Annotated in this window: 56 protein-coding genes and 3 tRNA genes (2 of these 59 cut by a window edge); 36 read left to right on the top strand and 23 right to left on the bottom strand. The window is 67.0% G+C overall.

Annotated features, from left to right (window positions below; genetic code table 11):
* Positions 1-394, top strand: the end of a protein-coding gene (gltB, locus tag F3H10_RS05180; protein WP_149783771.1) for a glutamate synthase large subunit. The gene continues 4,235 nt to the left of window position 1, outside the view; 394 of the gene's 4,629 nt are visible here — the last part of the coding sequence; the start codon falls outside the window, past its left edge; the stop codon is at positions 392-394.
* Positions 395-569: 175 nt separating this feature from the next.
* Here gltB and F3H10_RS05175 read toward each other — a convergent pair whose 3' ends face one another.
* Together F3H10_RS05175 and F3H10_RS05170 are read right to left on the bottom strand one after the other, a co-directional pair.
* Positions 570-1,097: a hypothetical protein gene (locus tag F3H10_RS05175; RefSeq protein WP_149783770.1), complete on the bottom strand. Its 528-nt coding sequence runs from the start codon at positions 1,095-1,097 to the stop codon at positions 570-572.
* An 11-nt stretch (positions 1,098-1,108) separates the two neighbouring features.
* Positions 1,109-1,690, bottom strand: coding sequence for a DUF7437 domain-containing protein (locus F3H10_RS05170; protein WP_188127866.1), 582 nt, complete (start codon positions 1,688-1,690; stop codon positions 1,109-1,111).
* Between the two features lie 233 nt (positions 1,691-1,923).
* On the opposite strand from F3H10_RS05170, the gene F3H10_RS05165 reads away from it, so the two are divergent.
* From F3H10_RS05165 to F3H10_RS05155, 3 genes are all read left to right on the top strand, one after another.
* Positions 1,924-2,460 (top strand): SRPBCC family protein, encoded by a 537-nt coding sequence (locus F3H10_RS05165; RefSeq protein WP_149783768.1) that lies wholly within the window; start codon positions 1,924-1,926, stop codon positions 2,458-2,460.
* Positions 2,461-2,547: 87 nt separating this feature from the next.
* A tRNA-Ala gene (locus F3H10_RS05160) sits at positions 2,548-2,619 on the top strand.
* A gap of 258 nt (positions 2,620-2,877) precedes the next feature.
* Positions 2,878-3,159 (top strand): hypothetical protein, encoded by a 282-nt coding sequence (locus F3H10_RS05155; protein WP_149783767.1) that lies wholly within the window; start codon positions 2,878-2,880, stop codon positions 3,157-3,159.
* A gap of 131 nt (positions 3,160-3,290) precedes the next feature.
* Here the strand turns inward: F3H10_RS05155 and F3H10_RS05150 are convergent, their stop codons facing one another.
* Positions 3,291-3,623 carry a DUF5789 family protein gene (locus tag F3H10_RS05150; RefSeq protein WP_149783766.1) on the bottom strand — a complete coding sequence of 111 codons (333 nt, stop codon included), beginning with the start codon at positions 3,621-3,623 and terminating at the stop codon, positions 3,291-3,293.
* A 163-nt stretch (positions 3,624-3,786) separates the two neighbouring features.
* Between F3H10_RS05150 and F3H10_RS05145 the strand changes: the two genes are divergently transcribed.
* Both F3H10_RS05145 and F3H10_RS05140 read left to right on the top strand, forming a co-directional pair.
* Positions 3,787-5,148: an NAD-dependent succinate-semialdehyde dehydrogenase gene (locus F3H10_RS05145; RefSeq protein ID WP_149783765.1), complete on the top strand. Its 1,362-nt coding sequence runs from the start codon at positions 3,787-3,789 to the stop codon at positions 5,146-5,148.
* The gene (locus F3H10_RS05140; protein WP_149783764.1) at positions 5,148-6,728 is read left to right on the top strand and encodes an acetolactate synthase large subunit; all 1,581 of its coding nucleotides are present in this window, start codon (positions 5,148-5,150) and stop codon (positions 6,726-6,728) included. Before F3H10_RS05145 ends, F3H10_RS05140 begins: the two co-directional genes overlap by 1 nt.
* A 30-nt stretch (positions 6,729-6,758) precedes the next feature.
* On the opposite strand, the gene F3H10_RS05135 is transcribed toward F3H10_RS05140, so the two are convergent.
* Positions 6,759-7,250, bottom strand: a complete 492-nt coding sequence (locus F3H10_RS05135; protein ID WP_149783763.1) for a DUF371 domain-containing protein — start codon at positions 7,248-7,250, stop codon at positions 6,759-6,761.
* A gap of 66 nt (positions 7,251-7,316) precedes the next feature.
* On the bottom strand, positions 7,317-8,147 hold the full coding sequence (locus F3H10_RS05130) for an amidohydrolase family protein (protein ID WP_149783762.1): 831 nt from the start codon (positions 8,145-8,147) through the stop codon (positions 7,317-7,319).
* A gap of 146 nt (positions 8,148-8,293) precedes the next feature.
* Between F3H10_RS05130 and thsA the strand changes: the two genes are divergently transcribed.
* Positions 8,294-9,856, top strand: coding sequence for a thermosome subunit alpha (gene thsA, locus F3H10_RS05125; RefSeq protein WP_149783761.1), 1,563 nt, complete (start codon positions 8,294-8,296; stop codon positions 9,854-9,856).
* Positions 9,857-9,875: 19 nt separating this feature from the next.
* On the opposite strand, the gene F3H10_RS05120 is transcribed toward thsA, so the two are convergent.
* The gene (locus tag F3H10_RS05120) at positions 9,876-11,063 is read right to left on the bottom strand and encodes a redox-regulated ATPase YchF (protein ID WP_149783760.1); all 1,188 of its coding nucleotides are present in this window, start codon (positions 11,061-11,063) and stop codon (positions 9,876-9,878) included.
* A 535-nt stretch (positions 11,064-11,598) separates the two neighbouring features.
* On the bottom strand, positions 11,599-12,708 hold the full coding sequence (locus F3H10_RS05115; protein WP_149783759.1) for an OBG GTPase family GTP-binding protein: 1,110 nt from the start codon (positions 12,706-12,708) through the stop codon (positions 11,599-11,601).
* A gap of 161 nt (positions 12,709-12,869) precedes the next feature.
* Between F3H10_RS05115 and F3H10_RS05110 the strand changes: the two genes are divergently transcribed.
* Entirely contained in the window at positions 12,870-13,070 is a 201-nt protein-coding gene (locus F3H10_RS05110) for a VNG_1110C family protein (RefSeq protein WP_149783758.1), read from the top strand.
* 74 nt (positions 13,071-13,144) lie between these two features.
* Here F3H10_RS05110 and F3H10_RS05105 read toward each other — a convergent pair whose 3' ends face one another.
* Complete coding sequence (locus F3H10_RS05105; RefSeq protein ID WP_223174201.1) at positions 13,145-13,564, bottom strand: hypothetical protein; 420 nt, start codon at positions 13,562-13,564, stop codon at positions 13,145-13,147.
* 170 nt (positions 13,565-13,734) lie between these two features.
* Between F3H10_RS05105 and coxB the strand changes: the two genes are divergently transcribed.
* Complete coding sequence (gene coxB / locus F3H10_RS05100) at positions 13,735-14,532, top strand: cytochrome c oxidase subunit II (RefSeq protein ID WP_149783756.1); 798 nt, start codon at positions 13,735-13,737, stop codon at positions 14,530-14,532.
* Positions 14,529-17,027 carry a cbb3-type cytochrome c oxidase subunit I gene (locus F3H10_RS05095; protein WP_149783755.1) on the top strand — a complete coding sequence of 833 codons (2,499 nt, stop codon included), beginning with the start codon at positions 14,529-14,531 and terminating at the stop codon, positions 17,025-17,027. Before coxB ends, F3H10_RS05095 begins: the two co-directional genes overlap by 4 nt.
* A 247-nt stretch (positions 17,028-17,274) precedes the next feature.
* On the opposite strand, the gene F3H10_RS05090 is transcribed toward F3H10_RS05095, so the two are convergent.
* Together F3H10_RS05090 and F3H10_RS05085 are read right to left on the bottom strand one after the other, a co-directional pair.
* Positions 17,275-17,958, bottom strand: coding sequence for a metal-dependent hydrolase (locus F3H10_RS05090; protein WP_149783754.1), 684 nt, complete (start codon positions 17,956-17,958; stop codon positions 17,275-17,277).
* The gene (locus F3H10_RS05085; RefSeq protein ID WP_149783753.1) at positions 17,959-18,657 is read right to left on the bottom strand and encodes a hypothetical protein; all 699 of its coding nucleotides are present in this window, start codon (positions 18,655-18,657) and stop codon (positions 17,959-17,961) included. It lies immediately after the preceding gene.
* Positions 18,658-18,776: 119 nt separating this feature from the next.
* Between F3H10_RS05085 and F3H10_RS05080 the strand changes: the two genes are divergently transcribed.
* Positions 18,777-19,475, top strand: a complete 699-nt coding sequence (locus F3H10_RS05080) for a metallophosphoesterase family protein (protein WP_149783752.1) — start codon at positions 18,777-18,779, stop codon at positions 19,473-19,475.
* Between the two features lie 32 nt (positions 19,476-19,507).
* On the opposite strand, the gene F3H10_RS05075 is transcribed toward F3H10_RS05080, so the two are convergent.
* Positions 19,508-19,825, bottom strand: coding sequence for a hypothetical protein (locus F3H10_RS05075; protein ID WP_149783751.1), 318 nt, complete (start codon positions 19,823-19,825; stop codon positions 19,508-19,510).
* 135 nt (positions 19,826-19,960) lie between these two features.
* Between F3H10_RS05075 and F3H10_RS05070 the strand changes: the two genes are divergently transcribed.
* Together F3H10_RS05070 and F3H10_RS05065 are read left to right on the top strand one after the other, a co-directional pair.
* Positions 19,961-21,034, top strand: coding sequence for an NAD(P)/FAD-dependent oxidoreductase (locus F3H10_RS05070; protein WP_149783750.1), 1,074 nt, complete (start codon positions 19,961-19,963; stop codon positions 21,032-21,034).
* 104 nt (positions 21,035-21,138) lie between these two features.
* The gene (locus tag F3H10_RS05065) at positions 21,139-21,912 is read left to right on the top strand and encodes an SDR family NAD(P)-dependent oxidoreductase (protein ID WP_149783749.1); all 774 of its coding nucleotides are present in this window, start codon (positions 21,139-21,141) and stop codon (positions 21,910-21,912) included.
* A gap of 47 nt (positions 21,913-21,959) precedes the next feature.
* Here F3H10_RS05065 and F3H10_RS05060 read toward each other — a convergent pair.
* Positions 21,960-22,030, bottom strand: a tRNA-Gly gene (locus F3H10_RS05060).
* Between the two features lie 164 nt (positions 22,031-22,194).
* Here F3H10_RS05060 and F3H10_RS05055 point away from each other — a divergent pair.
* The 3 genes from F3H10_RS05055 (at position 22,195) to F3H10_RS05045 (ending at position 23,630) form a co-directional block, all read left to right on the top strand.
* A complete protein-coding gene (locus F3H10_RS05055; RefSeq protein ID WP_149783748.1) occupies positions 22,195-22,605 on the top strand; it encodes a helix-turn-helix domain-containing protein in 411 nt (136 codons plus the stop codon).
* A 196-nt stretch (positions 22,606-22,801) separates the two neighbouring features.
* Complete coding sequence (locus F3H10_RS05050; protein ID WP_149783747.1) at positions 22,802-23,326, top strand: DoxX family protein; 525 nt, start codon at positions 22,802-22,804, stop codon at positions 23,324-23,326.
* A gap of 13 nt (positions 23,327-23,339) precedes the next feature.
* Entirely contained in the window at positions 23,340-23,630 is a 291-nt protein-coding gene (locus F3H10_RS05045) for a hypothetical protein (protein WP_149783746.1), read from the top strand.
* A 120-nt stretch (positions 23,631-23,750) separates the two neighbouring features.
* Here the strand turns inward: F3H10_RS05045 and F3H10_RS05040 are convergent, their stop codons facing one another.
* The 3 genes from F3H10_RS05040 to F3H10_RS05030 form a co-directional block, all read right to left on the bottom strand.
* Positions 23,751-24,395 (bottom strand): class I SAM-dependent methyltransferase, encoded by a 645-nt coding sequence (locus F3H10_RS05040; protein WP_149783745.1) that lies wholly within the window; start codon positions 24,393-24,395, stop codon positions 23,751-23,753.
* A 101-nt stretch (positions 24,396-24,496) separates the two neighbouring features.
* A complete protein-coding gene (locus F3H10_RS05035) occupies positions 24,497-26,704 on the bottom strand; it encodes a type II secretion system F family protein (RefSeq protein WP_149783744.1) in 2,208 nt (735 codons plus the stop codon).
* The gene (locus F3H10_RS05030; RefSeq protein ID WP_149783743.1) at positions 26,701-28,485 is read right to left on the bottom strand and encodes a type II/IV secretion system ATPase subunit; all 1,785 of its coding nucleotides are present in this window, start codon (positions 28,483-28,485) and stop codon (positions 26,701-26,703) included. The genes F3H10_RS05035 and F3H10_RS05030 overlap by 4 nt, the downstream gene beginning before the upstream one ends.
* A gap of 132 nt (positions 28,486-28,617) precedes the next feature.
* Between F3H10_RS05030 and F3H10_RS05025 the strand changes: the two genes are divergently transcribed.
* Entirely contained in the window at positions 28,618-29,085 is a 468-nt protein-coding gene (locus F3H10_RS05025) for a DUF5793 family protein (protein ID WP_149783742.1), read from the top strand.
* 30 nt (positions 29,086-29,115) lie between these two features.
* On the opposite strand, the gene F3H10_RS05020 is transcribed toward F3H10_RS05025, so the two are convergent.
* Both F3H10_RS05020 and F3H10_RS05015 read right to left on the bottom strand, forming a co-directional pair.
* Entirely contained in the window at positions 29,116-29,955 is an 840-nt protein-coding gene (locus F3H10_RS05020; protein WP_149783741.1) for an SAM hydrolase/SAM-dependent halogenase family protein, read from the bottom strand.
* Positions 29,952-30,482, bottom strand: a complete 531-nt coding sequence (locus tag F3H10_RS05015) for a nicotinamide-nucleotide adenylyltransferase (RefSeq protein WP_149783740.1) — start codon at positions 30,480-30,482, stop codon at positions 29,952-29,954. The genes F3H10_RS05020 and F3H10_RS05015 overlap by 4 nt, the downstream gene beginning before the upstream one ends.
* A gap of 168 nt (positions 30,483-30,650) precedes the next feature.
* Between F3H10_RS05015 and lonB the strand changes: the two genes are divergently transcribed.
* From lonB to F3H10_RS04995, 4 genes are read left to right on the top strand one after another with little or no spacing between them, the layout of a single operon-like run.
* Positions 30,651-32,945: an ATP-dependent protease LonB gene (gene lonB, locus F3H10_RS05010; protein ID WP_149783739.1), complete on the top strand. Its 2,295-nt coding sequence runs from the start codon at positions 30,651-30,653 to the stop codon at positions 32,943-32,945.
* A 54-nt stretch (positions 32,946-32,999) separates the two neighbouring features.
* Positions 33,000-33,782, top strand: a complete 783-nt coding sequence (locus tag F3H10_RS05005) for a CBS domain-containing protein (protein ID WP_149783738.1) — start codon at positions 33,000-33,002, stop codon at positions 33,780-33,782.
* A 43-nt stretch (positions 33,783-33,825) separates the two neighbouring features.
* Positions 33,826-35,022 carry an arginine deiminase family protein gene (locus F3H10_RS05000; RefSeq protein ID WP_149783737.1) on the top strand — a complete coding sequence of 399 codons (1,197 nt, stop codon included), beginning with the start codon at positions 33,826-33,828 and terminating at the stop codon, positions 35,020-35,022.
* A gap of 51 nt (positions 35,023-35,073) precedes the next feature.
* Positions 35,074-35,319 (top strand): hypothetical protein, encoded by a 246-nt coding sequence (locus tag F3H10_RS04995; protein ID WP_149783736.1) that lies wholly within the window; start codon positions 35,074-35,076, stop codon positions 35,317-35,319.
* A gap of 71 nt (positions 35,320-35,390) precedes the next feature.
* Here the strand turns inward: F3H10_RS04995 and F3H10_RS04990 are convergent, their stop codons facing one another.
* Positions 35,391-36,368 carry a hypothetical protein gene (locus tag F3H10_RS04990; RefSeq protein ID WP_149783735.1) on the bottom strand — a complete coding sequence of 326 codons (978 nt, stop codon included), beginning with the start codon at positions 36,366-36,368 and terminating at the stop codon, positions 35,391-35,393.
* Between the two features lie 752 nt (positions 36,369-37,120).
* The gene (locus tag F3H10_RS04985) at positions 37,121-37,441 is read right to left on the bottom strand and encodes a DUF5789 family protein (RefSeq protein ID WP_149783734.1); all 321 of its coding nucleotides are present in this window, start codon (positions 37,439-37,441) and stop codon (positions 37,121-37,123) included.
* Positions 37,442-37,814: 373 nt separating this feature from the next.
* Between F3H10_RS04985 and F3H10_RS04980 the strand changes: the two genes are divergently transcribed.
* Both F3H10_RS04980 and F3H10_RS04975 read left to right on the top strand, forming a co-directional pair.
* Entirely contained in the window at positions 37,815-38,726 is a 912-nt protein-coding gene (locus F3H10_RS04980) for a diacylglycerol/lipid kinase family protein (RefSeq protein ID WP_149783733.1), read from the top strand.
* Between the two features lie 52 nt (positions 38,727-38,778).
* Positions 38,779-39,426: a PHP-associated domain-containing protein gene (locus F3H10_RS04975; protein WP_149783732.1), complete on the top strand. Its 648-nt coding sequence runs from the start codon at positions 38,779-38,781 to the stop codon at positions 39,424-39,426.
* Positions 39,427-39,581: 155 nt separating this feature from the next.
* On the opposite strand, the gene F3H10_RS04970 is transcribed toward F3H10_RS04975, so the two are convergent.
* Entirely contained in the window at positions 39,582-40,331 is a 750-nt protein-coding gene (locus F3H10_RS04970) for a GNAT family N-acetyltransferase (RefSeq protein WP_149783731.1), read from the bottom strand.
* A gap of 385 nt (positions 40,332-40,716) precedes the next feature.
* On the opposite strand from F3H10_RS04970, the gene F3H10_RS04965 reads away from it, so the two are divergent.
* The 9 genes from F3H10_RS04965 to F3H10_RS04920 all read left to right on the top strand — a co-directional run bounded on the left by F3H10_RS04965 (position 40,717) and on the right by F3H10_RS04920 (position 48,439).
* Positions 40,717-40,917 carry a hypothetical protein gene (locus F3H10_RS04965; protein ID WP_149783730.1) on the top strand — a complete coding sequence of 67 codons (201 nt, stop codon included), beginning with the start codon at positions 40,717-40,719 and terminating at the stop codon, positions 40,915-40,917.
* Position 40,918: 1 nt separating this feature from the next.
* Positions 40,919-42,187: an AI-2E family transporter gene (locus F3H10_RS04960; protein WP_149783729.1), complete on the top strand. Its 1,269-nt coding sequence runs from the start codon at positions 40,919-40,921 to the stop codon at positions 42,185-42,187.
* A 330-nt stretch (positions 42,188-42,517) separates the two neighbouring features.
* Positions 42,518-43,531, top strand: coding sequence for a hypothetical protein (locus F3H10_RS04955; protein ID WP_149783728.1), 1,014 nt, complete (start codon positions 42,518-42,520; stop codon positions 43,529-43,531).
* 213 nt (positions 43,532-43,744) lie between these two features.
* Positions 43,745-44,284: a metal-dependent hydrolase gene (locus F3H10_RS04950; RefSeq protein WP_149783727.1), complete on the top strand. Its 540-nt coding sequence runs from the start codon at positions 43,745-43,747 to the stop codon at positions 44,282-44,284.
* Between the two features lie 304 nt (positions 44,285-44,588).
* On the top strand, positions 44,589-44,909 hold the full coding sequence (locus tag F3H10_RS04940) for a DUF7130 family rubredoxin-like protein (RefSeq protein WP_149783725.1): 321 nt from the start codon (positions 44,589-44,591) through the stop codon (positions 44,907-44,909).
* A gap of 343 nt (positions 44,910-45,252) precedes the next feature.
* Positions 45,253-45,921 carry a helix-turn-helix domain-containing protein gene (locus tag F3H10_RS04935; protein WP_149783724.1) on the top strand — a complete coding sequence of 223 codons (669 nt, stop codon included), beginning with the start codon at positions 45,253-45,255 and terminating at the stop codon, positions 45,919-45,921.
* Positions 45,922-45,982: 61 nt separating this feature from the next.
* Complete coding sequence (locus F3H10_RS04930) at positions 45,983-46,693, top strand: DUF2270 domain-containing protein (RefSeq protein ID WP_149783723.1); 711 nt, start codon at positions 45,983-45,985, stop codon at positions 46,691-46,693.
* Positions 46,694-46,935: 242 nt separating this feature from the next.
* Positions 46,936-47,808, top strand: a complete 873-nt coding sequence (locus F3H10_RS04925; RefSeq protein WP_149783722.1) for an NOP5/NOP56 family protein — start codon at positions 46,936-46,938, stop codon at positions 47,806-47,808.
* On the top strand, positions 47,801-48,439 hold the full coding sequence (locus F3H10_RS04920) for a fibrillarin-like rRNA/tRNA 2'-O-methyltransferase (protein ID WP_149783721.1): 639 nt from the start codon (positions 47,801-47,803) through the stop codon (positions 48,437-48,439). The genes F3H10_RS04925 and F3H10_RS04920 overlap by 8 nt, the downstream gene beginning before the upstream one ends.
* Before the next feature lie 30 nt (positions 48,440-48,469).
* Here F3H10_RS04920 and F3H10_RS04915 read toward each other — a convergent pair whose 3' ends face one another.
* Complete coding sequence (locus F3H10_RS04915) at positions 48,470-48,778, bottom strand: transcription initiation factor IIB family protein (protein ID WP_149783720.1); 309 nt, start codon at positions 48,776-48,778, stop codon at positions 48,470-48,472.
* 114 nt (positions 48,779-48,892) lie between these two features.
* On the opposite strand from F3H10_RS04915, the gene F3H10_RS04910 reads away from it, so the two are divergent.
* The 4 genes from F3H10_RS04910 to F3H10_RS04895 all read left to right on the top strand — a co-directional run bounded on the left by F3H10_RS04910 (position 48,893) and on the right by F3H10_RS04895 (position 53,470).
* Positions 48,893-48,977: transfer RNA gene (locus tag F3H10_RS04910), tRNA-Leu, on the top strand.
* A gap of 383 nt (positions 48,978-49,360) precedes the next feature.
* Complete coding sequence (gene mutL, locus F3H10_RS04905; protein ID WP_149783719.1) at positions 49,361-51,745, top strand: DNA mismatch repair endonuclease MutL; 2,385 nt, start codon at positions 49,361-49,363, stop codon at positions 51,743-51,745.
* Positions 51,746-51,836: 91 nt separating this feature from the next.
* Positions 51,837-52,997 (top strand): thiolase family protein, encoded by a 1,161-nt coding sequence (locus F3H10_RS04900; RefSeq protein ID WP_149783718.1) that lies wholly within the window; start codon positions 51,837-51,839, stop codon positions 52,995-52,997.
* On the top strand, positions 52,994-53,470 hold the full coding sequence (locus F3H10_RS04895; RefSeq protein WP_149783717.1) for a Zn-ribbon domain-containing OB-fold protein: 477 nt from the start codon (positions 52,994-52,996) through the stop codon (positions 53,468-53,470). The genes F3H10_RS04900 and F3H10_RS04895 overlap by 4 nt, the downstream gene beginning before the upstream one ends.
* Before the next feature lie 41 nt (positions 53,471-53,511).
* Here the strand turns inward: F3H10_RS04895 and F3H10_RS04890 are convergent, their stop codons facing one another.
* Both F3H10_RS04890 and F3H10_RS04885 read right to left on the bottom strand, forming a co-directional pair.
* The gene (locus tag F3H10_RS04890) at positions 53,512-54,441 is read right to left on the bottom strand and encodes an NAD-dependent epimerase/dehydratase family protein (protein WP_149783716.1); all 930 of its coding nucleotides are present in this window, start codon (positions 54,439-54,441) and stop codon (positions 53,512-53,514) included.
* A 90-nt stretch (positions 54,442-54,531) separates the two neighbouring features.
* Positions 54,532-55,282, bottom strand: the 3' portion of a protein-coding gene (locus F3H10_RS04885) for a lysylphosphatidylglycerol synthase transmembrane domain-containing protein (RefSeq protein ID WP_149783715.1). Its footprint extends 269 nt past the window's final position; only the last 751 of its 1,020 coding nucleotides appear in the window; the start codon falls outside the window, past its right edge — the gene reads right to left on this strand; its stop codon occupies positions 54,532-54,534.

Below are 55,282 nucleotides of genomic sequence, written 5' to 3'. Positions count from 1 at the left end.
CGGCGTCGTCGCCGTGCTCGGCGACACCGGCCGCAACTTCGCGGCGGGGATGTCCGGCGGCGTCGCCTACGTCTACGACCCCGACGACCGGCTCGGAGAGCGGCTCAACCGCGGGATGGTGTCGCTCTCGTCCGACCTCGACGCCAGCGACGAGGCGATGCTCCGCCGGCTCGTCGAGAACCACCGGGCGTACACCGACAGCGACCGCGCCGCCGAGCTGCTCGACGACTGGGAGGCCTCCCTCGATGACTTCGTGCGCGTCTTCCCCGACGCGTACGCCGACGTGATCGCCGAGGGGACGGGCACCGACGTGCGCGAGGAGCCACCCGCGCCCGCCGACGCCGTTCCCGACGCCGCCAGCGACGCGACCGAACAGGTCTCGAGCGACGACTGAGTCGGCGGGGGTCCCCTTCTTCATTTTCTCTCGTCCGGATCCGTAGGAATCCTCGGATGGAGATGCGTTTTGATCCGACTCTAATCAACACATAGCGCCCGTTGTTCGTACAACCGTGAGCGTCTCTCTATGACACGCTCAATACTGGCGGATTAATAGAACGGATTATTCTCCGTTACGTGATCTCGTCGATCAACTCGAACCCGTTTTTGAATTGTACACGATTCTCGAACCCGTGGGCGTTGAGTGTCACGACGATCGCCTCGCCGGCGTCGATATCGGTCGTCACGATACAGATCTGACCGCTTTCCGATTCGAGCCGTTCAACCGCGACCGCAGCAAGCGCGGTGTCGGCCTTTTCGATCCGATCCTCGCTCCTGTTCGAGGATCGAGCGATATACGATCGAACGTCGTCCATCACTCGTGATACCGTGCCGTTCGTGTAATCGGGTTCGTCGGCGACCGCGACCCAACCCGCGTCGATAGCGCTGTTGATCGGAGTCTGACCCGGCGTACTTCGCTCCGGCGCACCACCGAGCTCGTCGTAAACCCGCTGCGGAACGACGAACGTGAGGTCGTTCCGTCGAGCAAAGCGTTCGAGAGCGGTGTACTTGTTGTTCTGCTGGCGACCACACGCGATGAACAACCCTGTATCTGCTATCCACGCCACCGAATCCTGTAACGGGTCGAAGGGCTCACTCATCGCTCTCGTAGTTAGCCTTCGACCGTCGGATTCTCGTTGGCGTCCCGAATCTCGTCAAAGTAGGGATCGATCGATTCCATATCGAGGACGACATCTCGCAGCGCCTGTAACACGGCAATTGCGAACGCGTGCTGAAGGTCGAGTTCCCGGGCTGCAACTCGCTCTGACATCTCTCCGTCGGCGTACGGGACCGCATACGTCAGGGCGGCAGCGAGCTTTCCGAGGCCGTATCTATCGATGAGGAGATTAAGGTCCTGATCTCGGGGCGATCGGCCGAACGCTTCGATGAGCGTCGGTGTGATTGTATACTCGTCTCCCCCGAGATTTGTTGAGAGAGTGATCGGAACTGCCGAATACGTGTGTGTTTTCTGGCCCTCATCTCGAGTGAGAACCTCCAGTTCAACGAGCGAGCCGGCATCCGAATACGCGGTCGTCCGGGGGATATCCAGTTCATTAACAATATCGTCGATAGTGACCTCATCTTCCCGGAGAACGAAGGTGTAGAGCCGCGCCAGTCGTGGTTCTTCCAGTAGTTGTGCTACTGACAATAGACCGTTGACGGCGCGTTCAGGGTCTCCAGCTGCCTTCGACATATAATTCATAATTTGTGTATTAAGTAATAGTGTTTGGGGTTACCGAATCGGACACCAGATTCCGGACATCCTGTACTGAGCGATTGGGGGTGTGAAACTATCAACTTCTGAGGATTTCAACAAAGCCGTTTCAACGGAACTCTCATTGGTCTTGCTCTCTTCCGCTATTCTTCCGACTCCCCTCTCCCGCCGCCCGGCGGACTGCTTAATACGCGCCGGCCGAACCCTTCGGCGTGGACGAACTCGTCGTGCGCACCGAGGTGTATGCCGATCCCGAGACCGTTTACGAGTTCCTGCTGGACTTTCGGGGCTACGCCCACTACTCTGAGTACCTCCGGGAGGTCCGGACGGTATCGGGTGACGGCGGTCCGGGTACCCGTTACGCGCTCACGTTCGCGTGGTGGAAGCTCACCTACACCGCCCACTCGGAGGTGACCGGCGTCGAGCCGCCCGAGCGGATCGACTGGGAGATCACGAAGGACATCGACGCGGGCGGGTGCTGGCGAGTGACGCCGAGCGAGGAGGCTGACGGGGACGCGGACGACGGATCGAGATGTGAGGTCTCCCTCGAGGTCGAGTTCGATCCGGGGTCGGCGAGCCCGGACGCGCTCGACCTCCCGCGGCTCGTCTCCTTCGACTGGGTGTTGAAGAAGGCGATCCCGCTCATCCGGGGCGAGGCCGAACGGGTGGTCGAGCGGGCGGTACGGGACTTGGAGGAGTCGACTCGGGACGTCGATCTCGAGGTGTACGTCGACTCCGACCGGATCTGAGTCGTCGCCGGCGCGGCTCGGCCCCCATCCTGATTCCCGAGTCGAAGGCCTTAATATACGCAACGGGGAACTGGTGGATGCGTACGAGGGCTCGTAGATCAGTGGTAGATCATCCCCCTGGCACGGGGAAGGCCCGGGGTTCAAATCCCCGCGAGTCCATTCCGACTCCTCCGTCGTACCGGGTTTTCACAAACACACAGTAGAAACGCTCTTCGGCGTACTCACGGGCAAATCGGGGGTCGCCGAAGTCCCATCTGAAAACATAGTTCTTGCCGACCCCGAAGGCGGGTCGACGCAGTCGGGCGATCGTCACTGATGTCGCCGATCGTCGGGATCTTCATCGCGAGGTCGATCGGGGTCCACGTCTCGCGGAACTCAGCGGCAGAATGAAATCACGCGGTGACTAACGGTACTGACATGTCCGAATTCGAGTCATCGAAAGAGAGTGCGCTTGCTGACCTGGAGTCGTTGGGTGCTAAAGACGAATTCATGTTGATTACCCGCACTTCCTCCGGCGAGTATTCATACAGGCACTACTCCGGCGACAGGTCTTTCGAAGTGTCTCATTCGACCCTCGGATCGGTTCCGATCCGGTACCTCTATGAGAACGCGGATGGCGACGACGTCACGTTGGACATGGCGGCCGAACAGGTCCTCAAAGGCGCACGACTACACGCCCAGGACATGGACGTGGAGTAACTGATCGCATCGATCAGTCGACGTTTCACGAACACCTCGATCCGAAACCGATCACGTACCGTCGAGGTTCCCGAGATCTCCTCAAAGTAGTCCGATGATCGAAACGCTCCAGTTCGTCACTGGAACGCATCTCACCGATGTATCAGTCCCAGTATCCGGTTGCGAACGTCATCGGCGGAGACGAACGTTTGGTCGTCACTCGAGGCAAGCACTCCATTGAGAGATCTCGTCCCGTCCCGTGTTTCGATATCGTAGTCGCCATAGGCCTCGACCAACTGGTTCGTCGTGGTCGGATATTCCTGGGTTTCGAGCCCAGCATCGAGTTCACCGAGCCGCCTATCGGGATCGCCGGCTACTGGCTCGTCTTCACGGTCGCGGTCACGTTCCTCCTCTCGCTTCCGGTCCGGCTGGCGTCCCCCTTCATCATCCGTGTTCTCGTCCAAACTCTGTCCGTCATCTGTCATATATCCTAATAGGAGATCGACTCGGATAACGGTGTGGTTGCTCCTGGGTATACTCCTGACCGTCACCGTCGAACGAGCGGACGCGTCCCGAGAACTGCCCGCTTCGAAGCCGGAGACGGAATATCAGACACCTAACTATAGGTCGCTTCCTCGTATCGGAGCCATGGACGCCGTCAATCCCGCGACGGGCGAGCGGGTCGACTCCTACGATGCGCACACGGAACACGAGGTCGACGACGCCCTCGAACGGGCGAGCGTCGACTTCGAGGACTGGCGCGAACGACCGATGCGCGACCGGGAACGGCTTCTGGAGTCCGTGGCCGATACCCTCCGGGAAAACGAGGGCGAGTACGCCGAGACGATGACTCGTGAGATGGGGAAACCGGTCGAGCAGGCGGTCGCGGAGGTCGAGAAGTGCGCGCTGTGCTGTGACCACTACGCCGAACACGCGAGCGCCTACCTGGGGGCCGACCACCACCCCAGTCCGCCGGGGTCGTCCGCGAAGACGGTCCACGAGCCGCTGGGGCCGGTACTGGCGGTCATGCCCTGGAACTTCCCGTTCTGGCAGGTGTTCCGGTTCGCCGCGCCGTCCCTCACGGCCGGCAACGTCGGACTGCTCAAACACGCGTCGAACGTGCCGGGGTGCGCGCTCGCGATCGAGTCGGTGTTCCGCGACGCGGGCTACCCCGAGGGCGTGTTCCAGTCGCTTCTGATCCCCTCCGAGCGCGTCGAACCCGTCCTCGCCGACGACCGCGTTCGAGCGGCGACGGTGACCGGGAGCGGTCCGGCGGGTCGAGCGGTCGCGGCGACCGCCGGCGACCACCTCAAGAAGACGGTCCTCGAACTCGGCGGGAGCGACCCGTTCGTCGTCCTCGACGACGCCGACGTCGCCGCCGCGGCCGAGACCGGCGCGTGGGCGCGCAACCAGAACGGCGGCCAGTCCTGTATCGCGGCCAAGCGGTTCGTCGTCCACACGGACGTCTACGACGAGTTCCTCCGTCGCTTCACTGACGAGTTCGAGTCGCTCGTCGTCGGTGACCCGATGGACGACGGAACCGACCTCGGCCCGCAGGCGCGGCCGGAGTTGCTGTCGGACCTCCACGACCAGGTCACGGCGAGCGTCGACGCGGGGGCGACGGTCGTCACCGGCGGCGAACCGCTCGACCGTGCGGGGGCGTTCTACCCGCCGACGATACTGACCGACGTGCCCGAGGGATGTCCGGTCGACAGCGAGGAGACGTTCGGTCCCGTCGCGGCGGTGTACGAGGTCGCCGACGAGTCGAGCGCGGTCGAACTCGCGAACGACACCGAGTTCGGGTTGGGTGCGAGCGTCTGGACCGAGGACCGCGACCGGGGCGAACGCGTCGCCGGCCGGATCGACGCGGGCTGCGTGTACGTCAACCAGCTCGTCAAGTCCGACCCGCGGGTCCCCTTCGGCGGCGTCAACGACTCGGGGTACGGCCGCGAGCTCGCCGGCGCCGGCATCCGCGAGTTCGTCAACCGCAAGACGGTGTGGGTGGAGTGATGAAGGTCGCCGACCTGCTCGTCGCCTGTCTCGAACGGGAGGGCGTCGAACGCGTCTACGGGCTGCCCGGCGAGGAGATGGAGGACCTGCTGTTCTCGTTGCGCGACTCGTCGGTCACGTTCGTCCCCGTCCGCCACGAACAGGGTGCGGCGTTCATGGCCGACGTCCACGGACGGCTCACGGGGGACGCGGGGGTCTGTCTCGCCACGCTCGGTCCCGGCGCGACGAACCTCCTGACCGGCGTCGCCGACGCCCACCTCGACAAGAGCCCGCTGGTGGCGATCACCGCACAGGGCGGGCTCGAGCGGCTCCACCAGGAGAGCCATCAGGCGATCGACGTCCTCCGGATGTTCGATCCCGTGACCAAGTGGAACACCCAGCTCGACAGCCCGGACATCGTCCACGAGTCGGTCAGGAAGGCGTTCAAGATCGCACAGTACGAGAAGCCCGGCGCCACGCACCTCGAACTCCCCGAGGACGTGGCGGCAGCGGAGACCGCGACGCGACCGATGGACCCCGGTGAGCGGGTGCCGTTCGCCGCACCCAACCCGGACACGCTCGATCGGGTGAAAGCGGCGCTCCGGGACGCGGACAGGCCGATACTCGTCGCCGGCAACGGCGCCGTCCGCACGCACGCCTCGACGCGGCTCAGGGAGTTCGTCGACGCCACCGACGTCCCGGTCGTGTCGACGTACATGGGGAAGGGCGCGGTCTCCGACGCGGACGAGCGCTCGCTGATGACGCTCGATTCGGGGTCGAACGACGAACCGACCCGGGCGATCGCGGCGTCCGACCTCGTCGTCACCGTCGGCTACGACATCGCCGAACACGACCCCGGCGCTTGGCACGGCGACGGAACCCCGCTCGTCCACGTCGACAGCGAACCCGCGGAGGTGTACGAGGCGTACGACCCCGACATCGAAGTCGTCGCGGACATCGAACGGACGCTCGGGTCCCTCCTCGACTGGTATCGCGACGAGGACCTCTCGTTCGACTCCGGCTGGTATCGGGAGTACCGCGATCGGATCGCCGCGGACGTCGACCGCGAGCTGACCGCCGACCCGCCGTTCACCGTCCGGTCGGTGCTTCCGGTGTTACGGGAGGTGATGGCGCCCGAAGACGTGCTCGTCTCGGACGTCGGCAGCCATAAGATGGCCATCGCGGCGAACTACCCGACCTACGAGCCCAACACGTGTCTCGTCTCGAACGGGTTCGCCTCGATGGGGATCGCCGTCCCGGGCGGTGTCGCGGCCGACCTCGCGGTCGACTCGAACGTCGTTGCGGCGACGGGTGACGGGGGATTCCTGATGAACGCCGCCGAGATCGAGACGGCGACGCGCATGGGCTGTTCGTTCACGATACTGCTGTTCACCGACGACGACTACGGACTCATCTCGGAGAAACAGGTCGCCCACACCGGCGACTCGTTCGGAACCGAGCTGACGAACCCCGATTTCGTCGCGTTCGCCGACAGCTTCGGGATCGAGAGCTATCGACCCACCTCGCTTTCGGAGCTCCGCACGGCGCTCCGGAGCGCCACACGAGACGAGATGTCGCTCGTCGAAGTGGCCGTCGAGTGAGATCCGCTACCGATGAGCGTGACGAGGACGTCAATGGACCTCCAAGCGTAGCTCCACGTCCGCGCCGCCGGCGAGCGCGGCCACGAGTTCTCGGTCGAGACCGGCGGCGGCCGTCTCGGCGTCGACCAGGATCGTCCGCTCGTCGTCGGTGTATTCGCTCGTCCGCCCGACCATCGACCGGTCGTCGACGAGGGCGAGACCGGGATCGCCACGGCCGACGATCGTCTCCGTGTGGGTCCCTCCGTCGCCCTCGACTGTGATCGTCGCCGTGACCGTCGCGTTCGGGTCCTGACACGCCTCCCGGAACTCCGCCGAGAAGTCCCGCGGCGTTCGGTCGGCATCGACCCCGACGATACAGTCGCCCGCGGGCGTAAGCCAGTCGTCGCCGGTGAACTCGAAGGTGCTGGCGTGTTTGGCGGTGACGTTCTCGTGGCCGCGCGCGTGGACGATCTCGACGAGCGATTCGTCCCCGCTTGGGTGGTCGTCCGGATCAGCGTCTTGCTCGGACTCGGCGTCGCTCATGCTCGTCGGGTCGGCGGCGGCGCGACAAGTGGCCGTCGCTTCGGGCGGCGGCGCGTCACGGCCTCCTCAAACGTCAGCGCCCTCGGCGAGCGCGGGGACGAGCCGGACCGGGTTCTTCGCGAAGACGCGTCGCATCAGGTCCTCGGAGACGTCGAGGGTCAACACCTCCATCACGCCGACGTTCGGGTGGACGTGGGGCGCGCCGGAGCCGAACACCACGCGGTCGGGGTGTTCCAACACCCCGCGTTCGAGGATCTCGCGGTAGCGCACGGCGCTCGTGTCGACGTAGAGCCGGTCGTACTCGCTGAGGAGGTCGAGCGTCCGGTTCATCAGGCCGGTGTCGAGCGGATAGCCACCGAAACCGGCGAGCACGACGGGGAAGTCGTAGCCGAGCAGTTCGCGCTCGACCGCGTCCGGGGGGAAGCGCTTCCCGCCGTGGACGAACACGGGGAGGTCGGCCGCCTCCAACCGCTCGAGCACGTCCGCGTTCGGCAGCCCGTCGTACGGCGGCACGAGCGTGAACCCGTGAAACCGGTCGTCGTAGGAGTACTGCTCGACGTCGTCGGGGCGGGCGTGGTGGTCGTCTCGCTCGGCTCTGAGGTTCCGGACGGTGGAGACGGGACCGCTCCCGGGGTCACGCGGGCCGTTGAGCCGGGCGAACGCGACGAACGGCCGGTCGACGGAGAGCCGCGCGACGGCGTTGTTGGCGCGGAGGTAGCTCCGACCGGAGGCGCGGCGGCCGGGGCTCGCGACCGCCCGGACGATCCCCGCCTGGTGCATCTCGCGTTCGAGGCGCTCGGGCGTGATGTCCCGGCCGTGTGCGGCGACGGAGGCCTCGTCCGGGTCCAGCGAGGCGTGGGTGTCGACGATCCGGAAGTCGTGTTCCAACCCGAGCATTCGCGTGTGTATCCCACGCGTGTCGCATGTGCCTGTCGGTCGCAGACGAGATCGGTGTTCGAGCGCTATCCCGTTCCCTTCGGGCGATCTCGTCTGGATCAGAGCGATACGTATATATAGAACCGCTGACCGAATATCCGCGACGTATGGCATCCCGTACTCACCAACCCCTGTACGTGCTCTCGGAGGACAGCGAACGAACGCGCGGCCGCGCCGCGCAGGAGTCCAACGTCGCCGCGGGGAAGGCCGTCGCCGAGGCCGTCCGCACGACGCTCGGGCCCCGCGGGATGGACAAGATGCTCGTCGACTCGACGGGCACCGTCGTCGTCACCAACGACGGCGCGACGATCCTCGATCGGATGGACATCGATCACCCCGCGGCCCAGATGATCGTCGAGGTGGCGGAATCACAGGAGGAGTCCGTGGGTGACGGGACTACCACCGCGGCCGTGCTCCTCGGCGAACTGCTCTCGCGGGCGGAGAGCTTGCTCGAGGACGACCTCCATCCGACCGTGATCGTCGAGGGATACGCCGAGGCTGCCCGACTGGCCGGCGAGGCGATCGACGAGCAGCTGGTCGACGTCGATGAGGAAGCGGAACTCCTCGCGTCGGTCGCGGAGTCGTCGATGACCGGCAAGGGGACCGGCGACGTCGCCGCCCGCGACCTGGCCGAGCTCGTCGTCGAGGCGGTCGAGGGTATCGCGACGGAGGACGGTGTCGACCGCGATTCGATTCACGTCCACCCGCGTACCGGCGCCGGCTCCTCCGCGACCGAGCTCGTCGACGGGGTCGTCATCGAGGAGGAATCCGTCCACGACGGGATGCCCCGAACCGTGGAGGACGCGTCCGTCGCGGTCCTCGAGACGAAACTCGAGGTGCGTCAGGGCGACGTCGACGCGGAGTACACGATCTCCTCGGTCGACGGGCTCAACGCGGCGCTAAAAGCGGAGGACGACGAGCTCCGCGGCTACGCGGACGCCCTCTCGGAGGCGGGCGTCGACGTCCTCGTCTGTCGGAAGGCGATCGACGACCGCGTGGCCGGTCTCCTCGCCGACGCCGGGGTCCTCGCGTTCGAGAGCGTGAGCTCCTCCGACGCGACCGATGTCGCCCGTGTGACTGGCGCGAAGCGACTCGGAACTCTTGAAGACATCGAGAAGGCCGATCTCGGCCACGCCGAATCGGTCTCGATCGAGAGTGACGGCGACGACCTCGTCTTCGTCCGGGGCGGCGACGCGAGCCGCGCGGTGACCCTCCTCGTCCGCGGCTCGACCGAGCACGTCGTCGACGAGCTCGAGCGCGCGGTGTCCGACGCGGTCGACGCCGTCGTCGCCGCCCGCGAGAGCGGGACCGTCCCCGGAGCCGGCGCGGCCGAGATCGCGATCGCCGCGCACCTCCGCGGGGCGGCGGCGTCGGTCGAGGGCCGCAAACAGCTCGCGATCGAGGTGTTCGCGGACGCCGTCGACGCGCTCCCGCGCACGCTGGCGGAGAACGCCGGCGCGGACCCGATCGACACCCTCGTCGACCTCCGGGCGACCCACGACCGAGAGGGCCGGGCGGGCGTCATCGCCGACGGGCGGACCGCTCGCGTCGGCGACCCGCTCGAGGAGGGGATCGTCGACCCCGCCGCGGTGAAACGCGAGGCGGTCGATTCCGCCGCCGAGGCGGCGACGATGATACTCCGGATCGACGACGTGATCTCCGCGGAGTAGGACGACCGACCGTCCCCGTTCAGGGTCCCGCCGTCGAGACGATCTTCACCACGTCGCCCTCCGAGAGGGCGTGGTCCTCGCCGATCCGGCGGTTCGATCGGGCATCGACCGCGTGGAGGTACCCCTCGCCGATGTCGGAGTGGACCGCGTACGCGAGGTCCGGCGGGGTGGCCCCGTCGGGCAGCAGGAACGCGTCGGGGAGGACGTTTCCGGTCCCGTCGGTCCACTTCCCGGCGTCCTGGACCGGGTAGACCGTGATCCGGTCGAGCAGGTCGTAGACGGCCGCGTTCAACGCGGTCTGGACGCCGGTCCCGCCGAACCGCTCCATCACCTCGCCGATCGCCTCGAGCCCGGCGCGCTGCTCGTCGGAGACGTCGCCGGTCACCTCGAAGTCGGTATCGCCGGGATCGTAATCCACCGCGCCCGCCTCCGCGGCCCGCCGGAGCGCGAGCTCGCCGTCGGCCGTCGCCGGGACGACCGGCTTGTCGGTCGCCTCGCGGAGCCGGTCGAGGTTCTCGGGCGGCGCGATGTCCGCCTTGTTCGCGACGACGACCATCGGTTTCGTCCGCCGGCGGATCTCGCGGGCCAACGCCTCGCGGTCCGCGTCGCTCCAGCGTTTCGGGTCGTCGGGATACTTCAACCCACGGAGCACCGCTGCCACGTCAGCTTCCGTCGCGCCCACCCCGGTGAGCATCTCGGTGAGCGTCTCGTCGAGGTCGAAGTCCGGTGCGCGCGACTTCCGCTCGACGCCCTCCCAGTTGTCGGCGATCACGCCGGCGAGCCAGAGGTCCATCTCCTCCTCGATGAAGTCGACGTCCGCCACCGGGTCGTGGCTGCCGACCTCGACGGGCTCGCCCTCGCGGTTCGTGCCGCCGGAGGCGTCGACGACGTTCAACACGACGTCCGCGTTCGTCAACTCGTCGAGGAACTGGTTCCCGAGTCCCTTCCCCTCGTGTGCGCCGGGGACGAGCCCCGCCACGTCGAGGAGTTCGACCGGGACGTATCGCGTCCCGTCGTGGCAGCGCTCGTTCCCGCAGCGCTCCTCGCGGGCGAGACAGGGGCACTCGGTTCGGACGGCCGTCACCCCGCGGTTGGCGTCGATCGTCGTGAACGGGTAGTTCGCGACGTCGACGTCGGCCATCGTCGCGGCGGTGTAGAAGGTGGACTTGCCGGCGTTCGGCTTCCCCGCCAGAGCGACCGTGATCATACGCGAGGGTCGCGGCCGCGTAAAAAGCGCCTTTCGGTCGGTCGCTTCGAGATCCCATCTGTCCTCATCGACACCTGATTCGGTTCTCTGTCGCGGTGGCGCGCCCGGGAGCGGGCCTTCGGCCCGCGACCGGCCCGCGACCGGCCCGCGAGGGACGCGACGACCGAAGGGAGTCGCAGCGAGGCGCTACGCGCCTCTGGCAGCCGGACGTAGTCCGGCGACGAGGCTGGGGAGGCATGAGGTGCGGTCGCGGGGTGGGGTGGGACTCAAAGGGGCAGTCGTGAGGACGATGGCGGCCGAAGTAAGCACTGGACGGAGCGAACGAAGTGAGCGACTGAAGCGCGCAGCGAGTCGCGCGAGTCGTGCGAGGGCGACCGGAGGGAGCCCTCGACTGGCGAACGGCGAAGCCGTGAGCCCTCACGACTGGGGCTTTGCTGGTGTTCACCGAGACCCTGTGTCTCGATTCGGACGGTCCCGGCTGGGGCTCCGAAAGCTAAAACCGCGTCAGCAACGACACACGAATCCGGTCTATTCGCTACTTCCGAGCGACGATCCGGAGCACGTCCTCGTCGGCGAGCTCGTGGCCCTTCCCGACCTGCTGGTCGTCGTGTTTCGCGCTCGGACCGGACACGCGCGCGAACTTGAACCGCTCGTCGAACTCGCCGCCGATCTTCTCACAGGCGTCGCCGACGGTGTCGCCCTCGAAGAGTATCAGCGGTTCCTCGTAGTCGACGCCGCGTCCGGGCTTGTCCATGTAGATCCGAATGAGCCCGAGCTCCTCCCAGAGCCGTTCTTTGAGCCCGTCGAGTCCGAGCTCCTCCTCGGCGGAGATGAAGAGCACGTCGTCCGGATCGAGACCGCGCTCGCGAAGCTCCCCCTTGACGGTCGGCAGGTAGTCCTTGTCGATGAGGTCGGCCTTGTTCACCGAGACCATCGACGGGAGATAGACCCGGTTGTCCATCACGGCGTCGACGAGCTCGTCGATCGTGAGGTCGTGTGGGATCGTCACCTTGGCGTTGACGTAGCCGTACTCGCGGAGCACCTGCTTGACGGTGTCCTCGTCGAGGCTCACGTCGTCGCTCATCGTCACCCCGATCCCGTCCTTGTGGGTCTTCCGGATGTTGATGTTCGGCGGCTCCGCGTCGATCCGGATGTTGGTCGCGTACAGCTCCTCGCTCAGCCGGTCGTACTGTTCGATCTCGAACACCGAGAGCATGAACACCACCAGGTCCGCGGTCCGGACGACCGACAGCACCTCCTTGCCGCCCCCGCGACCGCCCGCCGCTCCCTCGATCAGTCCCGGCACGTCGAGGATCTGGATGTTCGCGCCGCGATACTTCAGCATGCCCGGGTTGACGTCGAGGGTCGTGAACTCGTAGGAGCCGACCTCGCTGTCGGCGTTGGTGAGGGCGTTGATCAGCGTGGACTTGCCCACGCTCGGGAACCCGACGAGCGCGACGGTGGCGTCGCCGTGCTTCTCGACGGCGTAGCCGTGGCCGCCGCCGGCGGAGGACTGGTTCTCCAGTTTCTCCTTTTTCTCCGCGAGCTTCGCCTTCAGCCGCCCGATGTGTGCCTCGGTGGACTTGTTGTAGGGCGTCTCGGCGATCTCCTCGCGGAGTTCCTCTATCTCTGCTTCCAGTCCCATCGGTACTACCTCGGCCGCTCGACTCGTTAAAAGTGTTCCTTCGGCAGCCGGCGGGACGCGTGGGCCGCCGTCGGTTTCCCCCGGCAGCCACGACCGGACACGTTACCGGAGAGACATTTCGACACGGTTATCCGGAAGTCGGCCCTCGCGGCACACGACGAATGCCAGACGCCTCGACGTTCCGTGATAGCACGCAGATCCTGGTCCCCGCCTGCGCGCTCGACGGACTCCGCGACGGGCTCGAAGAGCGGTTCACTCTGACGATCATCGAGGCTGACGGTCGATGCCGGATCATCGGAAGCCCGATCGAGATCAAGAACGCGAGCGCGTATCTCTGCCGTAACGGCGTCTCGCTCGCGTAGGGTCCGTACTCCCGGAGAACGCGGTCGGTCTTGGAGAACGTGATCGTCCCCGGCCTCCACCCCCTCCTCCGCCGCTAGCCGACCACGCCGACGAGCAGTTGGACCGCGATCAACACGAGAAAGACCAGTCCAGCCGCGAACGACCCGGCGGCGACGCCGTGTGCGTTTCCGAGTCCCCGTCCGCGCACGCCGAAGTACGCCCCGAGGAAGACGAAGCCGGTGACGAGCAGTCCGACGACGGCGTACAGCGCGCTGAGGAGCGAGCCAGAGAAGCCCTCGACGAACGCGAAGTTCCCGACCGAGAGGACGACGAGTGCGCCGACACCCAGCGTGACGACGACGAACGCGACGGACCACACCGCCGGGGTCCGAACGATCCCACCGAGCTGCCGGGTGAGCGCGGTATACGTGTCTTCCGTCTCGTCGGCTCCCGGCGCGCGCTGTCCGCCGATCCGAGCGGCGGCGACGAACGTGGCCAGGACGAGCAGGCCCATCAACGCCGTACTCAAGAGGGTAAGCGAAACCATGATTTCCTCGTTACTACTCGGTCCGGACGCGTGTACAAATAGCCTTCGTATGCGCCCCCTCGGGCCGCGCGGACGCCGGCGTACACAAGAGCTAAGTGCGCCATCACCAAGGGAACGATAAGAGCTGAGAGACGAACATGATAGACCCAATAACCCTACAACAAGGGACCGACTGGCGGGCACAAGCGGAGGTGTTCGACGAGATCTTCTTCGTCTTCCTCACGCTGGGGACGGTCATCGGTATCATCGTGGTCTCGTACACGTTGTGGAACGTCTACAAGTATCGCGACGACGGCAGCGAGGCGCCGGAGGACTTCGACGCGCCGGTCGTCGGCGAGCTGCCCACCGGCCAGGGCGGCCCGAAGGCGAAGAAACTCTTCCTCTCGTTCGGACTGAGCGCGATCGTCGTCATCAGTCTCGTCGTGTACGCGTACGGACTGCTCCTCTACGTCGAGGACGGTCCCGACACGGGTGACGAGGGCGACATCGAGATCACAGTCGAGGGATACCAGTTCGGCTGGGAGTACTTCTACCCCAACGGCCACTCGGAGATGAACGAACTGGTCGTCCCCGCGGACCAGCGGATCGACTTGAAGATAACCTCACGGGACGTGTGGCATAACTTCGGGTCCTCGGACTTACGGATAAAGTCCGACGCCATCCCCGGTGAGACCAGCGAGACCTGGTTCACCGTGAGTTCCGAGGAGGTCCAAGAGCAGGGCGGCGAGGCGACGTACCTCGTCGAGTGCTTCGAACTGTGTGGCTCCGGCCACTCGGCGATGAAAGGCCAGATAACGGTCATCCCACAGGACGAATGGGAGGAGTGGTACGCGGGAACCGAGGGTGACTCCGAGGGAGCCAACAGCTCCAACGTCGAGAGCGACCTCGGTACCCCGAGCGTTACTGGGTCGGCCGTCGGAGGTGTCTCCGCATGAGCGAGCTTCCGCCGACGACCTCCGTCCGTCGCTGGCTGGTCACGACGAACCACAAGGACATCGGGATCCTGTACATGATCACGGCGCTGTTCTTCCTGCTTTTCGGCGGGGTTCTGGCGCTGCTGATCCGCGTCCAGCTGTGGGACCCGGCGAACCAGGTCCTCTCCGGGCTGGCGTACAACGAGGCGGTCACCGCTCACGGCCTCATAATGGTGTTCTGGTTCCTCTCGCCGTTCGGATTCGGGTTCGCGAACTACTTCGTCCCGCTCCAGATCGGGGCTGACGACCTCGCGTTCCCGCGGTTGAACGCGCTCTCCTACTGGATGTACCTGCTCTCCGGGGTCCTCCTCGGGATCAGCTTCTTCCAGGGCGGTACCCTCAGCGCCGGCTGGACGATGTACGCGCCGCTCAACGTCCCGATGTACACGCCGAGCATTGGGTCGACCGGCGCGGTCCTCGCGTTGGCGATGTTCGTCATCGGCATCACCGCCTCGACGGTGAACTTCCTCACCTCCATCCACCACTCGCGTGCGGAGGGGATGGGCATCATGGACATGCCGATGTTCACGTGGTCGATGCTCGCGACGGTCTGGATGATGCTTTTCGCCTTCGCCGCGCTGCTCGCAGTCGGACTCATTCTCGCGTCCGACCGCGTGCTCGGCAGCGTCTACTTCTCGGCGACCGAGGGCGGCTCCTTGCTGTGGGGACACCTCTTCTGGTTCTTCGGACACCCAGAGGTGTACATCGTCTTCTTCCCGGCGCTCGGCGTCATGCTCGAGTTGTTCCAGACGTTCTCCGGCCGCCGGCTCGTCGGGCGGAAGTGGGTCATCATCGCCATCTGTCTGATCTCCGTTCAGTCGTTCCTCGTGTGGATGCACCACATGTTCCTGACGACGATCAACCTCGAGATCAAGACGCTGATGATGGCGACCACCATCGGGATCTCACTCCCGTTCGACCTGGTCGTCTTCTCGCTCATCTACACGCTGATGAAGGGCCGCATCCAGTTCACGACGCCCTTCCTGTTCGCGTTCGGCGCGCTGTTGCTGTTCATCGTCGGGGGCATCACCGGCGTCTTCCTCGGCGCGATCGTCCTCGACTACGAGTTCCGCGGCACCTACTGGGTGGTCGCACACTTCCACTACGTGATGTTCGGCGGGGCGACCGCGCTGTTCGGCGGGGCCTACTACTGGTTCCCGAAGATGACGGGGAAGATGTACGACGAGTTCCTCGGCAAGGTCCACTTCGTCGTCTTCTTCATCGGCTTCAACGCCGTCTACGCCTCGATGTTCATCGGCTGGGAGACGCCCCGCCGGGTGTTCGAGTACAACCCCGAGTTCCAGATCTTCCACCAGATCGGGACGATCGGCGCGTTCCTGCTCGGGTTCTCCTTCTTCATCATGTTCTACAACTTCCTGAAGTCCTTCGTCTCGGGTCCCGACGCGGGCGAGAACCCCTGGGACTACTCACGGACGGCCGAGTGGGCGATCCCCTCGCCGCCGCCGATAGAGAACTGGCCGAACCGTCCCTCCTACGCCTCCGGGAAACTGGAGTTCGTGAAGGACTACGTCCCGGACGGGGGCCCGGCGGTGAAAGCCGACGAGAACGGCAACGCCGCCACCGACGGCGGAGACAGCCACGCGGACCACATCCGCGAGTACGCACACTGGGACAAACACCCCAGCCACGCGAGCATCTGGCCGTTCGCGCTCTCGTTCGCGACGCTCATCATGTTCCTGGGACTCTCCGGGTTCAACGACTCGATCTCGATCGGGGCGGCCGACTCGCTGGCGACGACGCCGGTGACGATCAGCAACCCGATCTATCCGGTCTTGACCGTCATCGGGCTGCTCGGGCTCGTGTACTCCGGCGTGAAGTGGGGCTTCGAGGACTTCTATGCGCCCCCCGCCGAGTTCGCCGAGCGCTGGCCGTTCAACGGCGTCGAGAAGGTGAAACTGGGGATGTGGTTCTTCCTCGCCTCCGACGTGATCGTCTTCGGCGCGTTCATCTCCGCGGCCGTGTTCATCCGGTACAACGCCGGCTGGCAGGAGTGGTCGCCGCTGACCGAGTCGCTGCCGGGGCTCATCAACACGTTCGTGTTGTTGACCTCCTCGTTCACGGTGATCCTCGCGCTGGTGGCGGCACACCGCAAGAGCCGCAAGGGACTGCTCGCGTCGCTGGGTGCGACGATCGGCCTCGGGCTGACGTTCCTCGCGATCAAGATGTGGGAGTGGCACCACGAGATCTACGACGTCGGCGTCACGATCTCGGAGAACTCCCACGGTGACCCGGTCCAGGCGTCGATCTACTACGTCACGACGGGTCTCCACGGCGTCCACGTGGTCGGCGGGCTGTTGATCGCCGGGTTCCTGTTCTACCGGGCGTACCACGGGGCGTACTTGGAGGACGAGCGGCCGGTCGAGTACTTCGGGCTCTACTGGCACTTCGTCGACATCGTCTGGGTGTTCCTCTTCCCGCTGTTCTACCTCTTCTGAGGTACGCGGGTCTTTCTTTGACATCGAGACGGCTGTTTTCGGGAAAAGTGGGAGCGATGGCCTCAGACGCTCCCGAGACCCCAACCTCTTTTGGAGGCCGCCATGTATATCATAAATTATCATGTGAAATAAAATCCCCTGTACTGAACGAGAGATCGAGTGGCTTACCGACGGAACCGTCGAAGACAGCGGGGCGGCTTTTTCCCTCCAGGTTTTTCGACTGGAGCCACGGACGAGAACCGACGGATCACTCCGCCGACTCCGCCGGCGGGTCGCTCTGAAGCCGCCGGGCGACGACAGTGAAGACCCCGAGCCCGAGCAGGTAGAGCCGCCACCCGCGTCCCGCGACCGGGAAGCGCCGGTCTATCGTCTCCGCCCCTTCGAGGGTTTCCGGGTCGTCCGGTTCGACCGGGTTGTTCACGTGGACCGACTGCGTGGTCCCCGTGCTGCCGGCGTCGACCCGGCGATCGCCTGTCTCCGGGTTGAGATCGATATCGACGAACGTCTGAACGAGGCCGTCGGCCGAGGACCACAGCAGTTCGCCCTCCAGCCGGAAGAACGAGTCGTGAAGCGGCCACAGGACGTTCACACCATCGAGGTGCGCCCAGTCGAGCGAGACATGCGCGAAGAGGTGGACGAACAGCGCGACCCACGCGATCCGGACGCCGCGGTCGGCGACGCGTTCGCGGATGGCGGACTCCTCGCGGATCCGGGTGTCGTAGTAGATCAGGAACGCGGCCGCGGCCGGGAACACGAAGTTGTGGCCGACGGTCCGGTGTGCGCCGGACATGATCGGCCCCAGAAAGGAGTCAGCCTCGGGAAGGAGAACCACCGCGAGGACGACGGCGAGCGCCCGGCGGTCGTACGAGCCCTTCAACAGTCCCGCCGCAAGCACCAACGCGAACCCGGCGTGGACGATGGAGGAGACCATCTATCGGCTCGCCTCCGTCGCGGAGTCCTCCGCCGTGTCCCCGGTCCTCACGCGCGCCCACGGTCGGAACCGGATCGCGATCGACGCGAGCGCGCTCGCAACGACGACGGCCTGCCAGCCGGCATCGACGACGACGAACTCACGTTCGCTCCCGAGCGCGAGGTCGGGGCGGCCGTCGGGATTCACCCACGTCGAGATCGAGTGCGTCTCCGTCGTTCCGAGGCTCTCGAATGGGAGGACGCCCGGACCCTCGGCGGTCGCCGAGACGAAGGTCTGGACGATCCCGTCCTGCGTCGAGAACAGCAGGAGGCCGTCGACGACGTAGTACGCGTCCTCGAGAGGGTACAGGAGGTTCGCTCCCGGCGTGCCGAACAGATCCGGAGCGACTCCGGCGGCCGTGAACCCCGCAAGCGCGACCCACGCGGTCCGTACGCCCCGCCAGCCGTAGCGTTCGCGGAGGGCGGACCGCTCGCTGAGCGCCGTGTCCCAGTAGAGGAGTCCCACGAGCACGAGCGGGATCCAGACGTTGTGGAGGAGCGTGTTCGTCGCACCCGTGACCACGAGGCTCGCGACCGCGTCGAGGTTCGGCAGGACGGCGGCCGCGACGACGACGGCGACCGTTCGGCCGTCAAACGCCGGCCCGAGAAGCGCCGCCGCGAGGAGCGCACCGAGCGCGGCGTTGAGAAGGGTCGGTGCCATTACCGGTTCCTTCGGTCCTGCGATGATAAGCGCTCTGGCGGGCGAGAGCGCGCGTTGGGTTCGGGTCCCGACACACGCCGACAAAAGGTATTCCGCCCTCGCTCTCGAACCCGCACGTGATGAAGGTTGGACTCCTCTCGGACGTCCACGCGAACCTGCCCGCACTGGAGGCGGTCCTCGAGGACATGCCGCCGGTCGAGACGGTCGTCTGTGCCGGCGACGTGGTCGGCTACAACCCGTGGCCCGCCGAGTGTCTCGATCGCGTCCGCGAGGTCGCTGCGGCGTGCGTCCGGGGGAACCACGATCGAACCGTCGAGACGCCCGAACGATATCGTGCCAACCGGATGGCCGAAGCGGGCTTGGAACACGCGAAACGCGAACTCTCGGCGGAGCAACTGGCGTGGCTCCGCGACCTGCCGCGAGCGACGCGGTTCGTGGACGGACGGTACCTGCTCGCCCATTCGCATCCGGCACCGGAACGCGAGGACGCATATGTCTATCCCGAGGAGTTTCCGGCGCTCGACCGACGACTCGACGAGATCGCTGACGAGGATCCCGACCGTCCACTCGCCGGGCTCGTGCTCGGCCACACCCACGTCCAGGGGGCCCGGTCGGTCGACGGCCGGCTGGTCGTCAACCCCGGTAGCGTCGGGCAGCCGCGCGACGGCGACCCCGACGCCGCATACGCGGTGCTCGATACCGACGCCGGCGAGGTCGACCTCAGGCGGGTCGGATACGACGTCGACCGCGTCGCCGAGGCGGTCGAACGTGAGGGACTGCCCGAGCGCACCGCGACGCGACTGGCTCGTGGCGAGTGATGGAGGGAACAGGGAGAGAACCGATCGACCGGTCAGGGCCAGTAGCCCGCGACGAGAAGCAGGTTTCGGACGGCCGCGAGAAGGGAGATCGCGCCGACGCCGGCACACATCACCGTGGCCACGAGCCGGCGGCTCCCGCCCGCGACCGCGACGGGAACGCCGATGACGACCATCCCGACCGCCTTCGTGAGGAGCATTCCGCGGAGCGGGCCGAGCCACGTGATGAACGTCCGGCCGACGGGCGAGCCCTCCACGAACTCGCCGGTCGAGATCGCGAGGTACGTCGACCACACGTCTGCGACGGTGCCGACGACGAGGAGGACGAGCGCGGCGACGAGGCGTCCAGACACGACCGGGAGCACGCGCCCGGCGCGCATAAACTCCCTGACTGCCCGTGATCCCTGTCGGTTCCCGTTGCCCGCGGCTGGCCGATCGCCGCGCACACCTCATGGGCATTTAACCCGATCCGATTCGTATGACCGTCAATGAGTGCTTCCGACGAGCAGCGGTACGATGTCGCGGTCGTGGGCGGCGGTCCGGCCGGACTGACGACGGCGCTGTACGGCGCGCGACTCGGCCACGAGACGGTGCTTATCGACCGAGGCGGCGGCCGCGCGGCGATGATGGCCGACACGCACAACGTGATCGGCGTCACGGAGGAGACCTCCGGCAACGAGTTCCTCGCGACCGCTCGCGAGCAGGTGGCCTCCTACGGCGGCGACTTCGAACGCGGGTTCGTCGAGTCGGTCGAGCACACCGACGACGGCCGGTTCCGCCTCGTCGCCGGCGACGACGAGTTCACCGCGAAGCGAGTGGTCCTCGCCACGGGCTTCTCGGATAAGCGACCGGACCCGCCACTGCCGCGAACCGGCAAGGGCCTCCACTACTGTCTCCACTGTGACGCGTACATGTTCGTCGACGAGCCGGTGTACGTGATGGGCCACGGCGAGGCGGCCGCCCACGTCGCGATGATCATGCTCAACGTCACCGACGACGTGGACCTCTTGACCCGCGGCGAGGAGTCGACGTGGAGCGACGAGACCGCCGCCCAACTCGAGGCACACCCGATCGAGGTGATACACGAGGAGGTCGCGGGCGTCGAGAACGATCCGGATTCGGGGTGGCTCGAAGCCCTCGAGTTCGAGGACGGCACCCGCCGGGAGTACCGCGGCGGCTTCCCGATGTACGGCTCCGACTACAACACCGCCCTCGCGGAGTCGCTCGGCTGTGAGCTGACCGACGACGGTCGGATCGGCGTCGACGACCACGGGCGCACGAGCATCGACGGCGTCTTCGCGGTCGGCGACGTGACCCCCGGCCACAACCAGATCCCGGTGGCGATGGGACAGGGCGCGAAGGCCGGCCTCGCGATTCACAAGGAGATCCGCGAGTTCCCGCGCTCCAAGGAGGCCATCGCGCGCGACGGGCCGGTGAGCGACGACGAGGTGCCCGCGATCTCCCCCGAACTCCTGGCGACCGCGGTCGCCCACGAGGGACACGCCGGCGGGCCGCGAGAGTCGCCGGCGGCGGAGCCGGAGGCGGCCGCGGACGACGACTGAGACGGATCGGTCGCCCGGTCCTCACGGCTTCCCGACCGAGTCGACGAGCCGATCGACGAACGGCGATGGCGACCCTTTTTGATCCGCCGTGATCGACCGTCCGTATGGGCACCCTCGACGCGGACTTCTCCGGCGAGACGGTCGTGGTCACGGGCGGATCGAGCGGGATCGGCCGTGCGGTCGCGACCGGATTCGGCGACGCGGGAGCGACCGTGATCAACGCCGACGTCCGGGAAGCGCCGAAGGACACCGACGCCGCCATTCCCACGCACGAGGCCATCGAGGAACGTGGGGGAACCGCCGTCTTCGTCGAGACGGACGTCTCCGAGCCGAGCCGGATCGCGTCGGTGATCGAGGCGGCCCGCGAGTTCGGCGGCGTCGACGTGATGGTGAACAACGCGGGCGTTCACCGCAGCCTCGAGTTCCTCGACGTCACTCCCGAGGACTTCGACGCCGTCCACGGCGTCAATCTTAGAGGTACGTTCTTCGGCACACAACTGGCCGCGCGGGACATGATCGAGCGCGGCGTCGAGGGGACGATCGTGAACACGTCCTCGACGACGGCCGAACGCGCGGAGTGGAACCACTCCCACTATGCGGCCACGAAGGGCGGCGTCCAGATGCTCACCCGAAGCGCGGCGCTCGAACTCGACCGACACGGGATCCGAGTGAACGCGGTCGCTCCGGGACCGATCGCCACCGAGATCCGGGAGGGCTGGTCCGGAGAGGCGAGAGACACCGTCAAGGGATCCGACGGACTCCCGTCTCGAGCCGGCGTTCCCGAAGACCTGCGTGACGCGTACCTCTACCTCGCTTCCGAGGGCGCGAGCTACGTGACCGGCGAGACGGTGTGGGTCGACGGGGGAGCGAGTCTGTAGGCTGTTGCGAGAGGAATATCTGGCGGCTGACGAGATCGACTGAGAAATGCGCCGGCCGGGATTTGAACCCGGGCCATGAGCTTGGAAGGCTCAGGTCCTACCACTAGACCACCGGCGCGCGTTTGTTTGAATTCGGTGCCGGAATAAGGAGTTTACCCTTTGGCGTCGTCGATGTCGATCCCTGCGTACCTACGAGTTCAGTAATCGACAGACTCTACTTCGCTTTTAACCAATTCGTATTTAAGCGAAACGCTCTTCGACGTACCATTCAAACAACGGGGTATGAGCACCTCCGATCGTCCGCCAAGCGATCTAGAATCGGTTCGAGAGCAGCTCAGCGTCGTCACACAGGAGACTCGGTTCGCGCTGATCCAGGACATCCTCGGCCATCCGTCGGGACTCCCGACCCTGAAGGAACTCGATTACGTCAACCCGAGTAAGAGCCGGACGACGATCCGCCAGCACCTCCAGCAGCTCGTCGATGCCGGTATCGCCGAGGAAGTGTTTCTACCGGAGGACGAACGGCGGAACGACATGCCCTACAAGTTCTACGGCATCAGTGACGCTGGTCGGGAGTTCCTCGACGATCACATGCTCCTTCGAGCACGGGAGACGCTTCGAGAAATCTACGAGCGAATAGAGAAGACCGACGATATCAAGCGATACGAGACCGCTCAGCGGCCCGAGCGCTAAGTTCTCCGATTACACTACTCGGATCCGAAACCACCACGAACGATCGACGGGTCGCGTTGGGGTTCGACCGAAGTGATCACCCGTTGACTTCGACGATCTCGCGTTCTCACCCCCTCGGAACGCTTCCCGTCGAGCGGGACTCGTCGCCGGAGTATAACTCGGATCCGACGCAACGTCCACACGTGAGGTGACGCCCATGTCATATCAAACGGGGAATCCCCTGACGACCGACGTCGAGTTCGCGCTGGACGGCCCGTGGACGGCCTATTGGGTCGCGTTCCTGCGCGTCGTCACCGGCTGGTGGTTCTTCCACGCCGGCGTGACGAAACTCATCGAGGACGGGCTGGCCTACACGTACGGCCCGGCATACATGTCGGAGATGACCGGCACGGCGCTCGGACCCATCCCGGTCTGGATGGGGAACAACCTCGCGTGGCTCATCGAGCCCGGCGTCCCGCTGTTCGAGACGCTGATCGGGCTCGCGCTCATGGCCGGCGCGGTCACCCGGCTCGCCGCGTTCGGCGGGGCCATATTCATGGTCCTGTTCTGGATCGGCAACGCCGGCTTCGGCAACGGCCTCGTCAACGGCGACCTGATGGGTCTGCTGTTGTTCGTGACCGTGATCGTGTTGGCGGCCGGCCGGTACTACGGCCTCGACGCGGTCCTCGAGCGCACCGAGTTCGTCGAACGACACCCGAAGCTCCGGTACCTGCTCGGTTGAGAGGTGACATCCAATGAACGACCCGGACATCATCGACAGGGCGGCGATGGCACTGAGCGCCGGACTGATGCTGTTGGGCACCGTCGTGCTCGGCGTGGTCGAGATCCTCGCCGGCCAACCCTACAGCCCGGTCCAGATAACCAACGACGCGGGCGAGGTCGTCGCGACCCCGCTCATCGACCCGACGCTCCGGACGGGGCTCGTCCTCGCCGGCATCGCGGTGCTCGGCCTGTACGCGGCCTACAGGCTCGTGACGCCGATGCCGGAGGAGACGGCCGCCCGGAAGGAAGTGGCGGCCGACTGAGCCGAGGTCGGCCCGGACGTTCGATCTCGTTTTCCACGCACTCTGAACGACCGGCATGGACGACCGTCCCGACCGATCACCTCGGGTGACCATCCCGGACGACCACCTCGGACGATCACCTCAGACGCCGTCGCCCGTCTCCGGCGCGCGAACGGTCCCGTAGCAGTTCCCGCTCGAGACGTCGACGTCGACAGCGACGAGGTCGCTCTCCGCGAGGTCTCCGGTGAACTCCTCGGGATCGTAGACGTGGTAGTAGCGGGGGACCGTCTCGCCGCCGGGAAGCGTCCAGTCGACGGTCGTGTCGAACCCCTCCTCGCGGTCGAACCGGTCGTGGGCCGTGCTCCACGCACTCACCAGCCCGACGCCGCCCGGCCGGAGGACCCGCGCGAGCTCGTTCAGGCTCCGGAGCCGCGCGGCTCGCGGCGAGAGGTGATGGATCGTGGCGACGTACACCGCGAGGTCGACCGTGTTCGTCGCGATCGGGAGGGCCACAGCATCACCGTGGATGAACGCCGCCCGGTCGGCGAACCCTCGGTCGTGAGCGCGCCGGATCGCCTCCCGGAGCAGCTCCCGGCTGAGATCGACGCCGACCGCACTCCGCGCGCGCTCGGCCAACGGCTCCGTGTGCCGTCCGTTCCCGCAACCGACGTCGAGCGCGCGGTCGCCGGTTCGTCCCTCGAGGAAGGACTCGACCTCCGGCCAGGCGTACTCCCGCGTCTTCGAGAAGTGCCCGGCGATCCGGTCGTACGTCGACTGCGGGTCCATACTCGTCGATCGCGGGCGACGACCATAGGTGCGGTGACCTCGGCTCGGAGGGGTCGGTCGGTCTCGTTCCCGGTTCCGGTCACAGTTCGGTCTGCGCTTGCTCACAACCCGCCCATGGCCGCGAAGGCCACGAGCGTGAGAACGAGCAGGATCGCGGCGTGTTTCGCCCCGTCTCGGACGGATCCTTCACCGAGCTGTCCGGCGACGATCCCCGAACACAGCGCCTGGATCGCCGCCGCGTGGAAGAACAGCCGCTCGTAGGCGGTCGCGTCGATGTCGCCGAGCCCGCCGACGAGCCCGCCGGTCGTTCCCGTCCCGACACCGGTTCCGGTCCCGGTTTCGGCGGCCGTGCCCGCCATCGACGCCTCCTCGATCGCCGGGATGAACGACACCGAGAGCGCGGCGATCACGCCGAGGAACACCAGAAACGAGATGTAGATGACGATGAGGTACGTCAACATCACCTGCCGGCGCTCCCGCCGGAGCGTCCACGTCGCCCGCGCCTCGTCGGCAGCGATCCGGAGGACGGGCGCGACGTCGCCGCTCGCGTGCATCGCGTTCGTCACGAGCACGACCGCCCGCGACGTCATCGGCGAGGCGACCCGCCGCTCCAGCCGATGGAGCGCCGAGGTCACGTCCGCGCCCCAGTCCATGTCCCGACGGGTGCGTTCGAGATCGGTCGTCAGCGCCTCGAGGTCGGTTTCGGCCACCCGACGAATGCTCGCGACGACCGAGGTGCCCGCCTCGTTGACGCTGGCGAGCCGGTCGAGGAAGTCGGGTATCGCCGCCTCGATCCGGCGGATACGGCGTTTCCTGACCTCGTAGACGACCGCGTAGACCGCGAGGACGAACGCGGACGCGCCCACGATCGGGGCGTCGACCTGCGCGGCGACCTCCGTCGGGCCGCCGAGTGAGAGCGGATGAACGGCCGCGACGACGCCGACGAGCGCGACCGGAACGGCGACCGCGAGGACGGCCTCCGGCGACCGCAGGACGTGTTCGACCGGCGAACTCGCCCACGCGCGGACCGAGCGGAACCGGTCGTACGCCCGGAGCCGCTCGCGGCTCGTCTGCCAGCGGTCGGCGACGTCCCCGCCGTCCGAACGGGCGGACGCCGTCGCCGTCGCGACGGGTCCCGTCGGGGTTCGGTCCCCATCGTTTCCATCGCCGTCGCCGTCGTCGAGGTCATCGTCGCGGCCGCCGTCGTCGCGACCATCCCCTCGGTTGATGGTACGGCCGTGAGGCGTCTCCGACGTCCGGACGCGCTCGGTGCCGCCGATCCCCTGCGTGATGCTGTCGACGTACACCGCGAACCCGAACGTCGCCAGCGGGACCGCGACGTAGACGACGACGCGCAGGAGCGGGAGCGTGTCCTCCAGGACGAGCCCGATCACGACGAGGATGGTGATGAAAAAGAGCGGGCCGGCGACGAGCGTCGTGACGTACGCCTCCGCGAACGTCGAGAGCAGTTCGAGGTACTGCTCCTGTTTCGTCTCGGCCTCCTCCTGATAGCGCTCGTACTGGTCGTTTAGGAACGCCGACAGCGACCGACCCGTCCCGAGGACCGACGCGAGGTTCTCGGCGAACTCGGAGAGGTCGTCGCTCGGCGTCCGCCGCGCGGTGTGTCGAAGCGCGGTCAGCACGTCGGTCCCGAACGCGTTCATCTCGCGGACCGCGACCGACAGTTCCGTGGCGGCCTCGCCGTACACTGCCTCGTTCTCGGCGAGCGTGTCCATCACCCGGGGAAACGCCATGCCCGACCGCGAGAGCGCGTAGACGAACGCGACCGTCCGCGGGAGCGTGGCGTCGATCTCCGCGGCACGGGCGGTCGCTCGCTGGCTCAAAAGCGCCCAGCGGGCGTAGTACGCGCCGACGGAAAGCGCCGTGCCCACGGTGGCCGAGGCGACCGCGAGGAGGACGAACAGCTCGAGGAGACCGACCTCCGTCAGCCGCGTCAGCCCGGCGAGAAACGAGATCGGGGCCGGGAGGACCTCGCTCAGGCGGTCGCCACCGACCTCGAGCGCCGTCAGGACCGCGGCGGCGAGGTAGACGCCGACCACGCTCCCGGCGACGCCAAGGACGCCGGCGTAAAGCAGGGTACGGGAGGCGTACTCTCGGTGGGTGCCACCGACGTGGGCGGCACGCATCAGGTCACGTTCCCGTTGTTTGCGTTCCCGACCGGCGACGTAATCGCCGAAGAACGACAGCGCCAGTCTGGTGACCGCGAGATCCGCACGCCGGGACGCACGGGACGCCGCGAGCGCGAGACAACAGGCGACCGCGAGGACGAGCGGGAGGTACGCGATCATTCGCCGTCGGTCCCGGGTCGATCGGCGTCGGTTTCGGTGTCTTCGTCGTCCATTTCGACGCCGTCAGCGTGTCCGACGTTTTCGTCGTGCCCGTCGTCGTCTGCGCGTTCGACGTTCTCGTCGTCGGCGTGTTCGGCGCTCCCGCCGTCGCCGTCTGCGCGTTCCTCGAGTTGCTCCATCACCCGATCGGGGTCCGCGTAGTACTCGTTGACGAGCGCCGTGAACCGCCTGAACCCGTTCACGCCGAGCCCGGAGAGCAGTTCCAGGAACCGCTCCCGGCGGTCGATCTCCCGGAGCAGCTCCGAGCGGGTCCAGCCGCGCTCCTCCTGTATCTCCTCGAGGAGCACCGAGTCGTTGCGTCGGAATTCGTCCGTCTCCGCCCGCCACTCGAACGCGGAGGAGTAATCGAGCTCGCCGGTCCGCTGGTCGATCCCGCCGATCTCGCCGATGGTCTTCGCCCGCCTGACCCGCTGGTCGTCCGAGCGCGTCAGCGTCTGGACCGAGAGCATGTCGAGCGACTGGACCATCGCGCGCGGGACGTTGATCGGGTCGTTCTCGAGCCGGTTGATCACGGTCTCTATCGAGTCGGCGTGCATCGTCGAGAACGTGGTGTGTCCCGTGTTCATCGCCTGGAACAGCGTGATCGCCTCCGCGCCGCGGACTTCGCCGACGATGATGTACTCCGGACGGTGCCGCAGCGCCGACCGCAGCAGGTCGTACATGTCGATGTCGTTGCCCTCGTGTCGTCGCTCGCGGGTGACCGACGAGAGCCAGTTGTCGTGATACAGGGAGAGCTCGCGGGTGTCCTCGATCGAGAGCACCTTCGCGCGCGGCGGGATGAACATCGAGACCGCGTTCATCGAGGTGGTCTTCCCGGAGGCGGTCCCGCCCGCGAAGATGAGGCTCTTGTTGTGCTCGATACAGAGCCAGAAGTACGCCATCTGCTCGACCGAGAACGTCCCGTACTCGACCAGGTCGATCGGGGTGAACGGCTCGTCGGCGTACTGTCGGATGGTGAACGCCGACCCGCGCGGCGTGACCTCCTCGCCGAGCGCGAGTTCGGCGCGCGACCCGTCCGGGAGCGTGGTCTCCACCATCGGGTCGCCGACCGAGACGTGCCGGCCGGACTGCTGGGCGAGCCGGATGACGTAGTTGTCGAGCTCCGCCTTCGGGAACGAGACGTTCGTCTCGACGTCGGTGTACTCGTCGTGGTAGACGAAGATCGGGAGGTCGTACCCGTCACAGGAGACGTCCTCGATGTGGTCGTCGTTCAACAGCGGGTCGACCTTTCCGTACCCGCGGAAGTCACGGTAGAGGTAGTACGCGAGCGAGTGAAAGGTGTCCATCCCCGCCTCGACGCCGTACCCCTCGAGCAGCGACTCCAGTTCCGTTCGCAGGGTCTCCTCGTCGGTCCGGCCGGTTCCCTCGCGGTACAGCAGCGGGTCCCGGATGTCGTCGGCGACGCGGTCGAGCAGGTCCCGCTCGAAGTCGTCGAGGTCGGGCTCGACCGCGTAGTAGCGGTGTTCGCTCTCGACCTCGTCGTAGGTGATCACGACGTACGCGTACGGGGCGTTCACCCAGTAGCGGTCGACCTCGCGCTCGTCCGGCGGCAGGGTGAAGGACGCGAGCGGGCCGTCCTCGCCGGGTCTGAACGGACGGACCGAGAGCTCCGAGCCCCGGAGCATCTCCCACGTGCGCTCGAGGCGTCGACGGAGCGCCCCGACGGCGCCCTCGACCCCCTCCGCACGTGCGTTCTCCGCCGTCGGTGCGTCCCCCGCCATCGTTGTCGTACCGGTGTACACGCGGCACCGAGTTAAAAGGCCCCCGCTGATTATCGAACTCGCGAGTACGCGATCTGCCGTGACGGAGCCCGTTACGTTCATACGGGCGGGCCGCTAAACACGAGATAGGAAATGCGGCGTGACTACTTCGAGTTGACCGTCGAGGGCGTTGGAGACGACGCCGACGAGCCGACGACCCCCCTGGTCCGCATCGACTTCCACGGACCGGAGGGCCTCTTACGCGACCGGCTCTCGGACGCCGACGGCGACCTGCTCTCCGCGGGCGAGATCGACGTGGCCTTCCGACTCCGCGAACCGCTCGAGAGCGGCGACGCCGAGGGCGTCGTGGGCGTGACGAACCGCTTCACGGGTGACTTCGTCCTCGAGCTCAACGAGACCGCGGACGACGTCCTCCCCTTCATCCGCGCCGCCCGCGAGTCCGTCGACGCCACCGACGGCGACGACGCGCGCTACCGCGTCGAGATCGACCTCGACGGCGAGCGGATCGTGAGTTACGACAAGGAGACGTTCCTCGTGTACGACCACGAGGGGAACCTCCTTCGCGGCGAGAGCCTGATCCCCTCCGGCGTCGAGCTTTGAACCCGGTAAATCACGGTTCCGACCGCCGAGTCACAGGCTGACGTTGTCGGCGACGAACCGCACCGAGTCGCCCGGTCGGAGGTCGAACGCGCCGTCTCCCCGACCGTCGTTGACGTCGCACTCCGCGTAGCCGTGGCTCCCCACGGTGACGAGCCGATCGCCGGGTCCGACCGCGCCGAACGTCTCCGCCACCGGCGTGAGGTCGCCGTCGACGCGGATCCAGTCGCGTCCGCGGACCAGTTCGCCGGGGACGTTGGTTATCACGTTCCCGAACCGGTCGATCGCGAGCACCTCGCCGTCGATGACCGCGGCGTCCCCGTCGTCGTCGCGCTCGACGCTCGGCTCCGGGAAGACCAGATCCACGGGGTCGCTCGCGGGCTCGAGGTCGTCCATGGCGTCGAGAGCGTCGGCGACCGCCTCGGAGTCGGCCGCGCCCGACGTTCCGTCCGTTGATTCGTCGAGCGCCGCCCGGATGCGTGCGGCGGTCGGCGCGAACACGTCTCGGCCGTGGAAGGTCTCGCTCGCCGGGTCGTCGACCGCGATGGTCCATATCTCGATGTCGGCGTCGTCCGTCGCCAGCGCCCGTGCCGGGGGCATCGCGAGCCCGTTGTCGGGCGCGACGAGGACGTGAGAGCCGGCGCGGACGACGATCGCGTCGCGGCCCGTTCCCACGCCGGGGTCGACGACCGCGCAGTGGACGGCGGGCGGGAACTCCGGGAGGACGAACCGGAGCCAGAACGCGGCCGCCCGCGGGTCGCCGCGAGGCAGGTCGTGGGCGATGTCGATCAGCTCCGCGTCCGTGTGCCGGCGGATGACTCCTTTCATCGCGGCGGGGTACGGCGAGCCGAAATCGGAGGTAAGCGTGATCACTGGTCCGAGGGTTCCTCGCCGTTCGTGTCGGTCTCGGCGATCCGGCGGATGCGCTCGACGCCGCCGACCTCGTCAATCACGTCGGCGACGGCGTCGGGAACGAGGGCGTCCCAGTCGCGGCCGTGGATCATGCGCTCGCGGAGCTCGGTCCCCTCCAGCACGTCGCGGCGGAACATCGGCGACTGACGCGCCTCGACGCCGGCCTCCTCGAAGAGCCGGACGACGAGCGGGTTGTTCGAGTAGGCCACGTCGAACCGCGGGGTCATGCTCCGGACGTGGCTCACCCACACGGAGTTGCGGTCGAGGTCCTCGATGGGGACGACGTAGGTGGTGACGTCGAGGTCCTGGACGGCCTTCGTGACCATCATCACCCGCTCTCCGGCGGTGAACGGGTTGCGGGTCGTGTGCGAGTCGCCGGCGGAACCGATCCCCAACACCAGCTCGTCGACCTCCTCGGCTATCTCCTCGACCATGTGTCGGTGGCCGTCGTGAAACGGCTGGTACCGCCCGATGTAAAAGCCCCGCATGCGTACACGATGTGACGCCGGGATTTATAAACCCAGTGGGACCCGAACGCCGACGTATACGGGCGTTATATGCCGATATCGGAGGTCTAACGCGTTAGGGGGCAAGTGTCGCGGGGAGAAAGTATATCAGTAGCCGACCCTTCCGTTCGGGTAACGGATATCGATTCTATGAGCAACGAGAAGGACACGAACGACCCGCCGGAGGAGGACGCCGCGCCCCCGGACGACTCCGCGTCGGAGGAGGCGGACGAGGACGTCCGGCGTCCGACCGAGAACGGCGAGGACGCCCCCGACGAGGAGCGTCGGGGCCGCTCCGGAGGTGGGGCGGATCACACGGAACCGGAGCCGATCGACGACGGGTTCCGCGAGCCCGAGGTCGCCCCGGTCGAGGAGGACCCGACCGACGGGGACGCCTCGGTCGTCGGGGACGACCTCGACGAGAACGGGATCGATCCCGGTGACGGGGGACTCGAGTCCGTCGAGGACGAAGTCGACGACCCCGACGACGGCGGGATCGACGACCTCGGCAGCACCGTCGAGGTCGAGGGCGCGGAGATCGATGAGGACCCCGACGAGGACGACCTGCTCGGGGGACTCAAGATCGACACCACCTCCGAGATCTCGATCCCCGACCGCCTCGTCGACCAGGTGATCGGGCAGGAACACGCCCGCGACGTGATCATCAAGGCGGCCAAACAGCGCCGCCACGTGATGATGATCGGCTCGCCGGGGACCGGGAAGTCGATGCTCGCGAAGGCGATGTCCGAACTCCTCCCCAAGGAGGAGCTTCAGGACGTCCTGGTGTATCACAACCCCGACGACGGCAACAAGCCGAAGGTCCGGACCGTCCCGGCCGGCAAGGGCGAACAGATCGTCGACGCCCACAAGGAGGAGGCCCGCAAGCGCAACCAGATGCGGTCGCTTCTCATGTGGATCATCATCGCCGTCGTGTTGGGCTACGCGCTCATCATCGTCGGCCAGATCCTCGTCGGCATCATCGCCGCCGGGGTCGTCTACCTCGTCTTCCGCTACCTAAACCGCGGCTCGGACGCGATGATCCCGAACCTGCTCGTGAACAACGCGGACACCAAGTCCGCGCCGTTCCGCGACTCGACGGGCGCACACGCCGGCGCGCTGCTCGGCGACGTGCGACACGACCCGTTCCAGTCCGGCGGGATGGAGACGCCGAGCCACGACCGCGTCGAGGCCGGCGCGATCCACAAGGCGAACAAGGGCGTGTTGTTCATCGACGAGATCAACACGCTCGACATCCGGAGCCAGCAACACCTCATGACGGCGATCCAGGAGGGCGAGTTCTCGATCACGGGCCAGTCCGAGCGCTCCTCGGGTGCGATGGTCCAGACCGAGCCCGTCCCCACGGACTTCGTCATGATCGCGGCGGGGAACCTCGACGCGATGGAGAACATGCACCCGGCGCTGCGGAGCCGGATCAAGGGGTACGGCTACGAGGTGTACATGGAGGACACCATCGAGGACACCCCCGAGATGCGCCGCCAGTACGTGCGGTTCATCGCCCAGGAGGTCGCCAAGGACGGCCGTCTGCCGGAGTTCACGTCGGAGGCGATCGAGGAGGTCATCCTCGAGGCCAAACGCCGCTCCGGGCGGAAGGGTCACCTGACGCTTCACTTCCGGAACCTCGGCGGGCTCGTCCGCGTCGCCGGCGACATCGCCCGCGGCGAGGACGCCGAGTTCACCACCCGCGAGCACGTGCTGTCCGCGAAGGGGCGCTCCCGCTCCATCGAACAGCAGCTCGCCGACGACTTCATCGAGCGCCGGAAGGACTACGAGTTGCAGGTCTCGGACGGCTACGTCGTCGGCCGCGTCAACGGGCTCGCCGTCATGGGCGAGGACTCCGGTATCATGCTCCCCGTCATGGCCGAGGTCGCGCCCTCGCAGGGGCCCGGCGAGGTCATCGCCACCGGCCAGCTCAAGGAGATGGCTCAGGAGTCGGTCTCGAACGTCTCGGCGATCATCAAGAAGTTCTCCGACGAGAACATCTCCGAGATGGACATCCACATCCAGTTCGTCCAGGCGGGCCAGCAGGGCGTCGACGGCGACTCCGCGTCGATCACGGTCGCGACCGCGGTGATCAGCGCGCTGGAGAACGTCGGCGTCGACCAGAGCCTCGCGATGACCGGCTCGCTGTCGGTGCGCGGGGACGTGCTCCCCGTCGGCGGCGTCACCCACAAGATCGAGGCGGCCGCGAAGGCCGGCTGTACCCGGGTGATCATCCCGCAGGCGAACGAGCAGGACGTGATGATCGAGGAGGAGTACGAGGAGATGATCGAGGTCATCCCGGTGAGCCACATCAGCGAGGTCCTCGACATCGCCCTCGAGGGCGAGACCGAGAAGGACTCGCTCGTCTCCCGGCTGAAATCGATCACGGGGTCGACGCTGAAGGAGGGGAGCGTCTCCGGTCCCTCCAGCCCGAGCCCGCAGTAGGCTGCCGATCCGGTCCCACCCCCTTTTTGTACGGTCGGGGCCGTACGGAAGCGCATGTCCGGAAAGCCGACGGTCGGCGAGTACATGACCCGGGACGTCGAGACCGTCAGCCCCGACGACACGGTGGCGACCGTCGCGAAACGAATGGTCGAGACGGCCGGCCACAAGGGGTTTCCCGTCACGCAGGGGCGAACCGTCGAGGGATTCGTCTCCGCGGGCGACCTGCTCCTGGCCGACGAGGACGCCCCCGTGTTCACGGTGATGTCCGAGGACTTGATCGTCGCCCACCCCGACATGAAGGTCACCGACGCCGCCCGCGTGATACTGCGGTCGGGGATCCAGAAGCTCCCGGTCGTTGACGACGCCGACAACCTCGTCGGCATCATCTCGAACGCGGACGTCGTCCGCTCACAGATCGAGCGGGCGACGCCGGGAAAGGTCGGCAAACTGATGCGTACCCTCGAGCAGATCCACGGCGTCGAGCTCGACGAGGAGCGTCGCGACGTCCGCCTCGACGACCTCACGCCCACGCAGGCGCGGGTGTACGCCGACGAGCTGGAGGGGAGACAGTACGAACTGGACCGCGGGCTCGCGGAGCCGCTCGTCGTCATCGACAACGGCGGCGTCCTCCACCTCGCGGACGGTCACCACCGCGTGATGGCCGCCCACGAGATGGGGCTCGAGTCGATGGACGCGTACGTGATCGTCACGAGGAGCCCCGTCGACCTCGGGATGGCCAAGACCGCGGAGAAGGAGGGCTTGGACTCGATCGCCGACATCGAGGTGGTGGATTACGCGCGCCACCCGCTCGTCGAGACGACGAAGCGGCTCCAGTGACCGCGGCCGGGAGCTTTTTCGACTCCGACGGAGAGTCGGAGACATGTCCGAGTATTCGGTCCGTGCGGAGTGGGAACGGCTCTCGGCGGTCAGGGTACACACGCCGGGGCTCGAACTGTGGTCCGGGAGCCTCGCGCCCGAGGCGAACCTGTTCGAGGACCACGTTCCCCCCGAACAGGCGCGGCGCGAGCACGAGCAGCTCGTCGACACGCTCAAGTCGACCCACGTCGAGGTCCATCGACTCGCCGACGACCTCGCGGCCGGGGGCGCGCTCGACGACCTGACGCGGGACGCACTCGAGGCGGGCGGCGTCGACCGGATCGACGACGTGCTCGCGACGTTCTCGCCTCGAGAGAAGCTCCAGATCGTGCTCTCGCGGCCGAGCCTCACGCCGGAGACGACGGCGGACGGGGGAACCGACGGCGCGTCGGTGACCCTCGACGCGCCGATCTCGAACGTCTACTTCCAGCGTGACACGACGATCGTCGGGGACCGGGGACCGATCCTCTGTCACATGTCGAAGCCGATCCGGCGACGGGAGGAGCCGATCGTCAAGCGCGCCTGGGAGTCGATCGGCGCGGACCTCCGTTACGAGATGGCGGGCGAACCGCTCGAGGGTGGCGAGTTCATGCCCGCCGGGGAGTTCGCGCTGCTCGGCGTCTCGGCCGAGGTGGACGGCGAGGAGCACGTCATCCGGACGAGCTACGAGGCGGGCGAGCGGCTGATGGACGAGGGTGCGGTCTCGTACGACGAGTTCGGGCTCGTCCGTGCCCCCCTCGAGGCGGACCGGCGGGTGCGGGTCGACCGCGGGCTCGGATCCCGCGTGATGCACCTGCTCGGCTGGTTCAACATCGCCGCCGAGGGGTTGGCCGTGCTCGACGCGGACCTGGCGAAGGCGGCCGACGTCGACGTCTACCGGCGTCGCGGCGATTCCTACGAACTCAGCCACACGACCTCGACGCTCGAGTACGTGCGCGACGAGAAGGGGTTCGACGTGATCGACGTCGCCGACGGGGAGCGGTGGCCGACCAACTTCCTCGCCATCGACGACGGAACCGTGATCCCGCTCTACGAGCCCGACGAGGAGGGTGAGTACCGGCCCGAAGACAACCCCACGATCGAGGCGCTCCGCGACCGGGGCGTGACCGTGCTCCCCGACGACGTCGGGATCCCCCGGGCCGCGCTCACGAACGGGGCCGGCGGCCTCCACTGTATGACGACGCCGATCGCCCGCGAGTAGCCCGGCGATCCGACGGACACCTTTTTGTAAACGAACCGAGTAGTTCTAGGCATGGGACGAATCAGAACCGCGGTCTCACGGGCGAAGTACGCCGCCGTCGGCGCGGCCATCGGCGCGGCCGTCGGCGGACTGGTGAACCGGAACGCGGCGAGCACCGGCGGCGCGCTCGGCGGCCTCGCCGGGGCGACGGTCGGCGAGATCAGAGCCGGCTCTTCCGATCTCTTCGGAAGCGTTCGGTCCGGTGACGACGCGGACTCGGAGGAGGACGACGCGGGATCGATCGGGTCCGCCGCCTGAGGCGGTCGGCGGCTATCGAACCCCTCCGCGGCTTCACGCAGGTGGCGGTGTCGGCCGAAGCACCTCGACCGTTAAGGGGGAATGAACGGACCGACCGAGACAGTTCGCCGGGCGACCGTTGCTACCCTGAGGATATACGACACGAAAAGCGTCAGCGGTACGGTGACGACGCCGATACCGAGACTGACGACGACGGGAAGCGTCGAGGGCGGGATCGTAACGGAGTTCGTCCGGTACACGAGCGTCAACACGATCGTCGTGACGAACGCTATCAACCCGGTGTAGACGATCATCCGCGAGAGTTCCGCAAAGTCCTGTTGGAGGGCTATCGTCTTGTAGAACTGACGGACGATGGCGATGGATTCGAGAAGCCTCTCGATCGCCCGAAACTCCGCCTGAACCTCCTCCGGGAGTGACTCGGAATATCCGTTTCGTAGACGTTGGACCGCCCGTAGATTCACGGCATATTCGGTTCCCAAGAGGATGCTGAGCACGTGACCTACCCGAGTGTCGTCTTCAACCTGAGAGTCGATGTTCTCCCCGTACTCGCCGATGTCACGGAGCGCGTTCGTCACCTCACTCGGCGGGTCCCGACCCCCGGAATCGTTCATCGAACGGAGGGTTGACGCCCGCTCGCTCAGCGTCCGAGCGATGAGTGAGAGAAACGCAGCCGGGTCGTTCGGACTCGATGGCCGTCCCGCGAGGTCTGCGACGTCCTCGTGGAGTTCACGCGCCCCATCCAGACGCTCCATCAGCGCGTCGATGGTTCCCGTCACACGTGACATGACGAGTTGATTTATCGATAGAGTGATCGTGATTATCGTCATGACGCCGGCAGTAAGACCGCTCGAAAAGAGCGAGTCGACGGAGCTGTCCGGTCCCACAGCGAGGACGTCACCCCAGATCAGTACGCCGACGATCCCGGCGATACCGACGGTGATGCCGCCCGCGACGATGCGCCGATCCCCCTCGATAAGCACCCATGCGGCCACCCGTTCCCGGGCGGTTTTCTCGTATACGGAACTCTCCGTTCGGATCTCGGGACCCATTTTCTACCAGCACCTTGAAGCGATACGTCTCTCTCCTCTGTAGCGAGATCGATCCTCTCCAGTCGGCGTGAAACGGGTCCGTGTACCCACCGATCGGTGGCGGTCGTCACGCCGGTACCGACAGCGAGCGCCAGCAACGTCCGCAAGCCCGAATCGGCGTCGACCGTCGCGTTCGGTTACCCGACGGTCGACGGCCGCGAGAAGTGGATCCGTCGCGGGTCGTGCGGGGTTCCTCCGAGTCGATGCCATCGCCGTCGAGGGTGCCGACGTCGTTACGGTCATCTCGGTGATCCGTCCGGCCGCTCGGCTGCTCGACGCCGGGTCGGCGCTGCCGTTCCTGGACGTCCCGGCGTCGATCGGTCCCGTTCGCCGGTCCGTTCCGGCCCGAGTGGCCCCTCCTCTCGCTTGACGGGGTCGGTCCCGAGTCGCTCGCCGTCAGTCGGATCGATCACGGACCGCCCGGAACAGTTTCCAGAGGAGGTGGAGGGTGGTAACGACGCTGGACGCGTAATACGCGAGCTTGAGTAGGCGCTTGATCATGACTCAACGGAGAGAAGGACCGGACGAACCATAATCGGGCGGCATGCGAGCGCAAGCCCTTGGAGTCCTCCCCGCGCTAAGGGTGGGGCTTTCGCCCCGAGCCTCCGGTTATCCGGGCGGTCGAGAACGTGGCGAGTCGTAACTTCGGATCGAGAAGGGCTCGCCGTCGATGTGGCTCCCGTTGAACGGGGTCGAAACGGGCGGCCAGCCGCCTACGCCGACTCCTCGCTGTCCCCCTCCACGTCCGTGCTGCCGCCGCGGTCCGAGTAGTTCTTCCGGCCGATCGCCTCGTCACTGACCATCCCGATGACGTTCTGGCGCACGTCGTCGGCGGATTCGTAGGTCGCCTCGCCCTGCGGTTCCACCACCGTCCGAAGCGTCACCGTGTCGTCTCCCAACCCTAGTTCACGGTCGCCGTACCGCTCCAGTAAGGTCTCCAGATCGATCGGGTACTCCTCGTCGTCGAGTTCGTCGTCGAGGGGACCGAGCTCCACACCCTGCTCGCGGCTGTCGTCGTTCTGGTCGGTCGTCATCCTCGTAGAGTCGTTCCGAAGCCATTTACCCACTGTCCCGGCCCCTGCCGGGTGGAGGGACACGCCCGTACGGGCGACCCGGCCGGAACGGGTCCGATCGGCACCCTGCGCGATCCGGAATCTCTCCTCAGTGGCGTTTCGCTCGTGGATCTTCCCGCCCGGTGAGTCCCATGAAGAGTAACCTCTGCTTAAAGAATAGCGGACTTCCTAACAATCCGATAGCAGCGCGATCGGAAGGTAATGTCTCGAACGCCCCCCATCGCTCCGGACGAAAGGATCCCGGAACACTACGTTCCGCGATCGGACATCGAGCGGGGAAGCGCCCAACGTGGCATCGCCACCGGTGTCCCCACCGTGTCCAATGGAGCCTAGTATGGCAGAAACCGTGATCATTTACAATCCGCAGAGCGGGGGCGGCTCCCATGCCGACGAGGTCGGTGCCCGAGCGGACCTGTATGAGTATACGGTCGAACGGTCCGAACGAGCCGGCGAAGCGGTCACGCTGGCGCGGGAGGCCGTCGAGGCCGGATACTCGACGATCGTGGCCGGCGGTGGCGACGGGACGGTCAACGAAGTCGTTCAGGGGATCGATCGGGCTGACGCCTTCGACGACGTCACGCTCGGCATCCTGCCCCTCGGAACGGGCAACAACTTCGCGAAACAGATCGGCATTACCGATCTAGAAACGGCGTTCGCTGCCCTCGATGACGGCGTCAGGCGTACCATCGATATCGGGATGGCGACCGACCGGCCCTTCGTGAACTCCTGTGTCGCAGGACTAACGGCCACGTCAGTTAGCGAGACGTCCGGTGGGTTGAAGTCTCGCATCGGTGGGTTGGCATACGTGCTCACGACGCTCCGGACCGTGACGGAGTTCGAGCCGCTACGGCTTACCGTTGATGACGGGACGAGTGACGGCGACGCGCCGACTTGGAGCGGTGAAGCGCTCTGTGTGGTGGTCGGGAACGGCCGTCAGTTCGCGGCGGACGGGACGACACAGGCCGACATGGAGGACGGTCTCTTCGAGGTCGTGATCGTCAAGGACGTGCCCGCGATCGATCTGATGAGTGAGAGGGTACTCGAGCGCCTGTTCGGACAGGACTCGGCACACATCGACCGGTTCCGAGCCTCGTCGCTGGACGTCAGGAGCCACTCGTCGGACCCCGTCAGATTCAGTTTGGACGGGGAGACCATCCAACGGCACGACCTCGTGGTCGACGTTCGACCGAACACGCTTCGGCTCGTCGTCGGGGAGGGATACGACCCTGCCCCGACGGACACATGAGACGGAACGGTTCCGCGAGCGACCGGGAAACGACTCGTCACCTGGGGGACCGATGTTCACCGTAGACCTCCACGCGCACACCCGGTTCTTCCACGGCTTCCGGGGGGAACCGACCCCCTACGATCCGGTCGGAGCGCGTCTGTTGGCACTCTGGGGGCGGCGATCCGGGCTCGACGGTATCGCATTGACCAATCACGACTACTACAGCCCGTTCGACGGCGCGACGGGGGAGCCACAGTTCATCCCGGGCATCGAAGTCACGACGACGGTCGGCCACCTCCTGGTCGTCGGACCGGATCCGCCGCGTCGAACGGTTCCCGGTGAATCGACCCCCGAGGAGGTCGTGTCACGGGCGCACGGTAACGGGTGTGCCGCGATCATCGCGCATCCGTATCGGCGGAGTCGCGTTCGCGAGAGCGACGCGGACTTCGATGCCGTCGAGATAAACGGGAAGCACCCCGACAACGCCGAGCGTGTGCGGGCGCTCTCCGAATCGCTCGGGATACCGGTCGTCGGGGGGAGCGACGCCCACTATCCCTTCGAGGTCGGGCGGACGGTGACCCGGATCGAGGCGGCGGAACTCACGCCGGAAACGGTGGTCACGGCGATCCGGGAGGGAGCGGTTTCGGTGGACGTTCGCGACTCACGGGTCGACGAACTCATGCGAACCGGATACGGATGCGTTCACCGGTACCTCTGAGGTCCTCCGTGCTTCCCGTCCGAAGAGCTGAGAGATCGACCCGAGTATCTCAGCGCTCCCTCATTCGTATACCTCGCCCTTCCGTGTCCTGAAGCTGACCCACGTTCCGAGGGTTCGAGACCCGTTGGCCGAGCGCCGTCCGTCATTAGCCCGTGTCAGAGGTACGCATCGTCCCACTCGTCGGCCAGATGAACGTTGCCACAGTTCCCGCACTCGAGCCTATCCTGTCCGTCGGTGGAGACGTTCGTACCCCCACACTGCGAACAGAAGTATCCGTACGCGTCCTCCTCGTCGTCCGCGGAGTACACGGTGAAGAACGGGGCCATACTGCCGGGAACGCTGTCGTCGTGATCGACGGGTCGGTCACCCCCGTCGACGGCGACGACCTCGGGGACCGTGACGGTCGGTTCGGTCGACGTCTCCGTCGATTGGCCCGCCGTGTACACGATGACTGCGAACTCCTCTCCGCCGATCAGTATCCGTTCGTGATCGCCCTGTTCGAGGCCGAACCCCTCGAGGAACTCGCCGCCCTCGACGGCCTCGTCGAGGATACACGCCGCGATCGGCTTCTCGGCGAACCGCTCGCGAACGCGCTCGAGCAGCGCCGTGGCGATGCCCCCGCCCCGTGCCGCCGGGTCCACGTGGAGCCACCGGATCGTCGCTTTCGTTCCGATCTCGACGGTGATGAACCCGCGGACGGTTTCCGTGCCGTCGACCTCCTCTTCGACGACCAACACCGCCGTCTCCGCATCGTCGAGCAGGTCGGCCAGCGACGCGTCGTCGAACTCCTCCTCGAGCATCGTCTCGATCTGTTCCGGACTGAGCGAGTACGACGATCGTAGCGAGTCGCGCGCGATCGCTCTGATCCGTTCTCGGTCGGTCGACTCCGCAGGACGAACGTTCATGTGAGTTGGTTTCTTTGAGTCATCAGCAATCCGATGTTCATGCGTCAACACACCGATGTCTCATACTGAAAACGAGAACTCAGCGGGAGACGAACCGATGGAGGTCCAGTGGGCGGTGTTACCGTTCAGGCGAACCCCGTCCTCCTCGACGGTCCCGATGCGAGCGGTGTCGAGCCGGTCGTCGTTGTCGGGATCGTCCTCGTGGTCACGAGAGTGATCACGTCATACCGGATGTGAGATCCGTGTAAGTATTGTCGGCTTGCTCTCGCAAGGCATTGATACGTCATTGCGATTCGGCCCGAATGTAGGCTGTAACCCGTACTCGCGTAAGGTTCAAGGACACTGGCGTTCATTATTTAACATGGTTGATGTGTCATTTCACAGTATGATCGATCCGGACGTCGACCGCCGCTGGGTGACCGCCCGGATCGGCGGCCGGGACGGGACCGGACTCCCCTCGGTGCGGATGGCGGTCCGGTTCGGCGACCCGGAGCGGTCGCTCGCGTTCCCGCGCGTCCCCGCGACGACGACCGGACCGGAACCGTCGTCCGTCTCGCCGGGACGGCTCCCGTCACAGGGGTGGTGACATGGACCGAGTCGAGAGCGAACTCACGGATCGATTGCCGCCCCGCGCCAGGCTCGGTTGGTGGGCGTTCGTCTTCCTCCTCGGCGCGGCAGTCGCGTACGTCGTCGGCTCCTTCATCGGACTCGTCGTCTTGGGGCTGTTCGGCTACTACGCCACTCGGCCGATCTGCGTCCGGCTTAGGTCGGTAACGGGCTCCCGACACCTCGCGGCGATGCTTACGGCGCTGTCCGTCCTGGTCCCGATCCTGCTGCTGTTCGTGCTCGCCGGCCTCCGTCTGTTCCAGGCCGTTCAGCGCCAGTTCGAGGGCGGAGAACTCGTCGGTACGCTCATCTCCCGGATCACGGGTGTCGGTGCGCTCTCGACGGGACAACGTGATCAGCTGGTGTCGCTGCTTTCGAACCCCTCGTCGGCCCTCGACGCGAGCGGCTCGTTCTGGTCCAACGTGGGGACCGCCGTGACCGCGCTCCAAGGCGTACTGGGCGGGCTGTTCCTGCTTGGACTCGCCACGACGCTGGCGTACTTCCTGCTCGCCAACGACGCCGACGTCTCGGAGGGCCTGATCGAGCTGTTCGGGGGGCGCGATTCGACGGCGTACGCGTACGCCGTCGCGGTCGACGCCGACTTGGAATCGGTGTTTTTCGGCAACCTGCTGTTCGTCGTCGCCTCGTCCGTCCTGGCGACCGTCACGTACGCAGTAACGAACCTCGTGGCGCCGCCTGGACTCCAAGTACCGATGGTGCTCGTGGCCGGGATCCTGACCGGACTCGCGAGCCTGATACCCGTCGTCGTCGGCAAGATCGTCTACATTCCCATCGTCGCGTCCCTCGGCTTCCAAGCCGTCAGCACCGATCAAAGCCAGGGAAGCCTCGTCTTCGTCGGGGTCGTCCTCGTGGCCTACGTGCTCCTTCTGGACGTCCTGCCACAGTCCTTCCTACAGCCCTACCTGTCCGGGCGACGGATCGATCCGATCTTGCTGTTGTTCGCCTACCTGATCGGACCGATCCTGTTCGGCTGGTACGGGTTCTTCCTCATGCCGATCCTGTTCGTGCTCGTCCTCGAGGCGATCCGGATCGTCCTCCCGGAACTGCTCAGCGGGGAGCAACTCCGTCCCGAGGCGACTGTCGCGGAGGAGATCGGGACGGATCCACAGGAGGCGCGAGCCGAACGAGACGACGCCCAGGACGACACCCAGGACGACGCCCAGGACGACACTCAGGACGACGATTCCGGTTCCGACCTCGACCGTGACCCGGATCCGGCTGAGAGTTGAGATCGAGGCCACGGGCCGTCTCGGGTTGCGCTCGCAAGCCCCGACCTTATCACGCTCAGAGCCGCGTGACTCCCATGGCGATCGTCGATACACTGATCGCGTTCCCGATGAGCCCGCTCCTCGGCGTGACGGGAACTGACGTTCGTGGGTCCGATCGGTTCGACGCACTTGGGGACACCCGGTGTGTAGGATCGTGAGACACGATCCCGCAAACGGGAGCTGTGGGCCTCCCGTTCGACGGCCCTCGTTCGCCTCCGGCAGGACGTGTCGGGACGGGTGGCGGTTCGGCGTCGAGCACGCGCTCGTCGTCGAGTTCGAAGCGACGCGGCCATGAGCGTCGTCGACTACTACTGGAGCTTCCGCGACTGGTTCCCGGTCCCGCAGCGAAACGGGCGGTTCAACCTGATCCGATGGGTCCTGCTGGAGGCCGATCGACTCGCGGTCACCGGCGCGTTGCTGTCGTTTATGTTCTCGGCGCTCATGCTCATCGGGTCGGTCTGGCCCTTCGAGATGCAAAGGGTCCTCACGGAGACGCCGGCGGTCCAGAGCATCCTGAGTTCGCTGTTGAGTGGCATCATCCTGCTCGTGTCGATCGTGGTGTCGATCAACTCGACCGTGCTCTCCCACGACATCACCTCCGTGGAGACGCAGGGGAACCGTATCCAGGGAGTCATGCAGTTCCGACGGGACGTCGGTCGGCTGGCCGAGAGCGGACAGAACCCCACGGATCCGGCCTCGTTCCTCGATCTGATGGCATCGGTCATTCACGACCGCGCGAACGCCGTCGAGGGGGTCGCCACGGGGAGCGACGAGGACCTAACCCGGGATATACAGACGTTCGTCGACGAGGTCATCAAAACGGTCGAGCCGCTGGGTGACCACGCCGACAGTGCCTCCGGCACGGAGTTCGGTGTCCTCTGGATCGGTCTGGAGACGGAGTACGGGACGTTCATGGATCGCTCGCGGACGCTGCGGAGCTCCCACGAGGGCGAACTATCCGATACGTTCGACGAACGGCTGGACGACCTCATCCAGGCGTTCCAGCTGTTCGCGACCGGCAAGGAGTACTTCAAAACGCTGTATTACACTCGGGAGGTGTCCCAGCTGTCGCGGACGCTCCTCGTGGTCTCGCTGCCATCGATCCTCGTCACCGCGTCGGCCATTCTCGCGATCAACGCGGAGCTCCTGCCGGATGCGTGGGTCTTCGGTCTCCCGCCCCTGATGAGCTTCGTCGCGACCGTGTTCACGATCGCGCTGGCTCCGTTTCTCGTGTTGACCGCGTACATGCTCCGGCTCACAACGGTCGCCCAGCGAACCGCTGGAGCGGGGCCCTTCTCCCTGTGACGGCGAGGGCCGAGACCGCACACGCAGGGTCTTTCCCCCGCACACGCAGGCAACGTCGTTAATGGACCGGCAGCATCCCCGATCAACGATGGACACCGTCGTCGCGGTCGAGACGCGGATGGGAGTCGCTTCCGCCGGGGGCACTCGGGTCGTCGACGCCCGACCGGCGTCACGCTCCGCACGCGAGCCGGCCGGCTCGGGGGCATCGCTCGTATGGTAGACGTGACCGGCCACCTCGGCATGGCACTGCTCTGGCTCGCGCCGGCGTGGTTCCTCCTCGACGGTCCGAGAACGGCGGGAACGTTCGTCGTCTCGGGCGTTCCCTTCGGAATGTTGCCGGACGTCGACCTCGTCCTCGAGGGGCTTCTCCCGACCGTCAAGCACCACGGAGTGTTTCACACCGTACTCGCGGTGACGATCTTCGCCGCGATCCTCGGCCCCGTCGTCGGGAAGGTCGTCGAGAGGGTCGCCGGTGGCACTGACTGGTTCTCTCCCGAAGCGGCGGCCCACGGCATCCGGTTCGGCTTCCTGGCGGTCTGGATACCCGGACTCGCCCACGTCTTCGCGGATATGCTCTCGGCGCCGGACATCGCCGATTCCATCGAACCGCTCTGGCCGGTCTATCACGGGTCGATCGGCGTCGACCTCGTCTGGTACAACGATCCCGTCGTCAACTGGGGGCTTCTCGTCGCCGGCGTCCTCGTCAACGCCGGGCTGTATCTGTACACCGGTGGTCGGTCCCCGTCCGACTGAGGGGGACCGCTCGCGGATCGACCCCACCGAGAAGTCCTTGCGAACGCAAGCCCGGGCCTATTGTACGTCGGCCCGGTAACCATCCCGTGAACAGATCGATACTCGGCGGACGAACGTTACGGAGACTGGGAATCGTATCGACGCTGCTGGACGCCGCTGCGGCGTTCGCCCGCCGAGATATCCGGACGGGGATCCTCCTGCTCGGTGCGGCCGTCGCGTCGAAATGGGTGCCGGGATTGGGCGTGGTCGCCTCCATCCTCACCCGACTCCACCGGAGGATCGGGCGACTACCGAGGGGTCAAGCATGAGCGAGAACGCGGGATCGGAGCCGGACTCGGAGAACGGACCCATCACTCCCGGCGAGACGGTGTACGACGAGGACGGACGGGTCCTCGGGCAGGTCCACGAGTACACCGCCGACGGGTTCGAGGTCACGACCACGGAGAGCGGCTCAACCGGCGGGGACGACGCGGAGAGCCTTCCGGGACAGGAGTTCGGTGAAGGGTACCTGATGTGGCGCTGTTCGGAGTGCGGCGAGATGGGAGACCTCGAGGGGGGAATGCCGGACCCCTGTCCGGCGTGTGGCGCCCCGGAGGAGGCGATCGTCGCGGTCGAAGAGGACTGACCGCGGTACGATGCCCCGGACGGCGGCACCTCGGTGAGAGGAGGCATCCGTGCCGAGACCGGGGACTGGACGAAACGACGCGACCGGTCGGTTGACCGTCTCCGAACTCGGATGTCGCCACCGAGTTCGAGGACGGGAACGCGAGGGTCGGCACGCCGTTGATCCTCGCTCCGTCCGGCTGCTGTCGGATCGAAGTACCCGACGAACACGTGAGATGCCGCGGATGCGAGCTCCGAGTCGGTTCACCGGCTCCTGTAGTGCCGGATTAATACACTAATAACGAAAGTTAATTGTGAACTATACTCCGGTTTTAATATGTGGGATGGACAAGCGAGCGACCGCCATGGTCACACTACTGTCGGCCGCTCTTCCCCAGGAGAAGTTCGTTCTCACGGAGACGTTGTCGTCGGTTCCGAACGCGAGCTTCGAGGTCGAGGGGGTGGTCGAGACGTGCGAGACCAGCGTGATGCCCCTTATCTGGGCGAGCGCCGGCGACCACGATCACCTCGATACGGCCCTCTTGGACGATCCCACGACGGAGGAGGTCGAGTTACTCTCGGATCAGGCCGACCAGTGGTTGTATCGGATGAAATGGGTCAACGACGTTCAGGGTCTGCTCGAGACGCTCGTGACGAATCAGGCAACGATCCTGACGGCGACGACGAGCGACGGGCGCTGGGTCGTACGGCTCATGTTCCCGACCCACGACGGCGTGAGCGAAACGATGGCCCACTGTAAGGAGCACGACATCGATCTGGAGATGATCGCGATCCGCGAGATGAGCGGCCAACCGGCGGGCCGGTACGGACTCACCGACCCGCAGTTCGTGGCGTTGACGACCGCTTGGAAGCAGGGGTTCTACACGGTCCCCCGGGGAGTCGAGCTCGTCGACGTCGCTGCGGACTTGGGCGTCTCTCATCAGGCGCTCTCCGAACGGTTGCGACGGGGCATCGACGCCCTCGTTCAGGACACGTTGATGGCGGATGATCAACCGGCCGAAATCAGCAGGTGATCTCCTTCAACGAGGAACGGACCGTGGAAGCCCTATCATTGCTGGTCTCGTCTCCATCTGTATGACCGATGAATCGCCGGACGACTCGGAACCGGCAGAGGAAGCCGAACTCGGCAGCGAGATCGCCGATCACAGCACGGAGCTGAGTTCGATATTGGGTGATGCCTATCGCGGAGAACTGGACCGGGAGACGACGTGGCGATCACGCCTTGACCAGACGACTACTTGGGGTGTGACGGTCGTGGCTGCGATCCTCACGTTCGCGTTTTCCAGTACCGACAATCCACATTACATCGTCCTCGTCGGTATTCTCGCCGTCTCTCTCTTCCTGTTGATCGAGGCACGGCGGTATCGTGACTACGACGTCTATCGCTCACGAGTGCGCCTCTTCCAACAGAACTTGCTTGCGGACGCGCTCGATCCGTCAGCGGGCGTCGAACACGAGGACTGGCGAAGCAAACTCAGTCGGGACTATCGGACGCCGACGCTGAAAGTGTCGATGGTGGAAGCCACGGCGAACCGTCTTCAGCGGATCTACCTCCCGCTTCTGGCTGTCCTACTCGTCGCGTGGCTGTTCCGAATCACGGCGTTCGCGCCGAACGAGAGCCCACTGACGACGGCCACGATCGCCGGCGTCCCTGGAACTCTCGTCGTGACCGTCATCGCTCTCTATTACGCGACAGCCGTTATGATCGTACTCTGGCCTCGGGACAGGGAAGCGAAAGGGGAGTTCAGGGAAGGAGATCCGCACGACTGGAAGGAATCCGGCTGATCACGGTCAGCGGCACTTGATCGTCCCGCGAATTCGGAGAGTCGATCTTGGTGTCCCCTCGACAGCGAATCGTTTCCATCGATCGCCGCTTAAACACGTCCTCGATCGGTCACCGGGAGGAACCCGTCCGACCGATCCGTTCGTGTCTGGCCGAGTTCGGACGCACGCCCGGGACGACGGTTCCGCGTCTTGCCCCGGCCGTTCGGGAACGCATAAACGAGAAGGCCGTCTATGGACCAATAATGACCAACGAACCGGACGCCGCGAACGCGGGGTGGTTTTCGGATCTCGATCCGGAGGACCTCGATGCCGCGGAGGCGGAGATACTCAGGGGAAGCGCCGAAGAGCCGGAGGACTGGCCACGGATCGCCGTCGAGTCCGGGTATGCTGATTCGGAGGAGGAGTACTACGACCGACTCCACGAGGCGACGATACACGCGACGCGGCAGGAAGTACGCGAACGTGAGCGTGCCGACGATCAGCAGTTGATCCACGCCGTCCGGGCGATGGACGACTGCGAGCGCGTCGCGAACGAACTGGCCGAGCGGGCGGCCGAGTGGGCGGGAAGCCGCTTCGACGACGCCGAGCTCGGGATCGCCGGCGCACGCGAGATCGCCGCGCGGGAGCCCGACGGCGACCTCGAGCGACGGGTCGTCTCGCTGTCGGCGCGCGCGGTCGACCTCGCCGACGAGCGGGACGAGCTGTCGGCCACCGTCGACCGGGTCGCGCCCGCGGTCGCGCCGAACCTCGCCGACATGGCCGGGCCGGAGCTCGCGGCGCGGCTGATCGCGCTCGCCGGGGGGCTCGAGCCGCTGGCGAAGAAGCCCTCGGGGACCGTTCAGGTGCTCGGCGCGGAGGACGCGCTGTTCGCGCACCTCTCGGGGCGGGCCCCCTCGCCGAAACACGGGATCATCTACACCCACGAGTTCGTCCGGGGGACCCGCCCCGAGGACCGCGGGTCGGCCGCCCGGGCGCTCGCGGGGAAGCTGGCGCTCGCGGCACGTGCGGACCACTACTCGGGGGAGTACCGCGAGGTGCTCCACGAGGACCTCCGCGAGCGGATGGCGACGATCCGGGCGCGCGCGGCGTCCGAGGAGGTGAACGCGAATGAGTGACCCTGACCTTCCCGTGGGCGTCGAGCGCCGGTCGTTCGACGGCGAGACGCGACTTGCGACCCGCGGCCCGCCGGTCTACGGCGAGCCGACCGACGGCGAGTGGCGCGCGTGGGGCCCCGAGCGGTCGAAGCTCGGCGGGATGTTGGAACTCGGGTTCGACGCCGGCCTCTCCGGCGGCGAGACGGTGTTGTACCTCGGCGCGGCCGCGGGGACGACCGTCAGTCACGTCGCGGACTTCGCCGGCCCGACGTACGCCGTGGAGTTCGCGCCCCGGCCGACGCGGGACCTCCTCGACGTGGCCGAGTCCCGCGACCGGCTGTTTCCCCTCCTGAAGGACGCCCGAAAGCCGGAGACGTACGCGCACGTCGTCGAGCGCGACCTCGACGCGATCGTTCAGGACGTCGCGACCCGCGGGCAGGCGGCGGTCGCGACCCGAAACGCCCGATTCCTCGCCGACGACGGGCGGCTGCTGCTAGCGGTGAAAGCCCGCAGCGAGGACGTCACTGCCGATCCGGACGACGTGTTCGCGGACGTGCTCGCCGAGTTGCGGGGTACCTACGAGGTGCTCGAGACCGAGCGGCTGGACCGGTTCCACGAGGACCACCTCGGGGTCGTGGCGACGCCGAAGTGAGATGCGGAGGAGCGTCCGATGTCGACGCCCTCACCACGTCGGCGGGGTGAAGCCGGCGTTCTCGAGGAGGGGTTTCCAGCGTTGCTGGACGGAGAGCCGCGAGACGCCCATGGCGTCTGCGACGGTTGATTGGGGGCGTTCCTGGCCGCGGATCAGCGCGGCGGCGTAGAGGCTGGCGGCGGCGGTCGCGGCCTTCGAGCGCTCCTCATCGGGGATCTCCGAGAGGAACAGGTCGGTCGCGGTCGAGCACGCGTCGTCGTCGAGGTCGAGGTCAGCACACGCCTCCTCGAGGTGGTCGATCCATTCGGCGTTGTCGACGCGGTCACTCGCCCGGTACATGTCCCGGGGTTGGCGGCCGAGGTACAAAAACGGTCCGTGGATCGTGACGTATCGGTCCCCGAATCCGGGTCCGTTCGTTAGGTTCTTGAGGCGGTTCCGCCTACGAGTGGTCGCGCGCGGGTTGCCGAGCCAGGCCAAAGGCGTAGCGCTTAGGACGCTATCCCGTAGGGGTCCGCCGGTTCGAATCCGGTCCCGCGCATGGCGAGGCGCGAGCGCAGCGAGCGCCTCGGATCACGAACGGCGAGCGGAGCGAGCCGTGAGTGTGAGCGGACCATTCGGTCTACGTCGGTGTCGAGGCGGTGAACACGTCCAAAGCCCCAGCCGCGAGGCGCTCCGCGCCTCTGGCAGCCGGCGGCGGAGCCGCCGGCGACTGCCCCTTTGATTCCCACCCACACCGCACGGCCCCGCACCTCACGCCTCCCCAGCCTCGTCGGTCGCCGGAGGCGACCGACTCCCTCGCGGGCCGGGAGCGGGCCGCCGGCCCGCTCCCGGGCGCGCCACCGCTTGGTTTCGATCGGATCGTACGTCGTCGACCCGCCGGGGACGGTTTCAAGTACTCGCTGCCCTCACCCACGAGCAGTGATGGAGCCGCCCGAGATCGAACGGTTGGACGAGCGGACGATCCAGCGGATCGCGGCGGGCGAGGTGGTCGAGCGGCCGGCCAGCGTCGTCAAGGAGCTGATCGAGAACAGCCTCGACGCGGGCGCGACCCGGGTCGCCGTCTCGGTCGAGGCCGGCGGCACCGAGGGGATCCGTGTCCGCGACGACGGCGTCGGGATCCCGGCCGACCAACTCGAGGCGGCCGTCGCCGAACACGCCACCTCGAAGATCGGCGACATCGAGGACCTCGAGGCGGGCGTCGGGACGCTCGGGTTCCGCGGCGAGGCGCTGTACACGGTCGGCGCGGTCTCCCGACTCACGGTCCGGTCGCGCCCGCCGGACGCGGACGTGGGTGCGGAGGTCACGGTCGAAGGCGGCGACGTCGGCGAAGTGCGGCCCGCGGGCTGCCCGACGGGCACGACCGTCGAGGTGGATGACCTCTTCTACAACACGCCCGCCCGCAAGAAGTTCCTCAAGCGGGTGTCCACGGAGTTCGACCACGTCAACACGGTGGTCACGGGGTACGCGCTCGCGAACCCCGACGTGGCCGTCTCGCTCGAACACGACGGCCGCGAGACGTTCGCGACCGAGGGCAACGGCGACCTCCGGTCGGCCGTGCTGGCAGTCTACGGTCGGGAAGTCGCCGAGTCGATGCTCGAGGTCGACTGGGAGCCGGAGTCGGAGGAGGAGGGGGCTCCCCCGGCGACGCGCGTCACCGGCCTCGTCTCGCACCCGGAGACGACCCGGTCGGCCCGCGACTACCTCGCGACGTACGTCAACGACCGGTACGTCACGGCCGGCGCGCTCCGCGAGGCGGTGTTGGAGGCGTACGGCGGCCAACTCGCGCCCGACCGCTACCCCTTCGCGGTGCTCTTCGTCGAGGTCCCGCCCGACGAGGTGGACGTCAACGTCCACCCGCGGAAGCTGGAGGTCCGGTTCGACCGGGAGGCGGGTGTCAGGGCGGCCGTCGAGTCGGCCGTCGAATCGGCGCTGCTCGATCACGGCCTCATCCGGTCGACCGCGCCGCGCGGACGGTCCGCGCCCGACGAAGTCGACGTGGCCCCCGAGAGCACCGACGGCGAGGTCGTCGGCGGGGCGGGGGCTGCGGGTGGACGGCGCGGAGACGAGGGGGACGGAACCGACACGGGAACCACCGCCGAGATCGACCCGAAGAACGGGTCGGCGACGGAACTCGAGCCGGACGACGAGGACGCCTGGGCGGTCGAGGGACTCGCCGGCGACTCGGGAAGTGACGCCGGCGCAGACCGCGATTCGAGCCGCGGCGACGACGCGAGTCATGGCGGCGAACCGGACCGCGACGGCGACACGGATCTCACGCGCGACGTGGACCGCCACGACGATGCGGACCGTGACGCCGGTGTGACTTCGTCCGAATCGGACCGTCCTTCGCCGCGGAGTTGGCAGTCCGGCGGCGCGGAGGCGGGCGGCACGGAGGCGGGCGGCACGGAGGCGGGCGACGATGACCGGAACTCGGAAGACGACCGGGGCTCGCTCGGGAGCCACGGATCGCTCGCCGACGCTTCCGGGGTCGCCGCCGATTCCGGTTCGAATTCCGGCTTCGAGTCCGATGCCGGTCCCGAGTCCGACGCCGATCGCGTTCCGGACGCCGACCCGACGCCACGACGCTCCACGACGAGCCAGCGCACCCTCGCCGGCGAGGAGACGAGCGACGAGCGCGCGTACGACTCGCTGCCGTCGCTGCGCGTGCTCGGCCAGCTTCACGACACCTACGTCGTCGCGGAGGCCCCCGACGGACTGGTGTTGATCGACCAGCACGCCGCCGACGAGCGGGTGAACTACGAGCGGCTCAGACGGGAGTTCGCCGACGGCCCCCCCGCCCAGGCGCTCGCGGAGCCGGTGACAGTCGAGTTGACGGCGCGGGAGGCGGCGCTGTTCGGCGAGTTCCTCGAGGAACTGTCGGGGGTCGGGTTCCGCGCCGAGCGCGCGGGCGAGCGCGAGGTCGTCGTCGAGGCGGTCCCCGCGGTCTTCGACGCCGCGCTCGACCCCGAACTCCTCCGGGACGTCCTCACGGAGTTCGTCACGGACGCGGCCCGGACCGCGGAGTCGGCCGAGGAGGACGGTTCCGCCGCGGACGCCCCGGGATCGAACCCCGTGACCGACGCAGTCGACGAGCTGCTCGCCGACCTCGCGTGTTACCCCTCGGTGACGGGGAACACGTCGCTGACGGAGGGCCGCGTCGTCGACCTCCTCGACCGGCTCGACGCGTGTGAGAACCCCTACGCCTGCCCGCACGGCCGACCGGTCGTGATCCGGCTCGACCGCGAGGAGCTGGGATCGCGCTTCGAGCGCGACTACCCGGGTCACGCCGGCCGGCGGGCGGAGTGAGGCCGGCACTCCCGGGATCCGCGGGTCCCGACGGCCACCCACGTCGACCGCGGAGAGGTACGCTTTTGTCACGCCGAGGGAACCTCGACACATGGAACGCGTAGCGATCATCGGCGCGTCGATGACGCGGTTCGGGCAGCGCGACGCGTGGGTGCGCGAGTTGCTCGCGGAGGCCGGGGAGGCGGCGCTCGCCGACGCCGGGATCGCCGGCGACGACCTCGACCACCTGTACGTCTCGAACATGGCCAGCGGCGAGTTCGAGGGACAGACGGGCGTCCCGAACGCCCTCGCACACGACCTCGCGGCCATGCCGGCGTACACCGCCCGGATCGACCAGACCTCCTCGTCGGGCGGCGCGGGCGTCTACGCCGCCTGGCAGTCGGTCGCCTCCGGCGCGAGCGACCTGACGATGCTCGTCGGCGGCGAGAAGATGACCCACCGGAGCACCGCGGAGGCGACCGACGTGATCGCCTCGCTCACGCACCCGGTCGAGTACAAACACGGCGTGACGCTCCCCTCCTTCGCGGGGCTCACGGCGCGACTCTACCTCGAGGAGTACGACGCCCCCCGAGAGAGCCTCGGGAAGGTCGCGGTCAAGAACCACTCTAACGGCGTCGACAACCCCCACGCGCAGTTCCGCAAGGAGGTCGACCTCGAGACGGTCCTCGAGTCGCCGGTTGTCGCAGACCCCTTGCGGCTGTACGACTTCTGTCCGATCACGGACGGCTCCGCCGCGCTCGTGTTCTGCCCGGAGTCGGTCGCCGAGGAGTACGTCCCCGCGGACGAGTACGCGGTCGTCTCGGGGGTCGGCGGCGCGACGGACACCCACGTCGTCCACGAGCGCGCGGACCCGACGACGATGGGCGGCGTCGTCGACTCCTCGGAGATCGCCTACGACATGGCCGGGATCGGTCCCGACGACGTCGACGTCGCGGAGCTCCACGACATGTTCACCATCCTCGAGTTCCTCCAGAGCGAGGACCTCGGCTTCTTCGAGAAGGGCGAGGGCTGGAGGGCGGTCGAGGAGGGCGTCACCGACCGTGACGGCGACCTCCCGATCAACACCTCCGGCGGGCTCAAATCGAAGGGCCACCCCCTCGGCGCGAGCGGCGTCGCACAGGTGTACGAGATATTCGAACAGGTCACCGGCGACGCCGGCCCGCGGCAGGTCGAGGCGGACGTGGGGCTCGCGTGTAACGTCGGCGGGTTCGGGAACTGCGTGACGACGACGGTCCTGGAGGGAAGCCAATGAACGACACGAACGCGGACGAGACGAACGAAGGCGGAACGAACGCGGACACGAACGGGGAGACGAGCGACGAACCGACTTTCGAGGCGGCCGAGTACGCCGACGGGACGGTCACCTATCCGCCGCATCCGGTCGGGCCGAACGGCGCGGAGCGGACGGGGACGGTCGACCTCCGCGCACACGAGGCCCGCGTCGTCACGTGGACGACCTCCACGGCGACGCCGCCGGGGGTCCGCGAGCCCAACACGCTCGCGATCGTCGAGTTCGAGATGGGCGAGGGGTACGACGGCCCGCCGGTGCGCGCGCTCGGACAGGTCGCGGTCGACCCCGACGACCCCGACGGCGGGACGTTCGACGTCGCCATCGGCGACCGCGTCGAACCCGTCCACGCCGACGAGCTCCGCGAGCCCGGCGCGGGGATCCGCGAGCCCGCGAGCCAGTCGTGGGACGGGTTCCGGTTCCGGCCGGTCGAGTAGGGTCGTCGTCTCGACGGCGTCGTGTGGGTCGTCTCCGTTCGCTACTCGTCTTCTTCGGAGAGATACGGCGCGCAGACGCGTTCGACGCCCTCCTCGAAGTCGATCTCCGGTTCCCACCCCGTCGCCGCGCGGATCCGCGAGCTGTCCGCGCACGTGTGGTAGACGTAGTTGTCCAGCGGAACGGGCTCGTACTCGGGGTCGACGTCGGTGTCCAGCGCCTCGTTGATCAGATCGACCGTCTCGTTGAACGAGCGGGGGTCGCCCGTGCCGACGTTGTACACGCCCGACAGCTCGTGGTCGGCGGCGAGCTCGAGCGCACGGACCACGTCGTCGACGTGGGTGAAGTCACGGGTCTGGCTGCCGTCGCCCCACAGCACGGGTGCGCGTCCGTGTGCGATCTCGTCGGCGAACTGCGAGACCGTGTTCGCGTACCCCTCCTTGTGCGCCTCGGCCCCGCCGTACCCCTGATACACCGAGAAGAAGCGCATGCCGGCGAGCGTCAGCTCCGGGTTGAACTCGTCGTAGTACTCCGCGTAGCGCTCGCGTGAGAGCATCGAGGCGTCGTATCCCGTCGAGGCCTCCACGTCGAGGTCCTCGGAGGAGGGCTCCGTCCGGCTCCCGTAGATGGAGGAGGTCGAGGCGTAGACGACGGTCTCACAGCCGTCCGCAGTCGCCTGCTCGACGACGTTCACGAACCCCTCGACGTTGACGCGGGCGCCGCGCCGCGGCTGCTCCTCGAGCATCTGTCGGCTCGACAGCGCGGCGAGGTGGAAGACCGCGTCCACGTCGGTCGGGAGGTCGTCGTCGAGGACGTCCGCCTCGACGTAGCTCACGTCGTCCGCGAGGTTCTCCGGCGTCCCGAGGAACCCGTTATCGAGCGCGATGACGTCGTTGTCGGCGGCCAGCGCGTTCGCGAGGTTCGACCCGATGAAGCCCGCCCCGCCGGTCACGAGCACGCGTGCGTCCTGCATGTCCGCCCGTTTCCGACTTGGGGGTATATCGATACCGGATCTCCGAGGTCCGAGACGTTCGTTTCGAGACGTCGAAACGTCCCTCCCGAGTCACCGGAGCGTTCGCACGCCGAGCGCAGAGGTCACGATCCCGCCGAGGACGACCGGGACCCAGTAGGTCGCGCCGCGGAACACGATCACGGCCGCAGTGATCGCCGAGGCCTCGATCCCGGTCGTCGGCACGAGCAGCGCCACGTAGGCGGCCTCGATACCGCCGAGTCCGCCCGGCATCGGCGTTGCGCCCGCGAGATTCGCGAGCGGGATCGCGAACAGCACCACGTACGGCGGGATCGCGTGGCCGATCGCGGCGAACGCCGCCGTCAGCGCGACCGCCTGTGCGAGCCAGCCCAGAAGCGACAGCCCGACGACGATCGAGAGTCCCCACCGGTCCGTTCCGACGCGTTCGATGTCCGCGAAGAACCGGTCCAGACGCTCCGTCAGGTCGGCCTCCAGTTCCGCCGCGTCGTACCGACCCCGTGTGATCCGACCGACCCACGGGGAGACGACGGCGGGGAGGCGCTCGACGACCGCTTCCCGGTAGCGCCAGACGACGGAGATAACCAACACGACCCCGCCGACCAACGCGACGGCGGAGACGACCGCCGTCCCGAGCCGGTCGCCGACGGCGGCGGTGGTCGCGTAGTAGCCGACGCCGACGAGGACGAGCGAGAGCGACGGGACGACGTTGAGGACGTCGACGCTCGCGATGCCGGCGAGCCCGGTCTCGTAGCGGCAGTCGGAGACCTTCGAGATGAGCAGCGCGGCGACGGGCTCGCCGCCCGCCTGCCCGAACGGGGTCACG

Origin of the sequence: Halorubrum aquaticum (assembly GCF_900113615.1) — an archaeon.
Classification (GTDB): domain Archaea; phylum Halobacteriota; class Halobacteria; order Halobacteriales; family Haloferacaceae; genus Halorubrum; species Halorubrum aquaticum.
This window is presented reverse-complemented; position numbering and strand designations above follow the sequence as displayed.

Coding starts and splice junctions, on each gene's coding strand:
- F3H10_RS05175 (WP_149783770.1), bottom strand. CDS start 1,097: ATGAGTGAGCCCTTCGACCCGTTACAGGATTCGGTGGCGTGGATAGCA.
- F3H10_RS05170 (WP_188127866.1), bottom strand. CDS start 1,690: ATGTCGAAGGCAGCTGGAGACCCTGAACGCGCCGTCAACGGTCTATTG.
- F3H10_RS05155 (WP_149783767.1), top strand. CDS start 2,878: ATGTCCGAATTCGAGTCATCGAAAGAGAGTGCGCTTGCTGACCTGGAG.
- F3H10_RS05150 (WP_149783766.1), bottom strand. CDS start 3,623: ATGACAGATGACGGACAGAGTTTGGACGAGAACACGGATGATGAAGGG.
- F3H10_RS05145 (WP_149783765.1), top strand. CDS start 3,787: ATGGACGCCGTCAATCCCGCGACGGGCGAGCGGGTCGACTCCTACGAT.
- F3H10_RS05140 (WP_149783764.1), top strand. CDS start 5,148: ATGAAGGTCGCCGACCTGCTCGTCGCCTGTCTCGAACGGGAGGGCGTC.
- F3H10_RS05135 (WP_149783763.1), bottom strand. CDS start 7,250: ATGAGCGACGCCGAGTCCGAGCAAGACGCTGATCCGGACGACCACCCA.
- F3H10_RS05130 (WP_149783762.1), bottom strand. CDS start 8,147: ATGCTCGGGTTGGAACACGACTTCCGGATCGTCGACACCCACGCCTCG.
- thsA (WP_149783761.1), top strand. CDS start 8,294: ATGGCATCCCGTACTCACCAACCCCTGTACGTGCTCTCGGAGGACAGC.
- F3H10_RS05120 (WP_149783760.1), bottom strand. CDS start 11,063: ATGATCACGGTCGCTCTGGCGGGGAAGCCGAACGCCGGCAAGTCCACC.
- F3H10_RS05115 (WP_149783759.1), bottom strand. CDS start 12,708: ATGGGACTGGAAGCAGAGATAGAGGAACTCCGCGAGGAGATCGCCGAG.
- F3H10_RS05110 (WP_149783758.1), top strand. CDS start 12,870: ATGCCAGACGCCTCGACGTTCCGTGATAGCACGCAGATCCTGGTCCCC.
- F3H10_RS05105 (WP_223174201.1), bottom strand. CDS start 13,564: ATGGGCCTGCTCGTCCTGGCCACGTTCGTCGCCGCCGCTCGGATCGGC.
- coxB (WP_149783756.1), top strand. CDS start 13,735: ATGATAGACCCAATAACCCTACAACAAGGGACCGACTGGCGGGCACAA.
- F3H10_RS05095 (WP_149783755.1), top strand. CDS start 14,529: ATGAGCGAGCTTCCGCCGACGACCTCCGTCCGTCGCTGGCTGGTCACG.
- F3H10_RS05090 (WP_149783754.1), bottom strand. CDS start 17,958: ATGGTCTCCTCCATCGTCCACGCCGGGTTCGCGTTGGTGCTTGCGGCG.
- F3H10_RS05085 (WP_149783753.1), bottom strand. CDS start 18,657: ATGGCACCGACCCTTCTCAACGCCGCGCTCGGTGCGCTCCTCGCGGCG.
- F3H10_RS05080 (WP_149783752.1), top strand. CDS start 18,777: ATGAAGGTTGGACTCCTCTCGGACGTCCACGCGAACCTGCCCGCACTG.
- F3H10_RS05070 (WP_149783750.1), top strand. CDS start 19,961: ATGAGTGCTTCCGACGAGCAGCGGTACGATGTCGCGGTCGTGGGCGGC.
- F3H10_RS05065 (WP_149783749.1), top strand. CDS start 21,139: ATGGGCACCCTCGACGCGGACTTCTCCGGCGAGACGGTCGTGGTCACG.
- F3H10_RS05055 (WP_149783748.1), top strand. CDS start 22,195: ATGAGCACCTCCGATCGTCCGCCAAGCGATCTAGAATCGGTTCGAGAG.
- F3H10_RS05050 (WP_149783747.1), top strand. CDS start 22,802: ATGTCATATCAAACGGGGAATCCCCTGACGACCGACGTCGAGTTCGCG.
- F3H10_RS05045 (WP_149783746.1), top strand. CDS start 23,340: ATGAACGACCCGGACATCATCGACAGGGCGGCGATGGCACTGAGCGCC.
- F3H10_RS05040 (WP_149783745.1), bottom strand. CDS start 24,395: ATGGACCCGCAGTCGACGTACGACCGGATCGCCGGGCACTTCTCGAAG.
- F3H10_RS05035 (WP_149783744.1), bottom strand. CDS start 26,704: ATGATCGCGTACCTCCCGCTCGTCCTCGCGGTCGCCTGTTGTCTCGCG.
- F3H10_RS05030 (WP_149783743.1), bottom strand. CDS start 28,485: ATGGCGGGGGACGCACCGACGGCGGAGAACGCACGTGCGGAGGGGGTC.
- F3H10_RS05025 (WP_149783742.1), top strand. CDS start 28,618: ATGCGGCGTGACTACTTCGAGTTGACCGTCGAGGGCGTTGGAGACGAC.
- F3H10_RS05015 (WP_149783740.1), bottom strand. CDS start 30,482: ATGCGGGGCTTTTACATCGGGCGGTACCAGCCGTTTCACGACGGCCAC.
- lonB (WP_149783739.1), top strand. CDS start 30,651: ATGAGCAACGAGAAGGACACGAACGACCCGCCGGAGGAGGACGCCGCG.
- F3H10_RS05005 (WP_149783738.1), top strand. CDS start 33,000: ATGTCCGGAAAGCCGACGGTCGGCGAGTACATGACCCGGGACGTCGAG.
- F3H10_RS05000 (WP_149783737.1), top strand. CDS start 33,826: ATGTCCGAGTATTCGGTCCGTGCGGAGTGGGAACGGCTCTCGGCGGTC.
- F3H10_RS04995 (WP_149783736.1), top strand. CDS start 35,074: ATGGGACGAATCAGAACCGCGGTCTCACGGGCGAAGTACGCCGCCGTC.
- F3H10_RS04990 (WP_149783735.1), bottom strand. CDS start 36,368: ATGGGTCCCGAGATCCGAACGGAGAGTTCCGTATACGAGAAAACCGCC.
- F3H10_RS04985 (WP_149783734.1), bottom strand. CDS start 37,441: ATGACGACCGACCAGAACGACGACAGCCGCGAGCAGGGTGTGGAGCTC.
- F3H10_RS04980 (WP_149783733.1), top strand. CDS start 37,815: ATGGCAGAAACCGTGATCATTTACAATCCGCAGAGCGGGGGCGGCTCC.
- F3H10_RS04975 (WP_149783732.1), top strand. CDS start 38,779: ATGTTCACCGTAGACCTCCACGCGCACACCCGGTTCTTCCACGGCTTC.
- F3H10_RS04970 (WP_149783731.1), bottom strand. CDS start 40,331: ATGAACGTTCGTCCTGCGGAGTCGACCGACCGAGAACGGATCAGAGCG.
- F3H10_RS04965 (WP_149783730.1), top strand. CDS start 40,717: ATGATCGATCCGGACGTCGACCGCCGCTGGGTGACCGCCCGGATCGGC.
- F3H10_RS04960 (WP_149783729.1), top strand. CDS start 40,919: ATGGACCGAGTCGAGAGCGAACTCACGGATCGATTGCCGCCCCGCGCC.
- F3H10_RS04955 (WP_149783728.1), top strand. CDS start 42,518: ATGAGCGTCGTCGACTACTACTGGAGCTTCCGCGACTGGTTCCCGGTC.
- F3H10_RS04950 (WP_149783727.1), top strand. CDS start 43,745: ATGGTAGACGTGACCGGCCACCTCGGCATGGCACTGCTCTGGCTCGCG.
- F3H10_RS04940 (WP_149783725.1), top strand. CDS start 44,589: ATGAGCGAGAACGCGGGATCGGAGCCGGACTCGGAGAACGGACCCATC.
- F3H10_RS04935 (WP_149783724.1), top strand. CDS start 45,253: ATGGTCACACTACTGTCGGCCGCTCTTCCCCAGGAGAAGTTCGTTCTC.
- F3H10_RS04930 (WP_149783723.1), top strand. CDS start 45,983: ATGACCGATGAATCGCCGGACGACTCGGAACCGGCAGAGGAAGCCGAA.
- F3H10_RS04925 (WP_149783722.1), top strand. CDS start 46,936: ATGACCAACGAACCGGACGCCGCGAACGCGGGGTGGTTTTCGGATCTC.
- F3H10_RS04920 (WP_149783721.1), top strand. CDS start 47,801: ATGAGTGACCCTGACCTTCCCGTGGGCGTCGAGCGCCGGTCGTTCGAC.
- F3H10_RS04915 (WP_149783720.1), bottom strand. CDS start 48,778: ATGTACCGGGCGAGTGACCGCGTCGACAACGCCGAATGGATCGACCAC.
- mutL (WP_149783719.1), top strand. CDS start 49,361: ATGGAGCCGCCCGAGATCGAACGGTTGGACGAGCGGACGATCCAGCGG.
- F3H10_RS04900 (WP_149783718.1), top strand. CDS start 51,837: ATGGAACGCGTAGCGATCATCGGCGCGTCGATGACGCGGTTCGGGCAG.
- F3H10_RS04895 (WP_149783717.1), top strand. CDS start 52,994: ATGAACGACACGAACGCGGACGAGACGAACGAAGGCGGAACGAACGCG.
- F3H10_RS04890 (WP_149783716.1), bottom strand. CDS start 54,441: ATGCAGGACGCACGCGTGCTCGTGACCGGCGGGGCGGGCTTCATCGGG.